The organism is Micromonospora sp. DT231, from assembly GCF_049847025.1.
Classification (GTDB): domain Bacteria; phylum Actinomycetota; class Actinomycetes; order Mycobacteriales; family Micromonosporaceae; genus Micromonospora.
In genome coordinates, this window is sequence record NZ_JBNCNO010000008.1 from 225955 (window position 1) to 275635 (window position 49681).

A 49681-nucleotide genomic window follows, 5' to 3' on the forward strand; every position below is an offset into this window, starting at 1 on the left:
GCGCATCTCCTCGACACTGCGCCGCACCGCGCCGCTCTTGACGCCGACGGCCTGGCCGATCCTGGCATGGTGGTGCATGCCCAGCGCCATCGCGCGCCACATGGCCCGCCGCGGTTCGGAGGAGAAGAACGTCTCCCGCAGCGTCGGGGCGGACCTCGGCGGCAGGTGCATCCGCAGGATCGGGTCCACGTATTCGCGGCCGGCCACCACTGCCCGTACCGCCGCGGCGAGCTTGCCCTTGTCCTTGGGGCACATTCCGCGGCACGCGAAGTGTTCATGGGCGAAAGTGATGTGCAGCCGCCGGTTGGGCTCGCCCGAGGACCACAGCACCGCCGGCGTCCCGGCCATGCCGGCCGCCTGCAGCAGCGCCAGCCCGCTCAGGTGCAGCCGAGCGTCGGTCAGCCGCACCCTGCCCTCGCGCCGCCGGCGCTCGAATTCATCGGAGTGCGACTGGAAGAGCATGTCGACCACCACGGCGTCGAAGCGCTCCCGCCGCAGGCGATCCAGCGCCGCGACCGGATCAGGGACCACGACCGGCTCGCACGGCATCGCCTGGGCAAGCTCGGTGTGCGCCATGACGCCCGCAATTCCCATGTCCTCCACCACCAGAATCCGCACGGCAGTCACCTGCGCGGTTGGAGCGGAAGCGTCAGGCGCACGGCCGCGCCGCCGTCGGGCGGGGCGGGCAGTAACCGCAGCTCGCCGCCCCGCTCGATCAGCCGGCGGCGTAGCCGCTGCAGGCTGCTGCCCGGCGCGTCGAACCGTTCGGGGTCCAGGCCGGGACCGTGGTCGCGCACGTCAAGGGTCATGGTCGAGTCCACCACGGCGAAGTCCACCTCCACTGATCCGCCGCCGTGCACGACGACGTTCTTGAGCAGGTCGGCCAGTCCCTGATCGAGCAGTATCGCGTGCTCGCGGGGAACGGTCAGGCCGCCGAGGGCCGGTCCGGACAGCAGCCGCAACCGGTCGCCGTGTGCCCGGATGGCGTTCTTGAAGATGTCAACCGCCCCGGCGTGCTCGTCCTGCAGCAGCAGCTGCCTGCGCCGGGTGGCGATGACCAGTTGCAGGTCCTGGGCGACCCGGCGGGCGTCACCCCCGGCCTCGATCTGTTCGGCGGCCCGCTCGGCGTGGGTGTGCAGGTCGCCCAGAGTCGCGGCATAGCCGGCCGCCAGGCCCTCGGTTTCCACCTGTACGGCGATGCGGCACAGCCTGGCCATCCCCTTACCGACCAGGAACCACACCAGGGCCCACCCGGCGTAGAGCGCGACACTGCGTACGTGCGCGGCGGTGAGCTGCCATCGGTGCATCAGCCCGAGGATCAGCAGGGGATGCAGCACGATGGTCACGATCAGCGCGGCCTCGATCAGCCTGCGCCGCCAGAGGTCGCGGAACCCGCCCCACGGGTAGAACGCGAACACCGCCAGCGGGATCAGCGCGTAATTCCCCATCGGAACGCCGACACCGGAGGCCGCAAAGTCACCCGGTGCGAGCAGGTGGGCGAGCAGCATCTGCACCACGAAGATCATCACGATCCACGCCGCCGCCCAGGTGCGGCCCCGGGTCAACGGCCCCCGGTGCCGCAGCACCACGCCGGCCAGGACCAGGTGCACCACGCCGAGCGCCAGCACCACCGGCACCCCGAAGGATCGGTACCGGTCGTTGACCGCGCTGGCGATGAGGTTTGTGGCCTGCAGCAACAGGGCCACCGCTTCGAATGGCCGGATCAGCTTGTATGTGGTGGTCGCCAGCAGTTCGACGCTCGGCGACCACCGCGCGGAGATCCTCGCGATGGTGTCGGTCACGCCGGCCTCGTCCCTGGCTCGGGCGTCGTCCCTGGCTCGGCGACACGGGCCGAGCCGTCAGCCCGTCCACGCGGGCCGCGACAGAGTAGCCGGACAGCAGTGCTGAGGCGGACGGGCCGTGCCCGCCGGGGTGGGCCTGCGGCGCTGCCCGCCGCTTTCCCCACCGTCCGGATCGGGCGGACATCATCCGTCATGATCCTCCTCCATGGTCGAGGGTGGCCCGGACATGGTGCTGGAGTGCGTCAACGGCCTACAAGGGCCAATTGTCGCTGGACGGGTTGCTAACGGAACGCGTCGCCTGGCAACTGGCCGAGACTCCAGGGAGTCGCCATGCCCACGATGACTGGCTACCCGCACTCGCCGATGATGTACTCCGCCAGGTGATCTCCGCCGCTACGGGAGCAGAGCTCGGGCGATCCGCACTCGTCGTCGCGCAGACGATCACAGCCGCTTATGCATCAGCCGCTCAGGGCGGCCTGCCGTACCGCATGCCGGGCACGCTGAACGAACTCCAATGATCCGGACGGGTGATGTTGCAGCGAAGACGGCGGCGGTCTCACATGCAAGACGCGGGCACCGAGCCGAAGCCCCAGCAGGGCCGGTTGCCGTGACCGCCTCACCGCGACGTGCGTGAGGCGCGCAAGCCGCCAAACGTCGGCAATACGTCGTGAACGCGTCCCTGGTACTTCACAACACCGTCGCACTACCGTCACCATCATCGATGAGCGTGACTGCCTGCGTGCCCGTTGACGATGGAGGCCCCACATGCCGCGACTGATACTCGACACCCTGCCGCTTGCCCGCCGCCGTGCGCGCGCCGTAGCTATCGCGATCGCCGCCCTCGTAAGCGGCACTCTCGCGGTCACGAACGCCACTCCCGCGTCGGCGACGCCTCCCGGGATCCCGTCGAAGGCGACGGCCCAGTCGCAGCTGAACGCGCTGGTCGTGGCGACGCAGGGCTCGACCAGCGGCTACTCCCGGGATCTGTTCCCGCACTGGATCACGATCAGCGGTAGCTGCAACACCCGCGAGCAGGTCCTCAAGCGCGACGGCACCTCCGTCGTCGTCGACAGCTCCTGTGCGGCCACCTCCGGCCGCTGGTACAGCCCGTACGACGGCGCGACCTGGACGGCGGCCTCTGACGTCGACATCGACCACGTCGTCCCCCTCGCCGAGGCATGGCGCTCCGGTGCCAACTCGTGGACGACCAGCCGTCGGCAGAGCTTCGCCAACGACCTCACCCGTCCGCAGCTGATCGCGGTGACGGACAACGTCAACCAGTCCAAGGGCGACCAGGACCCCTCCACCTGGCAGCCGTCCCTGTCGTCGCACCGGTGCACCTACAGCAAGATGTGGATCACCGTGAAGTACAGCTGGGGCCTGACCCTGCAGTCGTCGGAGAAGTCCGCCCTGCAGAGCATGCTCAACACCTGTAGCTCCTGAGCACGACCCGGGTGAGGGTCTGCACCTCGAGGCGCAGACCCTCACCCGGGTGCTAGGCCTGCTGTGGCGGCTGGCTGTCGCCGGACTGCTTGCGCCACTGGCCGCCCGCGTCGGCGGCGAGCAGACGCTTGACCATGGCGAGCGCCTCGTCTTCGGTGTCGAACTCCCACCGAAGCACCCGGCCGGTCTCGCTGTCGCCGGCTCGGGCGGTGACTCTCCACCGGACCTCGCGGACGAGCCACACATCTCGGCGGCCCAGGCGCCCCCAGATCCCGTTCCACCAGCGCACCGCCACATCCTCCACCAGCGAATCGTACAAGCGTTCGATCAGCGGATGATGTTGGGTAGCGATGTGGCCGGGCTGGGTGGTGTCGTTCTCTGGTCGGAACACAGGCCGCCGCGGCTTTGGTCGGTTGGCTGCCCATGCCGGCGTCACTGGTCCTGGGGGACAGGGCCGTCGTAGCGGAAGGTTGGCGGGTTGACCTCCCCGGCGCAGCGGAGGTAGCGGTGCTGCACCGGCGGGCTGGGATGATCGCGGGCACCGAGGTAGGCGCCGCTCTGCGGCAGGACGATGGCCTGCGGAAGGGACCCGTCGTCGTCCACCTCAATGTGGGTGAAGCGGCCGTCGGCAGGTCCGCCGAGCAGCCATGCCTCGACGGCGGGCATCAGCGATTCACCGTCAGCGTGGCGGCGGCTGTCAGCAGCCCGGCAACGGCGGCGATGAGGGCGGCCGTTGCGCCGATGAGGCCAGTGACACCGGCGAGGTGCTCCAGCGGTGTCGGCCTGTCGGTGCGCCGTGATCGGCTGCGTCCACCCCGGGTCATGGCTGCACTCCTTCGTCATTGGATGGGACATGGCGTCGTCCCCGCGGAGGTACTTCAGCAGTGGTGGTCCAGCCGATCAATGCCTGATCGCGTGAGCTGTGGACAACTCAGGTCCCTGTGGATAACCAGATGATCACTGCGGGCTTCTGGGATCATGCGCCGCTGGTTGCCGACCCCGAGCGAGGTGGGCCGATGAGAACGCCGTCATGGGCCCACACGTGGTGACCGTCGCGCCATTGAATAGCTGGCCCGTCGTCGGCATGGAGACGGTCCTGCTCGTTGAGTGTGAGCAGGGTGGGTCGCTCGCTCATGACCACGGTGTCGGGGAAGGGCCACCAGGGTCCGCTGGTCAGCGCGACGTCGCGGCAGCCCTGCCAGGCGGTGCCGGGGTCCGTATCGAAGACTCTGCGGTAGGTGTCGATGGCCGCCAGGACCATAAGGTCGGGGTAGAAGCACCAGGCCGGGTCGAAGAATCGGTCGTTGAGCTCGGGTGTGCTGTAGCGGACGACGGCACGGGCCTCGTCGTTCTGGTCGACGAGCCCGTGCTCGTCGGACCAGTACCAGGCCGGTTGGAGCGTGTAATCGGCGCTGATCGCGCGGTCGATCGCTGACCACGCAGGGCTGAGGACGTGCCGGTAGGTCTGGTGCAGGGCGTGAAGCACGGGCCGCAGTGCCGATCGCTCGGACGGCAGGACCGGTGGGCACAGGTAGGGGCGCTCCATGAGGTCGTATCGCTCGTCGATGCCGTCGTAGCGTTGCTCGCCGTAGAACCCTTTGCGTTCGAAATAGGAGTGGAACTCGCCGAAGGCGCTGAACCGGTCAGTGTCGCTGGCCCGATCGATGAGTGGGGCGCGGGCTGTGGACAGCGCCTGGTTCAACACCGCGCGACGCACGGATTTGACGAGTGGGGTCTGCCCTTCTTCGAGGAGACTCCTGATGAGCTCGAGAGCGGCCCAGGGAGACGGGCACCAGATAAATTGTGTGGGCTCGGGCTTGCCTGCGGTGCGGTAGGCGGCGCGGGCGGCGGCTTCGGCGGTGTCGTGGTCGGCGGGTTCGGTTGTCAGGACTGCGCGGGTCCATGTGCGGGCGACGCCGTCGGCGGGGTGGGCGGGTGTGTTCGAGGGCTTCACGGTTCCATCCAATGCGTGTTGGTGTCGTTGGCAAGAGGCCCGCAGGCGGGAGACGGCCTCACCACGAGGCTTCCTCGAGGAGATTCGGCCGCCTTTTGGCGGACGGTGACGCTGGTGCGGTTTCGGCTGGCCTCTGCTGGCCGTGAGTGATTGACAGGTGACGTGAATGTGATCCTCATGTTTGACTATGGACATGGGGGCGGGGGAAGCGCGGTTGTCGATCGACTGCGGCAGCGCAGGCACCCAAGCCGTCGTAGCCTGGGCCGATGGCAGCGCGCACGTGCTGTCCTTCGACGGGAATCCACCCCTACACAGCGGGTCATATTTGCCCGCCAACGGGCAGGCGGCGGGGCAGCCCGCGGCATTCATTCCGGGGCCGCGTCATCCGGTGGAGGACGCGACGTCAGGTGACGCTCGCGGCGACGCGCTGGAGGTGGCGGCGTCGCCGCTGCGCCGGGTCGCCGCCGAAGCCGAGCGGGTCGTCGGTCAGCCGGTGCGGGATGTGCGGGTGGTAGTCCCGGCGGGGTGGGGGCCACGGCGGCGGACCTGGATGCGGCAGGTCGCGCACCGGGCGGGGTTGCCGCAGCCGCGTCTGGTGGAGGCCCCGGTGGCGGTCGCTGAGTATCTGCTCACCACTGGTGTGCGGGTGCCGGTCGGTGCGTTCCTTGTCGTGTGTGATGTCGGCGCTGGTGCGGAGGTAACGGTGCTGCGCCGCGGGCCGGCCGGGTTCGAGGTCCTCGCGACCCTCGCCGACGCTGCGGCTGGCGGCACGGCAGTCGATCACGCGCTCGCCGACGCCCTCATCGGCGCCTCGGCGGGAGAGGGCCAGCGCGCGTCGGTGGCGGACAGCGTTCGGGTGGCCAAGGAAGCGTTGGTGAGCCATCCGGCTGTTACGGTTCCGCTCCCGGAACGGCCGCCGGTGATAGCGAACAGCGCGATGCTCGACGAGGCCGTCCGGCCGGTGGCATGGCGCGTCGCGCAGTTGACGCAGGAAGCGGTCGCCGCCGCTGAACTGACGGTTGCCGACCTCGCTGGTATCTACTGTGTGGGCGGCAGCGCCCAGTTACCGCATCTAGCGGCGGCGGTCGCCGAGCACACAGGCGCCGCACCCGTCGTCGTGCCCGAGCCGGGGCTGGTCGCGGCTCGGGGCGCCGCGGACGTCGGCGCCGTCGATACCGCGACGGTCGAGCGGGTGGAGGCGCCGGTGCCGCCCGTGCGGCGGGCGGCGGCGATCGCGGTCCCAGGCTTCGCCTCGCTGGCCCTGATCTGGCAGTGCCTGCTGACCGCGGAGCGGCACGGAGTGCTCGGTGTCTACTACTCGGTGAGGGTGAACTGGGGCGAGTTCACGATGGCGGCCGTGATGGCCCTGCTGGCGTGCCTGGCCGCGGGCACGGTCCTCGGTTCGCTGATCGCCGCCCGCAGTCCCACCCCCGGCACCCGAACCGAGGGGGGAAGGGTCAGCGTCGGGATCCTCGCCGCGGTGTCCCTCGGCGCGGCGATCGCTGGCCTGTACGCGGTGGTTACCAGCCAATACTTCGGTATGCCTGTCGGCCCGTACCTGAAGTGGGCGCTGTGGCCGATCGCGCCGGTGTCGGTGATGGCCCTGGCGATGGCAGTCGTCGCCGCCCGGCAGTGGCGTTCCCCGCACGGCGGCTGGTCGGCGTTGCTGGCCGCGCCGACCGGATCCATCGTCGCCGCCACCCTCGGCATGGGGTTGATCCAGTACTCCCTAACCGCCGACCGATGGCCGGACCGGATCCTGTGGATCGACATCGCCGGCCGCGTCGGCGGTCTCCTCCTCGGCGTCGCCGTGGTCATGGCAGTGGTGACACCCCTGATGTTCCGCCTCATCCTCGCCGCCCCGCTGGCGGTGATCTTCGCGGCGATCGTCAGCAGACGGGCCGCCGGCATGCTCGGCGTCATCTACGCCATCGCCGTCGCGACCTGGTGGGCTACTCGGCTCTGGAGCCGAATCCTGCGCCCCGCGCCGCCCACTCCCACCGCACCTCCGACGGGCCTGGTTCGGGCGGGCATGTCACCGGGTGGAGGCGGGTGACATGCGGTGGCCGCGGCAGCTGATGTCGCTGCTGTTCGTCCTCGCGCTTCTGGCTGGCCCCCCGATAGTGCTGCTGTCAGTGGTCGGAGCACCCATACGAGGTTGGCCGACCGCAGAGCAGGCGCGGGAGTGGGTGCAGAACCCGCTGACCGAACAGACCCTCACCGCCGCGCTGACCATCGCGGCCTGGCTGGTGTGGCTCCTGCTCGCCTACACGGTCACGATTCGGGTGCTGACCCGCCTGATCGCGACCGTGTCGTGGCTGCGGCACATGCCGCTGCCGACACCCTGGCAAGCCACCGCCGGTGGCATCGCCGGCGCAGCCGTCCTCGGCGTCAGCTCCCACGCGATCACCGCACCGCCACCGCCGCCCACGCAGCCGGTAGCGGCAGGAACCCTGGATGAGGCCGGTAAGCCCACGCCACCAGACGGCGACGTCCTCGCCGACGCGGGGATCAGCGTCGCCGGTGGCTGGCTGCCGCGGGAGACAGCGGAGCAGGTCAGCGCGGCGGCGTCGCTGGTGTGGCTCCGACGCCGCCGCTCCTACCGGCCCCGCCCGCCCGGTCCACCGAGCCGCGAGGACACGGACCTGGCACCGCTGCCCCCGACAGTGGCAGCCGTGCAAGCCGCCCTCGCCGACTCGACGCCACCGCCTAGCGAACCCGGTGCGGCCTCGGCGGGATCGCCGCTGCTCGACCGGCCAACCGTCGGCGGGGCTTTTCCCCAAGCTGGAGTCGGTCTCACCGGGCTGGGGGCGCAGGACGCGGCGCGAGGCCTGCTCGTCACCAGCCTCCTAGCGGGGCGTCATCACCCGGCCGTGTCCGTGGTCGTCACCCGACCTGTCCTGGACAGGTTGCTCGGCCCCACCGCCGACACGCTGGGTCGGCGCCTGCCGGGGCTGGCCGTCATCGAGAACCTGGGGCAGGCAGCGGGGTTCTTCTCCGGAGACCACCCTGGTCATGGCCTGGGCGGACGAGATCAGGCACAACGGGACGCGCAGGAGGGCAACGGCCCACCCGGACCAATCCTCATCTTCGATGCTGCGTCCGTGACGGACAGCGCCGATGCCCTGGCGATTCTGGCCATCACCTCCGCCGCGGTGGCCGTGCTCGGACGGTGGCCGGCCGGCCAGACATGGCAGGTCGACCCGTCCGGGCGCACCCACCACCAGGACCACAGCGGGTCAGCCGGGCCTCGGATGTGCGTCCTTACCCAGGTCACGGCTACCGACCTGCTCACCGTCATCGCCCACCCCGACACGGCATCGCCAGGGCCTGGCACATCCGGCCCGTCGCGCACCCCCGCCCTGGCAGGCCGGTCCCCGCAGTGGGAGGCCACCGCCCAGGACCACCCCGTCCGCACAAGCAACGACAAACGACGCCTTCACCTGCGCGTGCTGGGCGAACCGACACTGCTGCTGGACGGCCAACCTGTGGAGATCCGGCGTACCGCCGCGCTCCAGGTCCTGGTGTTCCTCGCCGCCCACCCCGATGGAGCCGACACCCGACAGCTGACCGACGCCATCTGGCCGGGCTTGCCCCGCCGCTCTCTCACTGGCCGCCTCTACACCACCCTCAGCGACCTCCGCGCCACCATCCGCTCCACGGCAGGGGTGACCCTCATCGAGCACAGCGACGACCGCTACCGCCTCGATTCCACCGGCGTCACCGTCGACCTGTGGCACTTCGACCACGCGGTCCGCGACGCCACCACCACCCTCGCCACCGACGCGACGACCTGGGAGGCCGTCATCGGCGCCTACCCCGCCGACCTCGCCGCCCGACGCACCTGGCCCTGGCTCGACCCGATCCGCGAGACCACCCGCCGCCACGCCATCAACGCACACGCGGCTCTCGCCAGCACCAGCACCGACGCCCGTGAAGCCCTGGCATGGCTGCAGGCCGGCATCCGCATCGACCCATACAACGCCGACCTACACACCCGCGCGGTCGCCGCACTCATCACCCTCGGCGACCACGACGCTGCGGAGTATCTGCGGAAGGACTACGCCCGTCGTCTCGCCGCAGCGGGCATCCTCCCCACCAACACGGCTCTCACGACAGCCACCCCCATGGACCATCCCGCCATCCCCACCCCGTAGCGCTGCCCGCTCCGAGCGCACGGGCGACTCACTTCGGGAGAGCCCGAACTGTGGCGGTGGCACGGAACAGGGTGGTGCCTGCACGTCGTGGCTACCCTTACACCTGACTGATGCCGAGTTACCTCGACCTGATGAGACCCCATCTCAAACACGTGCTGAAAATCAGCTACGTGCCGGATTCAAGGTCCGGCGATTGGATCGGTGCGCTGTCTTCCTCGTCGGTGTCGAGCCAGCCTCGCAGTGCTCGGGCCTGGTCATGCTCGCCGAGGTGATCGAGAAGATCGGCGACCAAGATCGTCACGGCAATCCCGTGCTCAGCAACCAGTTCGGGTTGCTCCTCGTCGCACCATTCGTAGATATTAATGGCTTCGAGGGCGTTGCTGAGCGCAACGTCGAGTTCTAGCCCGGCACGGTTCCGAACCCCGGCCGACCGATGCAACGCCATCGCCAATTCGAAACGAGAATCCCAGGTCTCGTCCTCCACCGCTATTTCCCGCAGGATTGTCACGGCCTCGCTGCTGGGATCGAGCGCTGCGGCGGAGTTTGATTTGGCATACATGGTCGTGAGGACAGTTAGGACATCGGCCAGCCGTCGCCGGGAGGTGGGATCCGTCGCAGCGAGGGTGCGGTAGATCTGGGCTGATTCCTGTAGCGCCGCTATGTTGCCAGTCGGCTCCACTGCGTTGAGGTTCGCGAGCGCGTCGGCCAGATCCCGGTCATAGACACCGGGCTCGAGGTCACGTAGCCGTCGGTAGACATCCACCGCCTCCGACGCGACGGCGGCAGCGGTGGGGTCGCCTGCGCCGTGCAAGGCGGTCGCGAGATTCGAAGTCATTGATGCTAGGAGAGGAAGGTGGCCGGGCGGCTCGGCCGCTGCGAGGTGGGCGGCCTCAGCTACCGCTTCGCGCATGAGTTCGAGTGCCCGAAGGTCCTCGCCCCGGTTCGAGTGCAGCCGGGCCAGGTTACTGAGCGCAGTGACAGCGTTGCGGTCGAAGAGGGCCGGGTTACGGGCAGCGCACTGCCGGTAGAGGCCGACGGCCTCGGCCGCCGCAGTGAATGCCCCGTCGTCGTCCCCGGCGTCGACCCGCCGCGAGCTGAGGTTGAGCAGGGAACCGGCGAGCGCGTGCGTGTGGATCGCGGGCTCCACCTCTGCCAGTCGCCTCGTGATAGTGGTGGTTTCGTCGGCAACCGAGAGGGCCCGATCATGTTCACCCATATCGCTGAGGACGCTGCCGTAGTTGAGCAACGCGGTTGCCAGTGCGTCGTCGTAGGCGTTTGGCGTGGATGCGTGCAGTGTCCGCAGGATCCGTACGGCTTCTGAGATTGGCGCTAGCGCTTCGCCGTTGGTGCCCGCGCCGATCAGTGCCAGCCCGAGGTTCATCAGGCAGGTGGCGAGGTCCTGGTCGGCGCCTTCCGGGTCAGCGAGGGCCTGCAGAATGTCGACGGCCTCCCGCGTCGAGGCGACGGCTGCTCGTTTGTGACCCATCTCCGACTGCGCCCCGCCGAGGTGAGTCAGCGTTATAGCCAGGTCTCTCGCCTCGCCCGTTGCCCGGCAGAGTTCGGTGGCCTCCAGCATCACGTCAAGTGCCTCGCGCTGGCGGCCAAGGCGGTGCAGCGCGATACCTAGGTTGCGGAGTGCGAGGACCAGGGCAGGCAGCGCTCTGCCCGACTCTGCCTTGGCAAGCGTGCGGCAGGCTGCCACAGCCTGGTGTCCGTACTCCACGGCACCATGCCAGTCGCCGCCGTCGAACATTGCGCCGACGAGGTTCACCAGCCAGGCCACCCGGCGATTTCCCACCTCGTCTGCGGGTAGTGCGTCATAAAGGCGGTGCGCGATGAGCAGTGCTGGCCGGACCAGATTGACGTCGCGGTTCGCGATCTGCGAGTGGATCCGTTCCAGCACGTCGACGGGTGCATGTTGTGCCACGAAGTCGATGACAGGCCGGGAGGCGTACCCGACCAAACCGGGTGCCCAGCGGAAAAGCTCGTGTAGCAGATCCGCCGATGGCGGGTGGCGCACCCCAGACGCGGCAAGCATGGCGAGGCAGCGTCGTACAGCTTCGTCGTCGACACCGGAGTCGTCTTCGATGAGGCTGCGGACCAGCGTCGCGTCGTCCGGGTTGCGGTGCAGGTGGTGCCCGATGAAGTCCTCCGCTAAGCGATCGGGCGCCAGCGGCTCCAGGGCCCGGTTCCGCCCGGAGATCGGGTAGACGAACCGGTGAAGCTTGAGCAGGTCCCCGGCCTCGACTGGCCCGTCGGCGAGTTCGCCGTGCTGTAGCGCGCCCTTACCAACTGCAGGATTGAGGAACGGCCCGAAAAGGGTCGCGATGAGGACCAGGCTCTCGAACTTGCTGGTAAGGGGCCTGCCTTCGATGGCGGCGATAGCGTTCCAATATCGCCTCTCGTGCTTGAGCAGGAAGGCGGACAGGTCAGCTCGCCCTGGGGCCGCTTGACCTGCCTGCCCTGCGTACAAGGCGGCGAGGGCAGCCATGTGCAGGATCAGTGGTGAGCCGAACGCCTCGTCATCGAGATCCGGCGGGAGAATCGGCATTGCCGTGACGCTCAACGCCGTCGAAAAGGCTCGAACCGCCTCATCAAAGGCATGCATGCGCTCTCGTCCAACGCCCGTGAGCGGTCCGAGTCCGAGCGGTTCCGCAAGGTCCACATCGAGTCGGTCCAGCTCGGCCTCGATCCGGTCCCAAGCGTCTGCTGGGCGACCGAGGAGCAGGATCCGGACTCGATCCGCCATCCGCTGAAGGCCGCGCACCAGGCTGAGCAGTTCTAGCCGTGGCCAGCGCTCCGCGTAGTCCACAACGGCAAGCAGGGGACGCGCCCCGTCCAACCTGCAACTGGCATCGGCGTCATCCTGGGGGCGATGGTCAGCCCTGACCACGTCCCAGCCAGCGCGAGACGACGCGGCAGCGAAGTGGTGGGCAAGGCGAGTCTTGCCTTGGCCACCTGGGCCATAGACATATACGACGGACATGCTGGTCGAGGGATCGTCGCGCCACTGCGCGAGACGTTCTTCTTCAGCAGGACGTGACCGGTAGGGCACCAACCGCCGAGCGGAGTCGAGCAGGTAACTCGGCCGCGCCGGCGTTGCGGAGTGGGCCGGCACGTCTGGATACCTTTCGAGGTGGAAGCGCCGCTCACCGAGCTGGATATCAACGTCACCGCTGACCCGCCCAATCTGCAGGTTGTGGCCGCCAATCCAGGAACTGGCGACCGACTGGATCGTCGTCCGTCGCATCTCACCCTTCCCGATGGATGCTGACGTCGCGGGCATAGCCGATCTGGATGTTGTCGCCCCCAATCGAGCTGTCAGTAACCACCTGGCGGGGAGAGCCATCATCTACTTGGCCGGAGGAGTCCACGGCCGCAGGCCGGCGCCGACCAAGCAAGGCCAGGACAGCAACTGCCAGGCTGCCCAGTCCGACGAACAGGCCGATCACGCTAGCCAGCTTGTCGGCAGCGTCCAAACCGGCCCCGGCCAGCAAGCTCGCCAGGAACACAACCATGGCGGCCGTCAACCCGACGTACAACCACCTACGAGTCACAGGACCAGCATGCCGGACGCGTGCCAATCCGGTAACCATCCGGCAGACGGCGAGCGAAGAGGCCCTAACCCATGCCCGTTGCTTTGTACGGGCATGGGCGGGATGCCGCCAGCTCGCCGATTAGTGATCTGTGACGGCGATGGTGTCCCGGGTTTTCGGGCACAGCGGCGTGGACAGGGCGTTTGCGCTGCCGCCGGACCCACACCCCAGCCGGCTCCGTCCCTCACAGCTCGCCCGCTTCCCTGCTCCCGTCGTTGAGATGTTTGCGTAACGCTCAACGGGCACCCCTGCGAAGGGACGTTGGTTCGGCTGGCTACCGGGGTCATCGCACGACAAGAATGACGAGCGTGATCAATGATCTTCTCGCTGAAATGGCTGAAACCTTGGACAGAACTACCCGCGTCCGCGTCTACGACTCGACCGGGCCGGGTGCGACTCGCGAGCGGCGCGACCGTCGTCCGGTCCTCGCTGACCACCATGCCCGAGAGGCGCTCATACAACTGCGAGCAGCGCTGCCCCTCGACCGGACACCGAGGTCATGGCCTGGATGCAGTGGCCCAACCTATGGCTCGAACTGCTCGGACAGAATGATGCACGGTTGACGACGGTCGGTTTGCTCCACCCCGGCTGGCTCAGGTGGGAATCCGACGGTGACGTGGAGCTGCAGAACCCGACGGCCATCGTGCAGTGGTTGACCCAGTGGGCTCCGCAAGCAGCGGCAACCCTCGCGAGATGACATTTCCCCTCGTGTCATCCGTCCAGCCCTCGACCGACACGACGCGCCAACCCCGTCAGCTCTACCGGCGCGATCGTTGCGACAGCAGGTAGGCGGGCAGCATGACAGCAGTAGCTCCGATCACGATGAGCGTCATGACCTATCGGGAGATGGGTGATTCCGACCTCACGACAAACACCCTCACAGACCAGCCCGCCATCACCAACCGCTAACGCCGCCGGCTCCGTGCACGGGCGTCCCGGTTTGGGAAAGCCGAACTGTTCCACCCACCATGCGCCTTCGGCTCCGTTCCCGCCTGCGGCTGCCCCGTGCTAGGTCCCAGACAGCCAGCTCGTCCTGCCAATCGGCGCGTCTTGGCCTCAGCAGAGGCCGCCGGTCGCACCGGCTCGACTCCTATCGACTGCATGTGAGCTGGGGGTGTGAGGTCGTGTGAGGTCGTGTGAGGTCCTGTCAGCCAGCGGAACCGCGTCGTCTTCTGCCGCTCGCCCTACGGTCGATTCGTGGCCAACGGCCTACGGCGCCGCCAACAATCCGGCTCGGTGCCGGTCGGCGTCCGGGTCCCGTACAGGGCAGCAAGGGAGGGGCGATGAGGTCCAGGGTCGCTTCGGCCGTTCACACGTCGGCGGCCGTGCTGCTGGTCGTCGCTGTGCCGGTCACGCTCGTCCGCGTCGGCAGGTGGCCACGCCCTCAGGGCTCGTGGATGACCCTGCTCCGCGGCTGGGTCGAGGAGCCCCTCAGCGGCGGCTTCCTCGCCGCCGTCGCCTACCTCGCGGCGTGGCTGCTGTGGGCAATGCTCGCCGCCGCCATCACGGCTCGCCTGTACGCCCAGGCCGCCCGGATGTCACGGCGTCTGCCACGGCTGCACATGCCCGGGCCGCTGCAGGGCATCACGGCGGCTGTCCTGGGAGCGACCGCCGTCAGCACGGCGGCGACCGCGACGCCCGCCCACGCCAGCGCGACCACCACCGCCGCCGCCGCCGCGGAGACAGCTCATGCAGCGCAGGGTGCAGCAGCCACCGCACGCACCCATGCCGACAACGAGACCGCCTCACCGCCCGCCGTCAGGGACCAGGCCAAGTCCACCTACACGGTGCGGCGCGGCGACACGCTGTCCCGCATCGCCCAGGACCGCCTCGGCGACGCGGACCGCTGGCCCGAGATCTTCACCGCCAACCGTGGCACCCGCTTCCCTCACACCGGTGGGACACTTCGCGACCCTGACCTCATCTACCCGGGCTGGACACTGCGACTACCTCCCACGGTCGAAGCACCACGCCCGTCGCCCCGACCGGCGCCTGCCCCAACGCCAACGACACCAGCTCCGTCAGCATCGTCCAGCAGCCCGACCGGAACGGACACCGACGACGGCCTCGTGGAGTCCGCCCCCGCGCCCACATCTGCGCCAGCCGACCACGCTTCGGCGCCGGGACCGGCTGCCACGCCCACCACTCGCACCGCCGACGACCGAACCGCCCCAACGCCGCGACCTCAGCCGGGTGTGTCGCTCGGTACTGGCAGCTGGCTCGATGTGGGACTCGCCGCCACAATCCTCGCCGCGGTGGCCCTCGTTTGGGCACACCGCCGACGCCGCTACATCCCCCAGCAACCCACCGCGCTCCCACGCATCGACGACCCGAGCGTCGAACCAATGCCGGTGGTGGTCGCCCAGATCCGTCGCGGCCTACGGGCACTGACGCCGAACGCGGAGACGATTCCTGACCCCAGCCCCGGCATCGACCCTCCGCCCGACGAAGCCGTCGTGGATGCGGACTCGGACCCGGCAGACGCGGCCGACGACGAAACCTCCAAACTCACGGCGCACGAGACGCAGCCACCTATACCCGCGCCGGACCGCCCGCTGATCGAGGTGTGGCCGTCCGCGGGACTCGGTCTGATCGGGCCCGGAGCCGAGGCAGCGGCCCGAGGCGTTCTGGTGTCCGCCCTCGCCGCCGGCGGACCAGATGACCCCAATAGCCGCCACCACGTCGTCATCGCCGCGGACACCCTCGCCACGCTGTTAGGCACCACCACAGCCACACTGGCGGACACCCCGCGGATGACCATCACCAGCGGACTCAGCGACGCGCTGACGCTGATCGAGGAGCAGACGCTGCACCGCGCGCGCATGTGCGGCGACTACGAGGTCGACACGATCGCCGACCTGCGGGACCGGGACCTGATTGCCGAGCCCGTGCCGCCGACAATGCTGATCGCCGCCCGCACCGCTGCTCATGAGCGCACCCGCATCGCCGCGCTGCTCACGCAAGGGCACCGACTCGACATCCACGGCGTCCTGCTCGGTGCCTGGCCCGATGGCGACACTGTCCTCGTCGCCGAAGACGGCTCCACCAGCATCATTAAGCACGACGCGAAACAGCACAGCTGTCCTTCCGCCGTCGGCCGCATGAGCGTCATCAACCGCAGCGAGACCACCGATCTGCTGCGACTCCTCGCCGAGTCCCATACCGGCGAGCCTCAACCGCCAGCACCCGCGCAGCACACACCACTCGACAGGCTGGTCGGCGCCGCCCACGCGCCGAACCCCACACCCGAGAATTCTGCCGCCGCATACCTGCCGGAGCGCCGCGATCACGCCGGGAATGAACCGCACCCGGCGGGCGACGACCGGCCTAGCAGCACCGGCGGACGCGTCGACGTTCGAGTGCTCGGCGGAGCCCGCATCGTGGACATGGACACGACCACGCCGCTGCGCGCGAAAGCCCTCGAACTGCTGGTCTACCTCGTCGTCCAGGACGGCGACGCCGCACAGGACAACATCCTCGACGACCTGCTGCCCGACGCCCCCGCGTCGAAGGCACCGCACCGCCTGCACACCTACGTATCCGCACTACGCAAAACCCTCGTCCGCACCGGAGGACCCGCCACCTACCTCACTCACCCGTCGCGCCGCTACGCCCTCAACCGCGACGTCCTCGACACCGACCTGTGGCGCATGCGCGCCGCACTGCGCGACGCCGCGCTCGCCACCACCGACGCCGACCGCACCGCCGCACTGCAGCGCGCCGTCGACGCCTACGACGGCACACTCGCCGACGGCTTCGACTACGAATGGATCGAGGCATACCGCGAGGGCATCCGCCGCCAAGCCCTCGACGCCCACCTCGCCCTCGCCGCCGCTACCCCAGACCCGACACAAGCCCTGACCGTCCTGGAAGCCGCGATGCGCCACGACCCATACGCCGAAGCCACCTACCACCAAGCGATGCGCGCCCACGCTGCACTCGGACACCTCGAGCAGGTCCGCTCCCTACGCCGAGCCCTCACCCGCCGGCTCGACGAGATCGACGCCGACCCCAGCGAGGACACCCTCAGACTCGCCGACCAGCTCATCGCCGACCTGCGCCGACAGACGCCGACGGGGAAGCTCCGCACTCACAACAACGGACAACACTCATGACGCCGGACCCTTCGGCGGCAGCCAGCGCCCGTCGTGCCAGCCTGCACGATCAGCCCAACCGCGGCGGCGACGCCCCGCAGGCGACGAACCGGGACAGCAACGGCACCGCGTCACCCCCGCGGACAGCCGTACTCACTAGCCACCCTGGGCGCGCCCGCAGCCCTCAAGGTGGGTCGACGCATCGGCAGGCTTCGTCCCGGACGAGGCTCGAGGCGGTGGATGCCGACCTGGCCACAGCAGTTCGGCACGCCGCCTGGATACGCCAGGTGTTCTACGTCCTGGTGCTCCTGGTCGCCCTCGTTGGACAAGTCACCGGCGCCGTCCAAGCACTCGGCGTCCCGCTCGTCGTCGCGGTCCCGGCCGTCGCGGCGCTCGAACTGGGCGGCATGGTCGTGATGGCTAACGCCGACGTGCGACGCCGCCTCGGCGAGCGGGCAATCGGATCACGCCTGCTGTCCGCCGCGATCGCCGCCGGAGCCGTCACCTTCAACTGGGCCGCCCACCCCGACCCCCTAGCCGGCGGCTTCTACGCGGGCATGTCCGCCCTCGGATACCTCGTCTGGCTGATGCACGCCGGCAACCAACGCCGCGACCGGCTGCGCGTCACCGGGGACCTGCCACCCACACCACCCGCCTACGAGGTGTTCGGGCACTGGATATGCCACCCCGTCGTCACCTCCCGGGCGCGGTCCGTCGCCAAGGCCGACGGCCTCGACCTGTACGAGTCCCTCGCAGCGGCCCACACCGCGATCGCCCGCCGACGGCGCGACGCCGCGATCGCCAAGGTGCTCCATCGCAAGATCAGAGCGGCGATGGACCCCACCACCGCCGACATCGCCGTGCGCGTGTACGACCTAGACGAGATCGCCGCACGCCTCGCGGCCACCGCCGACTACAACGGGCTGACCATGGTCCTGGCCGCTGATCTCACCCCAGAACGGATCATGACGGCTCACTTTGCCCGTCGCCGCCGTCGCCGGTTCAAGCGGGAACGCCTCGCCGACACCCCGCTGGCACCCGCGCACGCCCCCTCCCCGACGCAAGCCGCGACCAGGTCGGCAATGGACACACCAGGCGATGAACGGTGGGGGCGCAACCAGAGCCAGAGGAAGACCCTGAGTCGGCCCCGAGCAGCCACCAGCAGACTGCCGACAGCCGCGATGCTGGCCCGCCCGATGCCGTGTCGCCGGACGACCCGGACGTCGCGGAACCGGCAGACGAGAGTGAGGACGTCGCGGGCGAACACGTCGACGATGAGACGGACGACGGTGCTCGGGATGCTGCCGGCGACGACGAGACCGACGAGGAAGACTCCGAATTGCCCCAGGGAACCGCGCAGGCAGTGGCCTATTGGCTGCGCAAGGAGCCGCACCTGGACCCTGAGGTGCTTGCCGAGAGGATCGGCAAGTCGTTGCGATCGGTCTACCGATACCTGCCGCCGGACTACCCCCGCCGACCGGGGGTCGCCAGGCGACGGAAACCCGACGCCAGCCCAGCTCCGCCCAGTGTCCATGGGTAGGTGCACCGCCACGTATAAAGATCTACATGACGACGAGGCCGGGGCGGCCGGCGCGAGGCTCCGGTCCTAGCCAGCGCGCTGCGCATACCTCCAAGCATGACCACAATGGATAGCCGAGCCATGCTTGGCTACGCTGCGCCGGTGGCAGTCGTGAAGAGCGTGGGAGCTAGCACGCGCATACGTACATTGCAGTTGAATGCGGACGACGTGCGTTCCATTGAGGCGGCGCTCGGCGGCGGCACCACCACGTGGCGGGTAGGCGCACAGGTGGCTGACGGCAAGAGCTACCCGCGAACTGTCTTTTCCGAATCGTCCTCTCTCGACGAACTCATAGCCATCGCACCCAAGGGTCGCCTAGCTCATTTCGAGGTACAGTACGAGAATGGGAAAGAGATCCTGACGCTTTCTGTGCCTGGTCCAAATGCGCGATTTTCGCTCCTGACTTTTGAGGGGCCGGGCGAAGACGTTCCCGACTACTTCCGGGAGATAGCTTTCCTGTTGCAGCAAGACGAGAAGCGCGGCCAGAAGCTTCACTATGTTGGCCTCTTTTGTGGTCCCGTTCTTGCCATCACCGTTCCGCTCGGCATTCTCGATACAGTGGGGAGGCTGGGCCTTTTCTATGATGAAACTCGGCCAGTCGGGAACGTGAGCAGTGCGATCATTTCCGCGGTCGTCGCTTTCCTGTTCCTGGCTCCCATAAGTGCTGGCATTTGGTCTTGGACTACCGCGAGTTTCGTAGCGCTTCGACCCCTGATCGACGCAGCCTCATTGGTCCGTCGCATGCGGGATCGAGTGGTCAGCGCAGCCGCGTGGTTTCGGTCGCTCTATCGCGCCGACGAGCTGGCCGAACAGAAGATGCTCTTTGCGACGGTCACCGCGATGTTCTTCGGCATCGGCGCTTTCATCGTCGCTGTGATCGACCTCGTCGCCAAGTAGGCGAACCGGTCCTCTTGTCGCGCCGCCGGGTCATGCCCCCTGGGCCGGGGCCGCCGCGCCACTCTTCGGGGAGTATTGGAAGAGTCCGCGCCACGTAGAGGTGCGCTCGACCTCGGCGACTCCCGCGTCGGTTAGGACGGCGCTACTCGACCAGTAAGGATCGCGCTCGTCGAGAGCGACAAGTCCTTCCGAGTGCAGCTCGGCGACTACAGCTCGCCAGGCAGCGACGTCCTCCGCCGTGAAACCGTCACCCGGAATGACTTCGCCTACGATCGCACCGGCCGCACGGTCCGTGCGTGAGGCTTCGGCCAGCCAGCCGAGGAAGAACGTACGCAAGACCAGCCGCGCTCCCTCTTCATTGAGTGCACCGTCGAACGGCTTACCTCCCTTGTCGACCACCTTGGCGTCGCTGGCTCGCTGCACCTCGATCTGCAGGGTGCCCCACGGCATGGGGTCGCCATGGCCTCCCTTGTAGAGAAGCCGTTTGAGGTTTGCACCGATAAAGAATCCGCGCTCCATGATTCCGGTGATGTAGGTGCCGAGATACTTCTGTGCGTCGCGCTGCTCTCGGATTGAGTGGAGATCCTCCGCAATGTCGGCGTAGTCCCTGACGTTCTGCAGGAACTCGATGATGAAGTCTTCGTCGTCCTCGCTCAGGTGATCGGCGTAGGCGTAGCTCGTTGCCGCACACTCAATGATCATGTTCCAGAGCTGATTGCCTGAAGTGATCATGTTGAGCTGAGCATTCTGCGGATATCGCGGGTCCGGCACGAAGCGCGGCAACTCATCGCCGCTGGCTAGGGAAGCGTTCCATTCGACATGGCGGCGCTTAATGTCGAGCAACCGCTCCACAGTGAAGCGGTTCGGCTGGTCGTCGACCTGCTTGTGGTGCTTGTTGCAAAGCAAGATCAAATTCTTGTGACTGTTGATCTCCTCACTCGGCAGACCACCCGCTCTCGGTCCTCCGGGGGATCGAGCCACGATGTGGGCCTCTTCGCCAAAGACGGATGGATCATCTGTGTCCGTGCCGGGAGTGAGGACAAGTGTTCGGCAGATCGCGCACCGGCCACCCGACTCAACCCACAGAATCCTTCGCGTCTTGTCGGTGATCCCCATCGCGGCCCCTCATGGGCTGAGCCGGCTCCTGTTCTCCCTCGCCTGCCCGAGGGATCATCCCCGTGCCGATACGGATGCTCAGGCGGTCCAGAATAGATTCACCAGTGCGCCCGACGAAATGCGAACGAGCCCCGGCTCTGCTCCAAGCGAGGCGAGGTCAGGGCTCTTCCTGTCGTTGCACGTCAGTCGATCGAGCCAGCCAACCGGCACAGCTCGGCGAAGCTCTCGGCGATCCGTTCCATGTCCGGCTCGTCGATCACAGGCTCTCGGCCGTACAGCCCGACCTCGCGGCCATCCGACATCGTGCTATCGAGCGCAAAGCCGCCTTCGCCGTCCTCGCCCGGCTCCCAACCTCGGGCGTCGAGGTCGCGGATCGCCGCGTTCCAGTCGGCCTCGTGCGCCGAGAGAGCCACGGGCACCTTGCCAGGCTCGACGGGCGCGGCCACGTCGCCCTCCGGTAATGACCGGACCAGTAGGCCGGAGCCGTTCATTCGGTCAAGGTAGGCGGTTTGGCAGGCGTAGGCGAGCGTCTCCACTGATCATCCTTCCGAGCTGGTCAACGTATCGAGTCCGCGAGCACGGTCAGCCTGAGCCAGCCGCACGCAGAGTCACCGAGAGTGGCGCAGTAACCGGCGCTAGTGCGGACCCTGCTTGCAGATGACGCAGCGCGGACCGTGGCCGTAGACATCGACGACCGGCGGATCGAAGGCGTGAGGGAAGTGCGGCGCGTGGCCCCAAGCCTCCTGCTTGCAGGCTTCCCCGCCCGCGCACCGGCCGCAGCACGAGTGCCCGATGTCCCGGCTGAGTTTGGGACTCTGGTGCTTGAGGCAGCCGTTGTGCTCGCAGGTCCAAAATCCGACCTCTGTCACTGGACGTTCCTTCCGTGCTGGTCAAGATCGGCTTTCATGGTGCATCCATCGGGCTCGGTTCCACATCCACCGATCGATCCAGAGCCGTCGACCGAACCCCGACACCACCAACACAACCGACGCACATGCCGGTTCGCCTCGGGGGAGTGATGCCCTCTGCCCTTGCAGCAAAAGCTCTTCCGGAACGGCCACACCCAACATCTCAGCGCATACATCGGGTCTGTCCAGCCAACGGCTCTGGCTCACTGCGGGTGGTCGCAGACGGTGATGGCTTATCCGTCTGGTCAGCGCGGCCGCCCGAATTGGTGCAAAGAGAGCAAAGATCGCACCAGGCAGAGCCCCCGGCGATGTCCGGACAGAACCGAAGCGCCGGAGGCGGGCTTTCGCACGCACCGACGGTGCCGCTACGGAAAGTCACCACCGAAGGCGAGCCAGAGCCCTTAGCGAGACAGCCCCGCACTTCGCAGATTCCGACTACTCATCAACCGTGTGCCGCCACGCCCGAGCCTGTGGGGTCGCCTTGGTGAACGGCGCGACGCCTGGTCCGAAGGGCTCAGGCGATTGATGCTCTATGCGGCGATGGCGACAAGTCGTGCGCGAGGTTCTGTGCGCCTGCGTCGCGGGCTGCGAATCATGGACCTGCGGGTGTACAGCGGGGGACGGTCCGGACGGTGTGGTCCGGATCCGTCCCCGCTGTGCCCTGTTCGGCAAGGCCCCGCGGCGGGTGCGGGTTCAGGCCGTGGTCAGGGCGTCGATGGCTGCTTGGCCGATGAGGTTGATGCAGGTGGTGGGGTCGTCGACGGTGATGGTGGTGGCGTTGTCGTAAATCCTGGGCGGCCAACCCTTGTTGTCGGGTGCGAGCCAGAGGACGGTGCAGCCGGTGTGGTGGAGGCGGGTGATGGTGGCTTGGCTTTCGTCGGGGTTGACGTAGTGGCCGTCGGAGACGACGACGAGCAGCCGTCCGGTGCCGGGGGTGGACAGGTGCAGGAGCCGGTCGGCTTCGGCGCAGGCTTCGACGAACCGTTCCGTGCCGGCGTCGGCGCGCATGTCGCGGACTGTGGTCGGGCGGCGGCCGGGTGGGATGAGCACGGTGATCCTGTCGCCGTAGGCAAGGGTCGCGCTGGTGGCTCCGGCGCGGGTGGCGGCGTGGGCGACGATCCACGCGGCGGAGGACATGGGTTTCGCGAAGTCCTCCATCGAGCCGGACGCGTCGATGAGGATGCCGACGGTCAGCTCGGGGTCGGGGACAGGGCGGCGTACGGTGCGCTGCCACGGCTGGGCGGTGGGGATGGCCCCGGCCGCGCGCTGGGCGGCGAGGGTGACCGCAGCGCCGGTTCGCAGCCGCCCGGGCGGTGCGGCGCTGGGTTCGCGGGTGCGGGCGGGTTCGCGGTGGCGGGCGCGGCGCAGCAGGGCGGTGAGGCGGTTGGCGGCGTGGCGTTCGGCGTCGCGGGCGTCGCGTTCGGCCCAGGTGATCGGCGTGTCGGTGTCGACGTGGATGCCCGGTCCGTGGGGACGGCTGCTGTCGCTTGCGGGTTCGGGGGTGTCGGCAGGGTTGTGGAGGATGGTGTCGAGGGCGCCGGAGATGGCTGCCGCAATCGCGCTGGCGGCCGCGTCGTCGGCGGGCAGCCCCGGGGTGATGGTCGGGTCGATTCCGAGTAGGCGGCACCAGCGTTCGCCGAGTTCGATCATGCGGGTGGTGTCGGTGTCGCCGACGGTGTGGGCTTCCCGCCAGACGGCGCGCAGGCCCCGGATGAGTTTGCCGCCGAGGACCGTGGTGATGGCGCGTCGTGCCTCGCGAACGTCGGCGGGGTAAAGGATCCGGGCGTCGACGCGGGCAAGGAGCAGTCCGGCGCCGTACGCGGCGCTCCACAGGGTGTCGGTGGGTGTGTCGGCGGGGTCGATGATGCTGGTGACGGCGCGGCGTAGCCACCGTCGGTCGCGGGGTCGGGTGTCGCGGTAGCGGCGTTCGATGCGTGACTCCTCGAGCAGGAGCGCGGCTTCCCGGACGACGGGCGCCACGGTGGGCGGTGGGTCCCACTGGGAGTGGATGACGTGGGCGCATTCGTGCAGCAGGACGCCGTAGGCGACGGGAACCTTCGACCGGTGCCCGGGCCGGCGAGGGTCGGCGATCGCCGGGTCGGCGATGAGGTCGGCGTCGACCTGAATCTGGGCGGTGGCGGGGTAGCTGAAGCCGGGTGGGCCGCCGTCGGCCGGGATGACGGTCACGCTGGCGTCGAGTCGGCCGGTCAGTGTCGCGGCCTGCCTGGTCCAAGCCGCTGACCACCGGCCCCATGGTGAGGCGGCCGGGGCCGTGGAGGCGGGGCTGGCGCCGGAGGGGCGCAGGTGTGCGGAAACGCTGGTCATGGCGGCCTGCCTTACTTCTGCTTGCCGAGGGTGAGGGGGGTGATGGTGGTGCCGCGGTAGGCCCGCTGGAGGGCCTCGACGACGGCCTGCCGGTCGGCCTCTGGTGCGATCGCGGCGAGGTTGGCCACGGCGGCGGCGAGGCCGAGGCTCTCGGCGACGCGCTTGAACGCCAGGAGCTCGCGCAGTTGCGGCGCCCAGTCGATTTCGTGCTTGCGCATCCGCGCGTTGAGGGTGATCGCCGCGTCGATGGCGCCGTTAGGTACGCCGAGGGAGCGGGCGAGCTGGAAGTCGGTGGTGACCTCGATATGCACGGAGAATCGAGAGGCGAGGGCTTCGGTGAGGATCGCTCCGTGCACGCCGGGGTTGTGGCCGGCGCAGACGAAGAACCCGTCGGTGGCGGTCACGACTTCGTTGTGGTGGGCGGCGATGGTGATGGTGGCCCTCCCGTCCATCGCCGGATACAAGGCGGCGAGCACGCGGGGTGGGATGAGGGTGGCATCGTCGATGAACAGGGCGCGTCCGGCGCGCATGGCGCTCACGAGCGGCCCGTAGGCGAAGGCGAAGCCGCCGTCGGGCAGCGGAACGTAGTTGCCGACGAGGTCCTCGACGGTGGTGTCGCCGTGCCCGGCGACGGTGATCGCATCGGGGTACGCGGCTTCGATGAGGCTGGTCTTGCCGGTGCCGGGTGGCCCGTAGAGCAGGACCGGGATGGTGTCGCGGCGCAGCTGGCGCAGCACCTCGACGTCGGTGCCGTCGCCGAGCTGGCGGGGCAGGTACCAGACCCCGTTGGTGCGCAGGACAGCGCCGGGACGCGGGGGAACCGGGCCGCTCGGGGCAGGTGCCGGCGCGGCGGGCGCCGTGGGCGTGCCGGTGGCAGCCGACGGAGCGCGGCTGGTACCTGCTCCTGCGGAGAACGCGTCGATGCCCTCGGCGGTGATGGTGTACCGGCGGGGCGATCCGGTGGACACGGTCGCCCAACCACGGTCGACGAGGCGGTTCAAAACGGATCCGATCGCCCCGGACGACCGGCCGGGCAGTTCCTTGCCCAGGTCGCCGATGGAGAAGGCGCGGTGCGGTTCGGCCGCGAGTAGGGCCAGGACCGGCCCGAACATGGGGCGGGGCTTGGCCTTGGGCTTGGCGGGTCGAGCGGGCGAGGTCACCGGGCACCTCCGACGATGGCTGCGGTCGGGGTGCAACTGATACCCGCGCTCCCGGAGGTGATCAAGTCGTACCCGCGCAGCTGCGGCGCTGGCGTGTGACCGGTCAGGGACCGACAGATCGGCGTGCGGTTCAGGCGTGGCATGAGGTGCTCCTTGGCGAATAGGCCGCCGCGCGCCCCTTCCCGGGGCGCGCGGCGGCGTTGGTGAGCCACAGCGGGCGGGAAGAGCGCACGTAGTCGTGCTCGGCTACGCGGAGCGCTGTTCAGGTCGGGGCGCCTACCGGTGGGGAAGGCGCGGTCGGACTCGGGAATCGCAGGCCGGCGCCCGGCCCGCGTACGGTGCTTCGACTGCTTGCGTGTCGGTGTCGCCTGTCGGCGGCGGTTATGCCGGTGCCAATCTGGCCTTGGTCAGGTTTGGGCCTACGCCTGGTCGGGGTCGGGCAGGTCGCCGACGATCCGGTCGCAGGCGTACGGGTCGACGGCCTCCCAGCACCAGTTGCGGCCCATCACCACGTACCGGCTGTCACCGCCGGGGGCCATGCGTTCAATGGCGTCCGGGTCGTCGGATAGGGCGCGCTGGTCGGCGACGATGACGTCACCGTCGAAGGACAGGTCGGCCAGCGCGGCGTCGACCCGCCGGTCCAGTTCGTCCTCCGGCACGCCCTCGTCCCGGAGGCTGTCGCGGTACTGGTCGCGGTGCAGTTGCTGGTCGGTGACGATCGCCTCGGCGACCGCACGGGTGCAGGAGAACACCGCCCACCCGTTCCAGTGGTCGATCAGGGTGCCGGCGAACCCGACCGCGAAACGGTCGCCGCCGTCCGGGTCGGCAGTGCGCGCCCAGTCGCCGGAGAACACGCCGGTGTCGCCGACACGGACCCGGTCGGGGCGCAGGTGGGTTACATCGACGCCGGTGGGGCTGGCCGCGAGGCGACACAGGTCGGCGATCCGGTCGGTGGCGGCGGTGTCGAAGGCGTCGCGGTAGACGGTCATCGCCTCGTCGCGCTGCTGGATGCGCAGCCCGAACCAGCCGCAGACGTCGCCGATAACGTCGGCGAACAGCCCCCATCCGGCGGTGTCGACCGCCTCTGTGGCGAAGGTGAAGCGGGGCAGGGCATCGAGGACGGCGGGATCCCCATCGTCAATGCCGGCGAGGACCCGGCGGGCGGCCAGGCGGGTGTCGCCGGTGACTCGGGCGCCAATAGTGTCCTGAGCCCACCATTCGGCGGCGGTGCCGCCGGCCTCGGTGCCAGCGGCGCGCATCCGCTGCAGTGAGGCGGCCCATCCGGCGGCCTCGTCGACGGGCCCACCGGTGGGCGGCGGTGTGGTGGTGACCGGTTGGATGCGGTCGCCGGCGTCGAGGCACATCGACAGGGCCGAGCCGCTGTCCCAGGTGACCTCGACTATGTTCTGCTGCTGGTCGTGGCGGCGGACGGTGCCGGTGTCGCCGGGCCGCAACCGGGTGTGCGGGTCGCTGGTGTGGACCAGGGCGATGCGCTGGCCGGACTGGTAGGTCATGGTGCTCTCCGATCGGTGAGTGGACAGGCCGTCACCGCCGGTGGGTGGCGGTGGCATTGGGGCGGGTGTGCTCATCGGGTGCTGCCCGTCGTGTCACCCGTCGTGGGGGAGTGCGGTGGCCAGGGCTTGCGGGTGAGGTGGGCGCCGAACATCGGGTCGGTGGCGACCGAGGAGCCGCAGCGGGTGCAGCTGGTGGCGGTGTCGTGGCCGTAGCCGGCCATGGACGGGACCTCGACGTGGTCGATCTCGTCGACGGCGCCGCAGACGGTGCATACGGTCATCTCCGGGCCGCCCTCGTCGAGGGCGGGTGTGGTGACGAACAGGTCCTCGATCGGGTCGAGGTGGTGGACGCTGTGCCGCAGCCAGCGGCCGTGGACCGTCGCCTCGTACACCACCAGCAGCCGCTGGTCGGGGCGCAGCAGGTACAGCCACTCGTCGAACCCGTCGAGGTCCTCCCGCAGCGACCCCTGCCGGATCGTGTTGTTCCCGGTGACGGCCGGGTAGCCCAGCCCCGCTACGGGCGGCTGCCGGTGCCATCGCCGAGGCTTGGGGTTGACGGCGAGGCTCCACCAGTTGCGGGCCAGCAGCGCGGCGGCCAAGGCGTCGGTGTCGCGGCCGAACGTGTCGGTCCAGATCCGGCGCAGCAGCGGCACCAGGACCTCCGGGTCCTCGCCGAGCTGGATGGCCCGGGCGATGTACCTGCCGCGGAGCGCGGCGACACCGATCAGGACGGGTGTGCTCATGTGCCTGTCCTCCTTAAGGATCTGTGGATCGGGGGTTGCGGCGGCCGTCCGCGGGCCCGACGGCCGCCGAGTCGGGTGACCATGGGCCGCCGGTATCGCCGCTAGGGCCCGGTGGCGAGCGGGGCGTCATGTGCGGCCATGAAGGGCACCGGGTCGATCGCGCCGTTCGGGCTGGCATCGCCGTTGTGGTGCACCTCGTAGTGCAGGTGCGGGCCGGAGCTGTGGCCGGTGGAGCCGACGACGCCGATGGGCTGGCCGACGGCGACCGGCTGCCCGACCGTCACCATCGGGGGTTGGTCCAGGTGGCAGTAGCGGGTGAGCAGGCCGCCGGCGTGGTCGATGTCGACGTACCAGCCGCACCCGCGCGTGCGAGCGGGGTCGCCGTCGCGGTCGCAGTCCCACTCGGCGCCGGTGTCCGCGTGGACGGCGTTGCAGCGGACGGTGCGGACGGTCCCGGCGGACGCGGCGCGGATGATGGTGCCGCGCGAGGCGCTGAGGTCGACGCCGTCGTGACCGGGGCGGTCCGAGCTACGAAAGCCCGACCCGACAGGGGCGAGGACCGGCTGCGTCCATGGGCCGGTGGCCCCGCACCCGGCCAGGCCGTCGGTGGGTAGGCCTGCGGTGTCGGCGATCGCGGTGACCAGGTGGGTGGCTGGTCCCTCCCATGTCGCGTAGGCGTCGGGGAAGGCGCTGACTTGCACGGCCTGGGCGGCCTCGGTGAGCGGCATCGTCTGCCAGCCGCGGATCGTGGCCAGTTCGTTGAAGAACTTCTTCGAGGCGTAGACGGGGTCCTGGAGCTGGGCGGGGGCGCCCCATCCTTGGCTGGGGCGCTGCTGGAACAGCCCGACTGAGTCCCGGTCGCCGCCGGGCAGGTTTCGCAGGCTGCTCTCCTGCATGGCGGTGGCGACCGCGATTACCCAGCCGCGCGCTGGTAGCCCGAGGCGGGCGCCGGTGGTGACGATCGCGGCGGCGTTGCCGACCTGGTCGCTGTCCCAGTCACCGATCGTCGGCCACAGGGTCGGCGATCCGGGTGGCGACGTAGTGGTGGTCGAGGAGCGATCGGTTGAGGTGGCCACGGGGACACACTCGGCGGCGGCGGTGCCGCCGGCGAGGAATCCGCCGAGCCCACCGGCGCAGAGGATGAACACGGCGACGAGCGCCACCGCGACTGACCCCAGAGTTCGGAGCTTCACGTCGGCCCCCAGCGGCCGAGGGGCGCGGCGGCGTGGGATGACGTGGCGTTGCGCTGGACGAGGGGAGAGGCGTGGCCGGGCATGACTGGTTCTCCTGATTGCCGGCTAGCTGAGGCTGTGGACACCGACCGGATCGCCGTCGCCGGTGTGCACGGTGACGGTGTCGTCGGCCGGGTTGATCACGTAGATCCAGGAGGCGTCGAGGTCGACGGCGCGGCTGAGCGGGAAGACGGTTGCGGGCTCCGGCTCGGTGTCGTCGAACGTCACGCCGACACCGCCGACGGGGTGCTGGTGGGGGAACGACCGGGTGTCTGGGGTGACGTCGGATCCGAGGTAGTACCAGTCGTGGGCGAGGACCGCGTCGATAAGGGCTTGAGTGTCGCGGCGGGCGGTGGTGGCCCAGATGCCGCGCAGCTGCGCGATGAGCGCCAGGGGGTAGCCGTCGAAGTGGACGTAGCGGGCGTGGACGGTGCTGGGCTGGGCGGGATTGATGGCGCTGACGTAGCAGGTGGTTCCCACGGGTCGTCTCTCCTCGTCGTGGTGGTTGTGTGCGGGTACGGCGACGACCGCGCGGCCGTGGTGGGCCACGCGGTCGAAGGTCGTGAGGTTCCCTGGTCGGGGATGGGTGGAGTTGGTCGTTGCGTCTGGGCTGCGGCTACGCGGCGTAGGCGGCGGTCAGGGTCGCGCCGGGGACGCGGCGGGGCAGCCGCTGCGGGACCCGCGGCAGTAGGTGCGTGGCAGCGGCGGCGAGACCGTTGGTGAACCAGCCGACGAATCCGAGGGAGTTGCGGGCCGGCCGTTGTGGTGTGGGTTCACGGGTGGGTGCCGGCTGTGGCGGTGGTGTGGCTCGCGCGGCGCGCATCGCCCGTTGTGCCTGCCTGACGGCCGAACACGGCCCGCTCTGGTCGGCGCACTGCAGGTTGGCGCACCGGTTGCCGGGTCCGGGCTGATGGGCGGTGAGGACGTCCACGGCCAGCCGCCACAGCAGGGGGTCGGTGACGTCACGGGGGAGGACGGCGCGCTGGGACGATCGGGTTCGGCTGCGGTCAGACATGGCGGGTGACCTTCCGTCGGGGTTGTGAGCAGGGGCCACAGTCCGGTCGGCGCCGGTCGTGTTGTGCCTGATGGCAGCCCCGGACAATGACCTGATTGATCGACGCTCCTCTCTCGATGAAGGTCAAGTCGTCTGCCTGGGTGGTGCCGTAGGGCACGGGTGTGCGGTGCGGGTCAGGTCGGGACCCACGCTTCCGGCGGGGCGTCGGCGGCCGTCAGGAGGCTGTCGGCGTGATTCGGCCGGGCCTGCTGGTGGTCTGGATGAGACGCGCCAGTGCGGAGCGGGTGGCTGGTCCGTCGTCGTGGTCGGCTTGGTCGTCGACGCGGACCACGGGGTGCGGTTCGCCCCGCAGCCTGGTGATCCGGTAGCCGCGGCGGTCGGCGTCGACCGCGTCAACGCGGCGGATCTCGTGCAGGTCGTCGGGCTCGACGAGGACGTCCTCGTAGCAGAGGGCCCAGGCCAGCAGGCGGAGTCCGGGGGTGGGATCGGCGAGGAGGTCCGTGATCAGGCCGATGTCGACGCAGGCCGCGAGGGTGGGCCGGGCGAGCGGCTGGTTGCTGTCGAGCGCGGTGGCGAGGTCCGGCAGGAGGTCGGCGAGTCCGGCGCGGTAGCGGCCCATGCGGGTGTCGTTGAGCGGCAGGTGCACGGCGCGCATCTGGCGTCTCAGGCCATTAGGTGCTGATGAGGAGGGCCGGTCCTGGACGAGCAGCAGGAGAGGCCGGCGGCCCCAGCCGAGCAGGTCGGCGCTGGCCTCAACGTGCAGCAGGCACCCGGTCAGGGTGTGGACGGTGTTGAAGGACATCACGGGGATGGGCTCCTTGGGGTACGCGAAGCCCCGCAGGCCGAATGGGCCTGCGGGGCTCCTGGTGGTGCGGGGACGTGGGTGCGGTTGGCGCCGGGGGCGTGTTACCGCAGGTCGCGGTAGCGGATGACGACTCCTGGCGGCGTGGCGTGGTCCGGGTCGTGGGCGCGGACGCCGCAACGCTTGCGTTTGGCCAGGTACATGGCCTGGTCGGCGGCGTGCAGGAGGTCGCGGGGCAGCATGCCCGGCTCGGCGAGCGCGTAGCCGACGCTGGCGGTGACGATCACCTGCTGCCCGGCGATCTCGTACGGGAGCTCCGAGATGCGGCGGTGGGCGGCCTCCGCGACAGTCTCGACCTCGCCGTCGTCACCGTGCACGACGAGGGCGAACTCGTCGCCAGCGAGATGCGCGGCCAGGGCTACCGACGGCCCGAGGGCCCTCAGGCGGTGCCCGACCTCGCGCAGCAGGTCATTGCCGTGCTCGTGGCCGTAGGTGTCGTTGACCTGCTTGAACCGATCCAGGTCGATGAGGACGAGCCCGAGCGGTTCCCCGAGCGAGAACATGGCCTCAAGGTGGGTCCACAGGGCCCGCCGGTTCGGCAGGTCGCTCGTGTCGTTGTGCGTGGCAAGCCGATGCCAGTAGGACCGGTCACGGTCGCGGGCGGCCAACGCCCGCCGCTGATGGTGAATGATGTGCCGCTGCCGGGAGAGCAGCGCCGCGGCGACGGCGAGACCAGCGAGGACTCCGCCGGCCGCCGTGAGGTACGAGCTCAGGTGACACACTTGACGTCGCTCCTTGTCTGTTAAGGAGCACCGGGGCGGGCGTGGTTCCGCCAAGTTCGACGCCCGCCCCGGGCTACCAGCGGTAACGGGTTTTGCTAGGTGGTTGCCGGGGCGAGTTGGAACGTCGCTGGCCTCTCGGCGACCTGAACGGCGACTCCGTCGGTGACGAGCTTGTGCACGGCGTTGACGACCGCGCCCGCGCTGGCCTTGGCCGAGTCGGTGCCCTCGTTCGCCTGGTCGATGGCCTTGCACAGTTGGCTGGTCTTGAACGGCTGCCTGGGATGGGCTTCTAGCACGTCGAGGATGGCCCCGCGCAGGCTGCCCTTGGACCGGCGTGGCTTCCCGCCATCGGACGCGCTCGGAGCCTCGGATGGGCTGCTGGGCGCAACGATGTCGTCGCTGCCCTCCGGGTCCAGACTGGGCGCGGAGTCTGCCTGACCGGACGCGTCCGCTGCGGGCGGATTCTCGGCGTCGGCCGGGGAAGCCTCGCCGGCCTCCGCCGGCGTTGTGGTCGGTGCGTCGGGGACGTTGTCCGGCTTGGCGGGTGGGTCCTGTAGGGCTGGCCGGCCCGCGTCGCTGTCCGGCGCTGGTCGGCGTTCGTCGTCCGGCTGGAGACTGGTCGATTCCTCGTCCGGTCTCGCCGCCGAGGCGGTGTTCGCCTCCTCTGCCGGTCCGGGGGCCTCGTCCGGTCCGTGAGCCTCGTCCGCGTTGTCGTCCGTCAGCGCGGGGGGCGGGTCGTGCCTGGCGTCGGTCGTGGTCGCCGGCGGGTCGCCGCTGTCGGTGCGGGTCGCCGCGTTCGCCACGTGCCGCCAGAGCGTGGGGCCGTCGTCGGCGCGCACCGGTTCGGCCTGGCCTGCCTCTGCCAGGGTGCGAAGTCGTTTGGTGGCCGTCGAGTAGCCGACGCCGGCGCGCTGCGCGATCGCGGCGGCCGTGTCCTGGCCAAGTGCTGCCAGAGCGGCGGCGACCTTGTCTAGGGCGCTGGGCGCCGCAGTCTGATCGGTGGGGTTGTCCATGAGTCCTCCCTGTGGCTGCTGTTGCGTCTGCCGGGATGTGGCGTGCACTGATCCACGCTTCGACAGCGCCTCGTGATCAAGTGCGGTGACCGGATCTCGGGATGCCGTCGACGCTCGGGGCCTGCCAGGCCCCCGTGCTGGTGGGCGGTGCGGCTATGGCTGGCCGAAGACGCGGTCGCAGCGGCTCGGGTCGACCGGCAGCCACGGAAGGCCCCAGCCGATCCGGTACCGCCCCCGGGTGGGCTCGACGAGGTGGACGCCGCCGCCGAGGGACACCGGACGGGCGATGGTGAGGGTGTGTCCGTCGAAGCCGACGGTGCGCCAGTCATCGCCGACGTAGGTGGCCATCGCGTCGAACGTCTGGGTAAGGGCGATCACGGCCTCGTGGTCGAGGGCGAGTTCGAAGCTGCCGTTCCACCAACCGGTCACCGTCGCGAGGTAGCCCTCGTGGTAGCGGTGGAAGCCAGGGACCGGTTCGTAGCGCAGCCACCGACCGGAGAAGACGGCTGTGCTGCCCTGACGCGGCGTGTAGTCAGGACTCGTCACTGCTGGCCCTCCTGCGGGTCGATATCGCCAGCGGTGGAGGAGGCGCCGAGGTGACTCGCGGCCGCGACCTTGCGGACGCTGGACCAAGCGACCCCTGACGCCTGCGCCGATTGGGCGAGCCAGTCGGCCGCGTCCTGCAACCATGCGCGGATGTCGTCGGCGGCGTCGATGACCTCGCTGCGCCCCTCGCTGTCATCGAGGCTGGCGAGGTGTGCCTGGCGGGCCTGGTCGAGGAGGTAGGACCCGGTCTGTGAGTGCACCCGGGCGAGCAGCCGGGTGCTGCGGTGTAGGTGCCCGATCAGGGATGTGACGTCGGAGGGCGTCGGCAGGGTGAGCAGCGCGCTGAACGGTCCGGTGGCTGTGTGTAGCCAGCGGGTGAGGTGCTCGGCGGCGGTGATGGCGCTGCCCAGTCGGGCGGGGTCGTAGGGACCGTCGACGGCGAACAGGCGGCTCATGTCGTCGAGCCAGGTGTTGGTCTGACTGTCGACCGGTAGCGGGTCGGCGACGAGGGCCGGCTGGGAGTGTTGGCCGTCGGCAGCCGCGCAGATGGGGCTGTTGTCGGCCAGATGCCACCACGGGATGCCGCCGCGGTATGCGTTGGTCCAGTGCGTGGCGGGTTGGTCTGCCACCGGCTCGTTGCAGACGGGGCAGATCGGAAGTTGAATCATGGAGCGGTGTCCCTTCAGGCAGGGTGATGACGGCGACCAGGGCTTGGTCGCCGACGGCTCGGTGCGGTGCGTAGGGGTTGGTGCCGGCGCTTGCCGGCTTATGCGCAAGAGGGAAAGGGCGGCCGTCTCGCTGGCCGGCAGCGCAGTCAGCGCCCCTGCCAGGGGCGGCTGGCACGCCGGGGGCGAGATGCGGCGGCTCGCGGGGTTTCTGCCGATGCCCTGAGCCGGTCGCCGGAATGGTGAGCGGGGCGGTGCGCCAGTGCGTGCGGGGAACCCGAAGCTGCGCGATGAGATGCGCGTGGATAGCTAGCGGTTTGCGGCGCTGCGGCGCGGACGCAGGCGCTGACCTCGTGGAGCAGGACCAATGACCGGCCCGTCGGGCGCGTCTCCCTCTTAGCCGGCTCTGTCAGAGCGCGACCGCGAGCAGTCGCTGGTCGGGGTCGATGGCGTCGAGCAGCCGGTTGGCCTGTTCGAGGTAGGTCACCCGGTCGGCCATGGCGTCGCTGGCCGGGGCCAGCTTCGCCCGTTCGGCGGTGATCAGCGCGTCGCCCGCGAGGGCGGTCAGGGCGCTGTGGTGCTGGTAGGCCATGCAGCCGGCCTGGTACATCTCGAGTTCGCTGAGGCGGATCTGCCCGGCGCCGTAGGTGGCGGCGTTGTGCATCCGGATGGCGTTGACCCGGGGTTGATGGGTGAAGTCCGCGACGGCCGTGTCCCACGGGTACTGCTGCGGGTCCGCCAGGTGGCGGGCCTCGTAGACGTGCCACGGGGTGGCGTTGCGGGTGCCGTGCACGGCGCGGCTGAACACCTGGTGACGGATGCCCGCCCCCATAGCGGCGGCGTGGCGCATGCCGGTCAGGTCGAGCAGTCGCGCTGGTCCGCCGGCGCAGTAGGCCGGGCGGCCCTTGCGCAGTCCGAACATCTGGCTGCGCTGCCACAGGTGCAGGGCGGGGTTGGCCCAGAAGCGGGGCGACAGAGTGCCCTGCACACCGAAGTTGCGGTCGAGGTGGTGTGCGGTCAGGGACTCGCGGTGCAGGTCGCCCGGCACGCAGACGATCATGGTGCGGATCGTGGCCGTCGGTGTGACAGTCGGCTCGGTCGCCTTCCGGTTCGGGTTCTTCGGCATGAGTGTGGTCCTCCTTGGGGTAGGCGCGTCAGGGCGCGCGGAGATGACCGGCCCACTGGGTGCGTGGGTCGGTTGCGGGAGAGGTGCGGTGCGGGTTGGTGCGGTGCGACCTGGGGTCGCCGCGCGGCGCGGCGCCGACCGGCCCCGGGAGGGGCGGGTGGGCGGGGCGCACCGGTAGGTGCGGCGGTGGTTCCGAGGTGGGACCGGACCGGGGTGGAGATGTATGAGGGGGTGTTAGTGCCGTGAACGGTAGCGGCCTGTTCTGTCAGGCCGATCCGACGAGTTGATCGCCGGACAGTGGGGCTGACCTGCGCTGTGAGCCATTCCGGTTCGCAGCGGAGCCCTCGTCGGCGCGGATGCTGTGAGCCTTCACGACTCTCACAGATGTTCTTGTTTGCTGACAGACGTCGGCGACGGTAGTCGGCTTGCCGGAGGTGCTCACTCCGGCAGGTGTCGCGCGCTGGCCTGCGGTGTGAGTTTCTACGGGTGGTCGAAGCGCCGCGGGTTGGTGACCGTGTCCGGGCCGTGGTCGCAGGGCAGGTCGTGCAGGTACCGCCGGTGGATGGGGTCCGAGACGAGGGTCCATACCCGACCTGCCGGGTCGGGGCCGTGGACGGCGGTGGCGATCGGGCTGGCGGTGCGCAGTCCGGCGAGCACCCTGAGGAGGCTGGCCTCTCGGCGGCGGCTGGGGACCCAGAACAGCACGGGGTAGCGGGGGCCGAAGGTGGTGAGGCGTTCGTAGCCGCGCAGCTTTGCCACGACCCGGGCAAGGTTCTCGGTGTCGTTGTCGTGCTCGAGGAAGAAGCCGGTCGAGGTGTCGCCGACGGTCCATACGCCGTGCCCGTCGGGGCGGATGCCGGCCTGGGCGTAGACGGTGGTGGCGTGTTGCTCGGACCACCAGCGCGACAGAAGAGTGTCGGGTGTGTGGCGGGCGGCGGCGATGAGGTCGGTGAAGAATTGGTTGACGCCGAGCAGGTGGTTGACCTGGCCGCTGGCGGCGATGCGCTTGGCGCGTTCCAGGGAGCTGCGCGGCGCTCTGCCGCTGGTGCCGGCAGGGTCGTGGTAGACGGTCGGGTGTAGCTGCAGTCCGACGGGTCCGAGGGTGTAGAGCAGCGACCCGTACCGGCCGTGGGCGCCGCTGCGGCCGAATCGGTGCAGCACGTCGAGGCGGTGCAGGATCGTCAGCCGCCGTTGCGCGGTGCGGCGGGTGTCGAAGAGGGCGCTGGTGATGTGGTCGGTGGACAGCAGGTAGTGCTCGGCGAGCAGGGTCAGGAGGGCGTGGTCGCGGGGGACGATGCGACCGAAGACCGCTAGCGGATCGGGGTTGCGGGAGGTGGGGGGAACACGGGAGTACACGCTATTTGCTCCTGGGCAGGATGGGGTTCCCCTCCCGATCGGGAGGGGTGTCTGGGATGAGGGAGGTCGGTGCGGAGGGCCTGTCACGGGGTGTGTGCGGCACTGACAGCCCAGGTCAGCACTGTGCTGCGGATGTCCGACGGTCACCGGTGACGATCCCGATGGCGAGCCGGTGCGCGAACCGGGCGACGCCACCGTCTGACAGGGGACAGTTAGCTCCGGTCGATTCTCGGACGGGATCGACGGTCGTCGGGCTTGCGGCTGAGCCGTTGGACGAGGTCGTCGACGGCGCTGGTGTCCTGGCTCGGTACCGCCGCGGCGGCGGCCTGGCGGATGGCGGTCGCCTCGCCGACGACCGGCTTCGGCGGCCGGGTTTTCATGGTGAACGCCGGGGTTTGGCGGCCGTTGACGACCAGCCGTGCGGCGGCGGTGTACGCGTCGAGGTGGGCGAGGTCGTGCTCGCCCAGTTCCGGCAGGGTGTGCCGGGACAGGACCTTCGCGTCTTCCGGCGCCACGGTGAAGTAGATCTTGTTGCGGGCGTTGGCCGATGCCGCGGCGAGCAGGTCGCGGGGGAACTGGGCGAGGTCCTGGTGGGCGAGCACGAGTGACAGCCGGTACTTACGCGCTTCGGCGAGCATCGTATCGAGGGAGTTGGCCAGGGTCAGGAAGTTCTGGGCCTCGTCGATGATCAGGGTCGCGTCGCGGCGCCGGTCGGGTTCGACGCCGGCGCGGGCCGTGGTGGCCTGCCACACCTGCGCGAGGATCAGGGAGCCGAGCAGCCGGCTGGTGTCCTCGCCGAGCACGCCCTTGGGGATGCGGACGAGCAGTACGCCGCCGTCGAGGACGCGGCCCATGTCGAAGCTCGACTTCGGGTAGCGCATGGTGCGTTTGACGAAGTCGCGCAGCAGGAACGCGCGCAGCCGGGCGAGGACCGGTCCGATGACCTGCGAGCGGAGGCTGTCGTTGAGGCTGTCGTACCACTGCCAGAAGCCGCTGAGCCCGGCCGGGTCGTCCAGGTCCACCGTCATCGCTGAGCGGAACTGGGGGCTGTTGAGCAGTGGGGGGATGTGTTGCAGGGTGACGTTGTTGTGGCGCAGCAGGGTTAGGCAGGCCACCCGCATGACGTCGTCCATTCGCGGTCCCCACGCTTTGGCGAAGATGTTCCCGAAGATCGACACGAGGTTGTCGACGACCAGGTCGGGGTCGTCGCCTTCGAGGGGGTTCAGCGTCGGTGGGTTGTCCTGGTCGGGGTCGAAGAGGACGACGCGGTCGGCGACGCCTGCGGGGAGCCGGTCGAGGATGTCCAGGACGAGGTCGCCGTGTGGGTCGATGACGACGGTGCCGCGGCCGGCTTTGATGTCGTCGAGGGCCATGTTGACCAGCAGGGTGGTCTTGCCGGAGCCCGTGGAACCGATCACATGCATGTGATACCTCGCGTCCGCCACTGACAGCCCGACACTGTGGCCGCCGATTTCGGCGTCGCCGAGCATCTTCACCCCACGGCCGCCGCCGGGGACGGCGACCGGTGCTGGCATGGACGCGGCCCGCGCCCGGTCGAGGCCGGGCACGGCAAGGTCCTGCGGCAACGCGGCGAGGGCGGCGAGTTCCGGGGCGGAGGTGAGGAATCCGGGGCCGAGGCGGCGTGCGGCGAGGACGGCCACCGGTGCTCGCATGCGGGCGCGGTGGGTGAGCCGGTTGCGGCCGGTGTGGATGGCGAACGCCGAGGCGAGGGTGTCGGCGATGCCCCGCAGCCGGCCGGTCGGGTCGACGTTGGGGCGCCGGTTGGTGGTGGCGACGGCGTACCGGATGCCGGTCTGCCACAGCGGGTGCCCGATCTTGTCCAGGATCGCCCGGACGTCGCGCTCGACGGTGGGATCCCGCCGGGACGCGGGCGCCGTAGCGCGGCCGGTGGTGCCGCTGCCGGGCAGGAACGCGTCCAGCAGCCACCGCAGCGGTGCCGCCGGGTTGATCGCCGGGACGGCGGTGCTGCCCGCCCGTAGCCGCCCGGCCGCGCGGCGGGCCCGCGCCGCCCGCCGGGGTGTGGCCGGGCGGGCGAGGATCTGCACGCAGGCGTACTCGCCAGGCTTGAGCTGCGCGCCAGCCGCCATCAGCGGACGCAGCGGGTCAGTGTCGTGGTCGGTGGCCAGCGGCAGCCACTCCGCGTACACGGGCAGCAGGTGCCCACCAGCCGCGGGATGGGCGCCCAGGGGGATCGGCGGCGGGGGGTTGTCATCGGTGGTGGTGGCCGAGCTGGGCCACGCCGCCCGCACCGCGGCCTCGACCGCCCCCGCAGGGACGGTGCCGGGAACCCAGATCGAGATGAGCAGCTGCCGGCCGGACCACATGTACTGCCACACAACGTGTGGGGTGCCGTGGAGCAGGCGCCGCCGCCGTGACGGGGTCAGCACGCCGGCCAGGTTCGCCCACAACGCTGGCGCGCTGTGCGGGTCGACTTCCGGCGGCGGCGCGATCGTCACGAGGCGCGCGCCACGGGCGTGGTGGCGGTGCCGCCCAATCTCGACGAGGTTGCGGACCGCGATCCACACGATCAGCCCGCCAACGGCGACAGCCGCCAGCCACGGCCGCTGTGCGGCCCACACGGCGGCGTCGAGCAGCGCGCCCGCTGCTCCGGTGGGGGGCGGGATGCGACCGGCGCCCGGCCCGATGGTGGGGCTGGGCGCCGGTGGCGGTGACGCGAGCGCTGAGCTGAGGGCTTCGGTCGGTGGTGTCACAAGTCGTCCTCTTCCTCGTCGAAGTCAGCCAGCTCGGCCGGGTCAGTCGTCGCCAGCGCGTGCTCGGCATCCGAGGCGATCGACTCGAAGCTGGTCCTGCTCGCCCCGGAGATCAGCAGCCCTTGGCCGCGGCGGGTCGAGAGCAGCAGCCGCCGTTCACCGTCGGTGAGCCCGAACGCCTCGCCGACGGCGTCGATGGCCTGCGGCGCCTGCCGCAGCAGCACCTGGGTGGAGGCGTTGGACACCACCGCCTTGCCGAGGTCGGTGCCCAGCACGTCGGCGGCGTCCTGGGTGATGACGGTCAGCCCGGCGTTGCGCTTGCGTGCCGCCTTCGACATGCGGAACATGAAGCGGGCGCCTTCGCCGTCGCGCATCAGCAGCCACGCCTCGTCGACCACCACGAGCCGCCGCCGCGAGGGGCGTTGTGGGGCGTCGACGGTGCGCCAGATCGAGTCCAGCGCGAGCAGGGTGCCGACGGTGCGCAGTTCGTCGGGCAGGTGCCGCATCGACCACACGACCAGGTGTCCGACCGGGGCCTGGGTGGTGGGTGCGTCGAACAGGTCGGCGAAGCTTCCCTGAACCCACGGTGCGAGGCGGGCGGCCAGCGTCGCGGCGGCCGGGTCGTCGTCGGCGCGTAGCGTAGCGGCCAGGTCGCGCAGCAGCGGCGCGGGCCGGTGGTGCGTGGCCGGGTCGGCGGTGATCCCTGCGGCCCGGTAGACGGCGAGGATGGCCCGGTCCAGGGCGGCTCGCTCCGCTGGTGGCGGCTGGTGGCCGAGCAGCACGCTGATGAGCGTGTGTAGGAACAGGGCGCGGCGGGTCAGGGTGTCGGGACGCCGGTCGCCGACCGGCAGGTCCAGGGGGTTGATCTTCACGCCGGGCAGGCCCAACCGGACGATGCTGCCGCCGACCGCGTCGGCCAGTCGCAGGTACTCGTCCTCGGGGTCCACCACCGCGACCTGCACCCCTTGGTAGAGGTTGCGCAGGATCTCCAGCTTCACGAAGTACGACTTCCCGGCTCCGGAGCGGGCCAGGACGATCGAGTTGTGGTTCTCCTGCGTCCAGCGGTCCCACCAGACGATGCCGGCGCTGGCCGGGTTGATCCCGTAGAGGACACCGCCGGTGGCCGGCGGGTCGCCGGGCAGCGGTGCGGGCAGGTCCGGGCTCGACAGCGGAAACGCGGCCGCGAGGGCCTGTGTGTCCATGGTGCGCAGCATCCGCAGCCCATCCGAGGCGAGGGGCAGGGTGGTGGTCCAGCCGGGAAGCTGCCGCCACGTCGCGGGCTGCACCTCCAGGAGGGTGGACGCGGCGGCGGCCCGGACCTGCGCGCACGCCTGCAGGAGTTCGTCTTCGGTACGGGCGTGCACGGTCAGGTACAGTCCGACGCGGAACAGCTTCGCCGCGCCTCGGGCCAGTCGCTCGGCCAGGTCACCGGCGTCATCTGCTGCGGCATCGACGTAGGGGTCGGCGAGCTTGCCGCGCTCGGAGTCGGCTCGCCGGGAGGACTCCAGCCGTGCTCGCTGTGTGCGCAGCCGGGACACGGCGATCGGCGCCGGCAGCGGCTCGATTTGCAACGCGAGGTCGAGCCGGCCCGGCCAGGACAGCAGCGGCTCCAGCCACGCCGGGCCGACCTCGGCCGGGTAACCGGTCACGACGAGGGTGGCGGCGAAGCCGTCGCCCACGCGCAGCCACCGGGGTGTGACCTCGACGGTGGCCGGCGCGACCGCCGACGCCAGTGAGTCCGGCTGAGGCTGTGCGCCGTCGTCGACGGACCGTCTCTTCCTGATCATTGTTGGCTCCTTGCCCTGCGGGTGGGGGCAGCGGCGGTGATGACGGCGTCGGGTGCGGCCAGGCGGCCCGGCTGCGGTGGCCGGTACGGATCGGCGGCGCCGGCCAGAGCGGCGGTGACCGCCGAGCCGTCCAGCACCCGCGGACTGACGCCGAGGCCGGCCAACGCCCGCACCGTGTCATCGGCTCGCCGCCGCGCGGCATGCGCGCGCTCGCCGGCCGCCGCGCGGGTGACGACCAGGACCTGCCGACGCAGCGGGTCCCGCCGGGCGGCCAGGTCGCCGAGGAACTCGGCGTGATCGGCGCACGCCGCGCCCAGCCGCGGATGCGGCTGGACGTCCACGGCGGCGGCGAGAGCCCGGCTATGGGAGGCCAGGTCAACCGGTTGCGCGGACACGACGATCTGCGTCGGCGTCGACAGACTGTTGAGCCACCGACCCCACCCCTCGATCAGGGCCGCCTGCTCGGCGGGTGTGCGAAGCGCGAGGTTCACTGTGGTGGTGCCGACGATCGCCGCCCGCGCGTCACCGAGGCTGACCTCCCCGTCGTCGTCGATGGCGTCGGCGGGCAGCCGCAACGGCGCTGGCAGCGGCATCCGGCCGGCGGTGGGGGTCTCGACCCAATCCGGCGTCCCGGTGTCCGCCGCGACGGTGGCGGTGGACAGCGACCGGGGGGTGCGGGTGTGGCGGATCGCGTGCAGCAGCCACACATCCATCGACAGGCCGTCGCGTCGGCCCAGCGCCAAACCGATGACCAGCCCGCCGAGCACCACACCAGCACCGATGAACACCGGCGCCGGGACAACGCCATGCAGCGTGCGCCACGCGGCGTAGAACAGCAGCGCGCCGGCGGCGACGATCGCCAGCTGGTGGAACGTCAGCCCGTAGGCGACCTTGTCGGGGGCGTCGACGTCGGCGGGCATCCGTGCCCTCATCGGCGCTTCGGGATCAGGTCGGGTCATCTGATGGTCCTCCGAAGGGTGTTCAGGCCGGGGACGGTGCGGGCGAGCTGCTGCACCACGACGACGCGGACCACCGCGCCGAGCATGCTGCTCGTGCTACGTCCGGTCTGGCCCGCCCAGCGGGCCAACAGTGTGGGGATCTTGACGGTGGTCCACAGCAGCACCACCACGACCAGGAGGTTCAGCGTTCCGCCCGGGTCGACGGGCAGCCCGAACACCGGCAGCATGGTCGCCGGGTCGAGCAGTGTCTGCTGCCCCGCGGTGAGGAAGAACGCCTGCGCCACGGGGATCGCCAAGCATCCGGCGTAGGCGCGCCACCACAGCCGGGCGAGACCGTCGGTCTGCGGCAGCGCGTGGCAGGCCAGCGCCAGCGGCGCGATGCTCGTCATCACCAGCAGCGCCACGAACCGGCCGATCAGCTGAAACGCGGCCGTCACGACCAGAACGGTGATGAGGAGGATCAGGACGAGGAACAACAGCGGGACGGTGCGGTCCTGTGCCGCCGCGAGATGGGTGCGGATCGCGGTGAACGCGCCGCCGCCGTCGTAGCCGCCCTCGCTGATCGCCGCGGTCAGAGCATTGGCGAGATCGACGAGCTGGTCGCAAGCCAACTGGGAGAAATGCGCGGCGCTGAACCCGACGACCAGCCGCGGGAGGAGGTCCTTGACCGTGTAGCGCGACTGTTCGTCGCCGCCGGCGACCATGACGAGCACGCCGGCGGCGACGAACGCCAACACGAAGACGGTATCCACGATCCAGATCGACCGGCCGGTGAGCGCCTGCACCTGCGGCAGCACGGTGACCCTCGGAGTGGTGAGCAGAATGCCGGTGATCAGGTCGAAGATCGCGTTGAGGCAGGCCAGGATCGCCGCGGTGAGCCAATCAAGAACCTGGTCGAGGACCCATCCCACGGCGATCAACCCCCGACGATGCCCTGGACGACCTGCAGCAGGATCGGGGCCAGGACGGCCAGGCCGTAGCCGATCAGCGCGTTGCGCAGGGCGAGCTTGGCTTTCTCGACCTGCGACGGGTCACCACCTGCGGTGGCCCAGTACACGCCGGCCAGGACGAGGAAGAGGGTGGCGATGGCGGCCAGGATGCCCATGACCCAGGCCTGCAGGTTGGCGATCACCACCGGCAGGGAGTACGCCGCCAGGTAGACGGCGGTGCCCGGATCGGCGTACGCGGCGGCCGGGAGAGCGAGTGGCAGGCCGACGCCGGCCAGCGGTACGGCCGCACGGAGCGCGAGACGAACGACTCGCGGGATTCGGAGAGTGTGCTGTGGGGAGCGGGACATTGCGGTTCACCTCCCGCCGCGCCCCGGCCACGAACAGGCGTGACCGGGGGCGGCGATTGCTCGAAGCGGTCCGATAGGACCGCCGCCGGGCGCAAGTGAAGAAGGCGCGAACCGCATGAGCCCCGAGAGGAGCTCGTCCTCCCTCAAGGGTGGGTTGCGGTCATCAATGTGGTGTCAGCGCATCAACTGGCGCGGCACCCGAGGCGCGCGGATCGCGGCTCCTCGCACCGCCCGGCGGCGGGCGGGACCGGCGAGCGGTACAGCTCGAAAGGTCCCGCACCCCCAAACCGGGATTTGTGAGCCCGGGCGAACACTTGCCGCGCTCACCCCGGTCCGGGCACGGCCCACAGCGCAGGTCAGGACCTTTTGACCGCCGATCGCGCGGCCCGCGGGCGAGGATTCACAGCCGGACCGAGACGGGCTGTCTGTGGGCGCTGTGAGTGCCGTTGGCGCTCACAGCGCTTGACACGGCCGCGTCGGTTCGCCCCTTCCGGTTGCTCTAGACGGTGACGGACAGCTTCTGCTCGTCGGAGCCGAGGGGACGGCCGAGCGGCGCCCGCGCGGCAGAAGGTGACGGCGGGGGCAGGTCGGCTGGCAATCCTGCGCCGGTTCTCTCGTCACTCTGCTGCCAGCACAGCGGGCTGCCTCCCGAGCACCTCTACGGGGGACGGGTGCTCGGCACGCGGAAACGGCTGTGGCCCGACGGTGCACGTCGGGCCACAGCCGTGCCGGTTGGCTGTCAGGCGGCTGCCGCCGCAGCGTGCCGCCGGGTGGCTTCGCGGCGGGCGGCCGCGGCACGTCCCGCGCGGCGCCGACCGCGCTGCTCGGCCTGCTGCCGCAGCCGCGCCGTGGTCTCCGGCGACGCGATCCCGGTCAACAGCCCGTCCGCGAGGGCCTCGGCGAGGCGGCTGTCGATGCGGGACAGCCGCATGCGCAGGGCGTCGACGCTGACACCATTCCTCGCGGCGATGGGCTCGATCGCCCGTCGACCGAGCCGCACGTCGATGTAGGGCTGCTCGTCCTCGGGGTCGACGATCCCGAGGGTCACCGCGCGGCGGACCAGGAGGTCCGGATGCCCGTACGGCACCGGCGGGGTGCGGGAACCGAGGGCGAGGTGCTCGATGTCCTGCACCGGCAGGCACTGATGCTGCTGCAGGCGCAGGTCCCGCCCGGCTCGCCACGCCGCCTTGCACAGGCTCGCGTACGGCGCGGGTTTGGTCAGGTCGGCCCGGTCGCGAAGCGCGGTCAGGAACCCGGTCAGGATCTCGGCGTCGATATCCGCAGGGTCGCCGGTGTAGCCCTCGCCCAGGTTTGCCGCGTACTGCTGCAGCGCCGGCATCGCCATGCCGACCGCGGCGACGACCCAGTGCGGCCCGTCGAGGCGGGCGCGTCGGATCAGCTCCCGCCACACCTCGTCGCGCGCCGTGTAGGCGCGGGGGTGGTACAATAGCCAGTCCCGCAGCGCGGGCAGCGGCATCACCGGCCGCGGCAGACCTGCGTCGGAGAAGAACGCCGTGCAGTCGAGAGCCAGCGGCGCGGGCTCGCAGGTCAGCGCGGCGAAGGCGGTCGCCGCCGCGTCGAGGGCGGACGTCGGCCAGTTCGTAGCGTCGGACACGCTCATGTCAACACTCCTGTGACACCGAAGGGATGCGAATGCCGTCGCCGGCGTTGTCACGGCGATCGGTGGCATCCAGTGCGCCACAGCAGGCTCACACGGTCCTGACAGAGCCGCTCAGGGCGCTGTTCGTCGCCCTCGACTGGGCCTCTGTCAGTGGCCCGCCCGCCCGGCGCGCCACCGTCGCTGATCGTTGGCAAGGGCCTGACAAAGGTCGGCTGACCTGCCCTGTGACACCCTGACAGAGCCTGTGACCGCGCGGTTCGAAGGTGGTGGCACAGGCTCACGTCGTGAGCCGCGAGATGGCGCGGACGACCTCACAGGGGACACACGCGGCCTGCTGTGACAACCGGGTCGGCTCACAGCACCGCTGTCACCGCTCGCCGGGGACGGCCCGCGCGGACTACCGACGCACCCATGACAGTCGCGGGCAGGCTGTCACCGCTGGACATCCCGCACCCTGTCACAGGCGACGCGCCGCGCCGATGACAACGGCCCGGCACACGACGCTCGGCAACCTCTCACAGTGCCGGTCAACGCTCATGTCCACGTCGACGCCCGACTCGTTCTCTCCAACCGGCGCCGCCACCGTCAGCGCCTCCTGTCAGTGAAACAGCATCACTGACAGAAGTGAGTAGGGACGAAGCCGGTCCCGTCGCGGTAGGCCACCTGCCGATGGCTGCCGGTCCCGCGCACCAGGCAGGACAACGGAAACCGAGAAAAGCTGCTGCCGGGTCGAGCGTTGTGAGCGGTTGTGGGTTCGGCAAGTGTTCGCCGAGGCTCACAAACCCCGGTTTGGGGATGTCAGCGCTTCACGGCGCGGCGCGGAGCCGACAGCACATGAACGCGCACACGCCGCACCCACACCCGCAGGCCGACCACACCGAGCCGGCCAACCCCACTCTCATCGACCTGATCGCCGGCGACCCGCCGGTACCGATCACGGTCTGGCGCACGGCCCGTACCGACGCCGACCCGCACACCATCCTGCCCACCCGTCTGGCCTACCGCCTCGTCGCCGCCTACAGCCGGCCCGGGGAGGCGGTGGCCGACCTCACCACCGACCACGTCCTCGCACCCATCTGCGCGCAGGGCGGTCGCCAGCACCACCGCGCCTGGTTCACCGACAGCTCCAGCCTGATCATCGGACCCGCCACCGCTGGCCCGCCGGCGCCCACGACCACAACCAACCCGCTCACCGCGCCCGAGCCGGAGGCCGGCGACGCGCAGGACCCGCCCGGGTTGGTCGACTGGTTTGGCGACGACCTCACCGACCCCGACCTGCCCGGCCCCGACGCCACGGTCGTCCGGCCGCCCCACGACGGGCCGCTGGACGCGGCCATCAGCCTGGTGGTCGCCTCCTGGCCGCTGCACGAGGCCGGCATGACCGCCCGGGTCCGCCTCGCCTGGCTCCTCGCTGCCTGCGCGCGGCTGCTGCGCCCCGGCGGCTGCCTCGTCCTCGTCGTCGGCGTCCCCGCCGGTACGCAGCCCACGCCGGAGGACTTCGGGCCGCTTGTGGCCGCCGCCTCCGCGGCGGGACTGGGCTACCTGCAGCACATCGTCGCCGTCGAGGCCGACACCGACGGCGACCAATTCATCTACTTCGGCGCTGATGAGGAGCTGCTCACCCTGGCCCACGCCAACCCCGAGCAGTGGTCGGTCGCCCACCTGAGGGTGCACGCCGACCTGATGGTCTTCACCCCACAACTGATTCCCGCCTCGGGGTCGGGACGACGCCGTGGCAGCGACGGCGGTGAACGCCGTGGCTGAGCACACCACCGCGGGATCTTCCGGCGCGGGCGAGCCGGACACCAACAGCTCCGCCGTGAGCGAGGACTACCCGGGCCGGCACCCCAACTACGAAGGCCGCCACCGCGCCAATCCTGAGGGCCTGTCCGTATGGGCCACCGCCCAGTCGACCGGCCCCGTCCAACGACGCGGCCGGTACGTGCCGGAATCGGTCAAGCATCCCGCCCGGATGCTGCCGGCGATCGCCGCCCACGCGATCGCCGCCTACACCCAGCCCGGCGATCTGGTCCTGGACCCGATGTGCGGCATCGGCACCACCCTGGTCGAGGCCGTCCACGCCGGCCGCGACGCATTCGGCATCGAATACGAGCCGCAATGGTCGAACATCGCCGACGCCAACATTCGTCACGCCCACGACCAGGGCGCCAGCGGACGCGCGTCCGTCATCCGCGGCGACGCGACACGGCTGATGTCCCTGGTGCCGAAGGCCCTCACCGGGCAGGTGGCGCTCGTGGTCACCTCACCGCCGTACGGGCCCACCGTCCACGGCCTCGTCCGCCCCGGCGAACACGGGGTCGTCAAGTACGACGACCGGTACAACGACGGCGAGGACAAGGGCAACCTCGCCTACCGCGACCTGACCGGTCTCACCGACGGCTTCGCGCAGATCCTGCGCGGCTGCGCCACCCTGCTACGACCCGGCGGCGCCGTCGTGGTCACCGCCCGCCCGTGGCGCAAACGCGGCGAGCTGGTCGACCTGCCCAGCGCCGTCATCGCCGCCGGCCTGCGCGCCGGACTCGTGCCGACCGAGCGGTGCGTCGCCCTCCTCGCCGCCGTCCGTCACGGGCAGCTCGTCGCCCGCCCGTCGTTCTTCCAACTCCAACAGGTCCGCAAGGCCCGCACGTCCGGGGTGCCCATGCACCTCATCGCCCACGAAGACGTTCTGATCTTCACCAAGACGCACACGCCTGAGGACGGATCCGGGGTGGTCGCGTGAACCCACCCACTCACCGCTACCTGTCCCCGGGCGCCGGCGTGCAGAGCTCTAAGCTCCTGCTGCTCGCCGCCCAGGGCACGATCCCCGGGTTCACCGCGGCGATCTCCGCCGAACACCAGGACTCAGCCGAATGCACGTGCACTCTGCTGAATCCGACGACCGCTACCGATAGAAGCGATTCACCGGACACGTTCGGCGAGCCTCAGCTCAGTCAGGTAGCGCTTGACGACCTGGCCCCCGTAGTTGACGTCGATGAGCCGCGCGATGGAGTTCAGCAAGGCGCTCTGCTGCGCGTCCGGCAACGCACGGTGGCCGGAGTAGGTCAACAGCAGATCCAGGTAGTCCGCTGTCGAGTACGGCAACTCCCACTCGTATCGGTAGAAGCTCGCAGGCCCGAACCGCCCCGACGAAATCAGCTCCCGATCGTCCTCCGGAATGTCTCGGGCACCTTCAAGACGCAGGCCCGGTGGGGTCGACGGATCGAAGCGCTCGTAAAGCTTCTGAATCTCAACGAAGAACGCCTCGGTCCAGGTGCCACCGGCGACGTGGTGGGTTCCCACGGTGGCCAGCAGACCACCGAGACGCAAGGCGTCAGCAGACTTCGACACCCGCACGGCCGGATCGATCCAATGAAACGCCGTCGCGGAGAAGACCACGTCGAACGGTTCCGCAGGCAAGGGCCACTCCTCAAACGCTGCCGTCACCACCTCCACCGAGTCGGAGCCGGCAAGGTTTCGCCGAGCCACAGCAGCCATGTCTGCGCCCAACTCGACGGCCACGATCCGGTAGCCACGTTTTGTCAGCGGCACGGTCGCCTGCCCAGTGCCACAGCCGATCTCCAACACCCTTGCATCGGGCGCTACGCCGGCCGCAGCGAGATCATCGAACATCTGTGCCGGGTACCGGGGCCGCGCACGGTCATACCGTTCAACGTCCTCGTTGAAAGTTTCTCGCAGTCTCATGTAGTCATTGCTCTCGCTCACCCCGAGAGAGTACGAGTGCCGCTCCTGCGGCAGGCACTCAATTCTCAATGCCTGGCTCGCCGGGGCGCTGCAGCTCGCCCGCCTGCCGATCGTTACCGGAAATTCGCAATAACGTGCCCGTTCCACGACGACGGCTTCTGGTTCGCCCTGCGCGAGCACAGCCCGCGGGAGTGGGCGGACGCCGTCGCCTTCGACCGATCCATCCGCAACGGCTCCGACCGGGCCAACCCGGACGGACACCCCTTGCGCGGCCAATTCTTCTTGCACAGGCAGCGAGTGCCGCTCGACGAGGTGCAGCTGCGCCCAAGTCCTCAACTCGCAGAAGCGCCTGGTTGCGGCCCCTGGCCCTGTCCACACGGCGAGCCGGTGACCGGCGACGCCGGGCGCGGGGAGGTGGCGTGAGCATTGCCCACACCACCGCCCCCCGCATCGGATCGCTGTGCACCGGCTACGGCGGCCTCGACATGGCCGTCGAGCTGGTGCTCGGCGGCCAGCTCACCTGGTACGCCGAAACCGACCGGCACGCCCGCACCGTCTGCGCCCACCACTGGCCCGGCGTGCCCAACCTCGGTGACATCCGCGCCGTCGACTGGGCCCGCGTCGAGCCCGTCGACGTCCTCACCGCAGGGTTCCCGTGTCAGGACATCTCCAACGCCGGCAAGCGCGCCGGCATCACCGGAGAGCACTCCAGCCTGTGGAGTGCCGTCGCCGACGCCGTTCGCGTCCTTCGACCGCCGCTCGTGTTCGTGGAGAACGTCGCCGCCCTCCTGCGGCGAGGCTTCGACGTCGTCGAAGCCGACCTGGCCACGATCGGGTACGACACGAACTGGCTATGCCTACGCGCGTCCGATATCGGCGCCGCCCACCGCCGCGACCGGCTGTTCCTGCTGGCCGCACCCGCGACACGACGGGGTGGAGGTGCGGACGCTGCCGACACCGTGCGCCCGTGACGGCAAAGGACCCGGCCACCAGTACGGCCTGCCCGACCTCATCGAACCGTCGGGCTCCACCCACGGCCTCCTACCCACCTCCACCGCAGAGCACGTCGCTCGCGCCAGTCAGCACGGGCACACGCGCACCGACGGCGCACGGCTACTGCCCACCCCCAGGGCGAGCGACACCGGCACGCCCGGACGACGCGCGGGCGCCGGCTTCCGGCCCCCGCTGTCTCAGGTGCTGCTGCCCACCCCGCGGGCCACCGACGGCGAAAAGGGCTGCCCTGGGCAGCGCGGCTCGCACGGCGACCTCACCCTCCCCTCCGCGGCGGTGCGGGTCCCGACCCGGATCCTGCCCACCCCGCGCGCGTCCGACGGGCGCGGCCCCGGGCGGCACGGCGACGGCGGCGCGGACCTGCGCACCACCATCGCCGCACTCGGGCAGCCCGACGAGCAGCGGTGGGGCGGCTACGCCGACGCGGTCGCCCGCTGGGAGCTGCTGCTCGGCCGCCCCGCACCCGAACCCACGCAAACCGGCCGGCACGGCAAACCCGTCCTCGCGCCGCCGTTCGTGGAATGGCTCATGGGCCTGCCCGAGCACTGGGTCACCAACCCCACCCTCGGGCTACCCCGCACCGCCGCACTGCGGGTCCTCGGCAACGGCGTCGTCCCCGCCCAAGCGGCGACCGCCCTGCGACTACTGCTCTGCCAGCACACCTAGCCACTGCCAGCCCCCGGTGGCTGGGGGCGGCCGCCACCCCCCCCCACCCCCCCCCGCCCCCCACCCCCAGGGCCCCCCCCC

General features: G+C 70.2%; 41 protein-coding genes (1 of these 41 cut by a window edge). 10 read left to right on the plus strand and 31 right to left on the minus strand.

Going from position 1 to position 49681, the window contains the following annotated elements:
* Both ACPXBU_RS21825 and ACPXBU_RS21830 read right to left on the minus strand, forming a co-directional pair.
* On the minus strand, positions 1–618 hold the 5' portion of the coding sequence (locus ACPXBU_RS21825) for a hypothetical protein (RefSeq protein ID WP_425759415.1). The gene continues 126 nt to the left of window position 1, outside the view; 618 of the gene's 744 nt are visible here — the first part of the coding sequence; its start codon is at positions 616–618; the stop codon falls past the left edge of the window.
* Positions 619–623: 5 nt separating this feature from the next.
* Positions 624–1802, minus strand: a complete 1179-nt coding sequence (locus ACPXBU_RS21830; protein ID WP_425759416.1) for an ATP-binding protein — start codon at positions 1800–1802, stop codon at positions 624–626.
* A 765-nt stretch (positions 1803–2567) separates the two neighbouring features.
* Here ACPXBU_RS21830 and ACPXBU_RS21835 point away from each other — a divergent pair.
* Positions 2568–3245 carry a GmrSD restriction endonuclease domain-containing protein gene (locus tag ACPXBU_RS21835; RefSeq protein WP_425759417.1) on the plus strand — a complete coding sequence of 226 codons (678 nt, stop codon included), beginning with the start codon at positions 2568–2570 and terminating at the stop codon, positions 3243–3245.
* A gap of 52 nt (positions 3246–3297) precedes the next feature.
* Here the strand turns inward: ACPXBU_RS21835 and ACPXBU_RS21840 are convergent, their stop codons facing one another.
* From ACPXBU_RS21840 to ACPXBU_RS21855, 4 genes are all read right to left on the minus strand, one after another.
* On the minus strand, positions 3298–3549 hold the full coding sequence (locus ACPXBU_RS21840; protein WP_425759418.1) for a hypothetical protein: 252 nt from the start codon (positions 3547–3549) through the stop codon (positions 3298–3300).
* A gap of 128 nt (positions 3550–3677) precedes the next feature.
* Positions 3678–3911 carry a hypothetical protein gene (locus tag ACPXBU_RS21845; protein WP_425759419.1) on the minus strand — a complete coding sequence of 78 codons (234 nt, stop codon included), beginning with the start codon at positions 3909–3911 and terminating at the stop codon, positions 3678–3680.
* Positions 3911–4069, minus strand: coding sequence for a hypothetical protein (locus ACPXBU_RS21850; protein ID WP_330440484.1), 159 nt, complete (start codon positions 4067–4069; stop codon positions 3911–3913). The genes ACPXBU_RS21845 and ACPXBU_RS21850 overlap by 1 nt, the downstream gene beginning before the upstream one ends.
* A 152-nt stretch (positions 4070–4221) precedes the next feature.
* Entirely contained in the window at positions 4222–5199 is a 978-nt protein-coding gene (locus tag ACPXBU_RS21855; protein ID WP_425759420.1) for a DUF6745 domain-containing protein, read from the minus strand.
* Positions 5200–5413: 214 nt separating this feature from the next.
* On the opposite strand from ACPXBU_RS21855, the gene ACPXBU_RS21860 reads away from it, so the two are divergent.
* The gene (locus tag ACPXBU_RS21860) at positions 5414–7255 is read left to right on the plus strand and encodes an Hsp70 family protein (protein ID WP_425759421.1); all 1842 of its coding nucleotides are present in this window, start codon (positions 5414–5416) and stop codon (positions 7253–7255) included.
* Positions 7256–7388: 133 nt separating this feature from the next.
* Complete coding sequence (locus ACPXBU_RS21865; protein WP_425759423.1) at positions 7389–9356, plus strand: AfsR/SARP family transcriptional regulator; 1968 nt, start codon at positions 7389–7391, stop codon at positions 9354–9356.
* A gap of 166 nt (positions 9357–9522) precedes the next feature.
* Here ACPXBU_RS21865 and ACPXBU_RS21870 read toward each other — a convergent pair whose 3' ends face one another.
* The gene (locus ACPXBU_RS21870; RefSeq protein ID WP_425759424.1) at positions 9523–12606 is read right to left on the minus strand and encodes a tetratricopeptide repeat protein; all 3084 of its coding nucleotides are present in this window, start codon (positions 12604–12606) and stop codon (positions 9523–9525) included.
* Between the two features lies 1 nt (position 12607).
* The gene (locus ACPXBU_RS21875; RefSeq protein WP_425759425.1) at positions 12608–12874 is read right to left on the minus strand and encodes a hypothetical protein; all 267 of its coding nucleotides are present in this window, start codon (positions 12872–12874) and stop codon (positions 12608–12610) included.
* Between the two features lie 2423 nt (positions 12875–15297).
* Here ACPXBU_RS21875 and ACPXBU_RS21880 point away from each other — a divergent pair.
* From ACPXBU_RS21880 to ACPXBU_RS21890, 3 genes are all read left to right on the plus strand, one after another.
* Entirely contained in the window at positions 15298–17067 is a 1770-nt protein-coding gene (locus ACPXBU_RS21880) for an AfsR/SARP family transcriptional regulator (RefSeq protein WP_425759426.1), read from the plus strand.
* A 215-nt stretch (positions 17068–17282) separates the two neighbouring features.
* On the plus strand, positions 17283–18656 hold the full coding sequence (locus ACPXBU_RS21885; protein WP_425759427.1) for a hypothetical protein: 1374 nt from the start codon (positions 17283–17285) through the stop codon (positions 18654–18656).
* 71 nt (positions 18657–18727) lie between these two features.
* On the plus strand, positions 18728–19522 hold the full coding sequence (locus tag ACPXBU_RS21890) for a hypothetical protein (protein ID WP_425759428.1): 795 nt from the start codon (positions 18728–18730) through the stop codon (positions 19520–19522).
* 30 nt (positions 19523–19552) lie between these two features.
* Here the strand turns inward: ACPXBU_RS21890 and ACPXBU_RS21895 are convergent, their stop codons facing one another.
* The 22 genes from ACPXBU_RS21895 to ACPXBU_RS22000 all read right to left on the minus strand — a co-directional run bounded on the left by ACPXBU_RS21895 (position 19553) and on the right by ACPXBU_RS22000 (position 44221).
* Positions 19553–20638 carry an HNH endonuclease gene (locus ACPXBU_RS21895; RefSeq protein ID WP_425759429.1) on the minus strand — a complete coding sequence of 362 codons (1086 nt, stop codon included), beginning with the start codon at positions 20636–20638 and terminating at the stop codon, positions 19553–19555.
* A 182-nt stretch (positions 20639–20820) separates the two neighbouring features.
* Positions 20821–21174 carry a hypothetical protein gene (locus ACPXBU_RS21900; RefSeq protein WP_425759430.1) on the minus strand — a complete coding sequence of 118 codons (354 nt, stop codon included), beginning with the start codon at positions 21172–21174 and terminating at the stop codon, positions 20821–20823.
* Between the two features lie 1065 nt (positions 21175–22239).
* Positions 22240–23871, minus strand: coding sequence for a VWA domain-containing protein (locus tag ACPXBU_RS21905; protein WP_425759431.1), 1632 nt, complete (start codon positions 23869–23871; stop codon positions 22240–22242).
* Between the two features lie 11 nt (positions 23872–23882).
* Entirely contained in the window at positions 23883–25031 is a 1149-nt protein-coding gene (locus ACPXBU_RS21910) for an AAA family ATPase (RefSeq protein ID WP_425759432.1), read from the minus strand.
* A gap of 419 nt (positions 25032–25450) precedes the next feature.
* Positions 25451–26545: a DUF4314 domain-containing protein gene (locus tag ACPXBU_RS21915; RefSeq protein ID WP_425759433.1), complete on the minus strand. Its 1095-nt coding sequence runs from the start codon at positions 26543–26545 to the stop codon at positions 25451–25453.
* 71 nt (positions 26546–26616) lie between these two features.
* Positions 26617–27288, minus strand: a complete 672-nt coding sequence (locus tag ACPXBU_RS21920) for a hypothetical protein (protein ID WP_425759434.1) — start codon at positions 27286–27288, stop codon at positions 26617–26619.
* Between the two features lie 101 nt (positions 27289–27389).
* Positions 27390–28481, minus strand: coding sequence for a M23 family metallopeptidase (locus tag ACPXBU_RS21925; protein ID WP_425759435.1), 1092 nt, complete (start codon positions 28479–28481; stop codon positions 27390–27392).
* 105 nt (positions 28482–28586) lie between these two features.
* On the minus strand, positions 28587–29000 hold the full coding sequence (locus ACPXBU_RS21930) for a hypothetical protein (protein WP_425759436.1): 414 nt from the start codon (positions 28998–29000) through the stop codon (positions 28587–28589).
* Between the two features lie 136 nt (positions 29001–29136).
* Complete coding sequence (locus ACPXBU_RS21935; protein WP_425759437.1) at positions 29137–29535, minus strand: hypothetical protein; 399 nt, start codon at positions 29533–29535, stop codon at positions 29137–29139.
* A 214-nt stretch (positions 29536–29749) separates the two neighbouring features.
* The gene (locus ACPXBU_RS21940) at positions 29750–30337 is read right to left on the minus strand and encodes a hypothetical protein (protein ID WP_425759438.1); all 588 of its coding nucleotides are present in this window, start codon (positions 30335–30337) and stop codon (positions 29750–29752) included.
* 104 nt (positions 30338–30441) lie between these two features.
* On the minus strand, positions 30442–31119 hold the full coding sequence (locus ACPXBU_RS21945) for a diguanylate cyclase domain-containing protein (RefSeq protein WP_425759439.1): 678 nt from the start codon (positions 31117–31119) through the stop codon (positions 30442–30444).
* Between the two features lie 95 nt (positions 31120–31214).
* Positions 31215–32132 (minus strand): MarR family transcriptional regulator, encoded by a 918-nt coding sequence (locus ACPXBU_RS21950; RefSeq protein WP_425759440.1) that lies wholly within the window; start codon positions 32130–32132, stop codon positions 31215–31217.
* Positions 32133–32285: 153 nt separating this feature from the next.
* Complete coding sequence (locus tag ACPXBU_RS21955) at positions 32286–32678, minus strand: hypothetical protein (protein ID WP_425759441.1); 393 nt, start codon at positions 32676–32678, stop codon at positions 32286–32288.
* Complete coding sequence (locus ACPXBU_RS21960) at positions 32675–33346, minus strand: hypothetical protein (RefSeq protein WP_425759442.1); 672 nt, start codon at positions 33344–33346, stop codon at positions 32675–32677. The genes ACPXBU_RS21955 and ACPXBU_RS21960 overlap by 4 nt, the downstream gene beginning before the upstream one ends.
* 406 nt (positions 33347–33752) lie before the next feature.
* The gene (locus ACPXBU_RS21965) at positions 33753–34469 is read right to left on the minus strand and encodes a hypothetical protein (protein ID WP_425759443.1); all 717 of its coding nucleotides are present in this window, start codon (positions 34467–34469) and stop codon (positions 33753–33755) included.
* 480 nt (positions 34470–34949) lie between these two features.
* Entirely contained in the window at positions 34950–35825 is an 876-nt protein-coding gene (locus ACPXBU_RS21970) for a replication-relaxation family protein (protein ID WP_425759444.1), read from the minus strand.
* 212 nt (positions 35826–36037) lie between these two features.
* Complete coding sequence (locus ACPXBU_RS21975) at positions 36038–38557, minus strand: type IV secretory system conjugative DNA transfer family protein (protein WP_425759445.1); 2520 nt, start codon at positions 38555–38557, stop codon at positions 36038–36040.
* On the minus strand, positions 38554–40344 hold the full coding sequence (locus ACPXBU_RS21980) for a VirB4 family type IV secretion system protein (protein WP_425759446.1): 1791 nt from the start codon (positions 40342–40344) through the stop codon (positions 38554–38556). The genes ACPXBU_RS21975 and ACPXBU_RS21980 overlap by 4 nt, the downstream gene beginning before the upstream one ends.
* On the minus strand, positions 40341–41264 hold the full coding sequence (locus ACPXBU_RS21985) for a PrgI family protein (RefSeq protein ID WP_425759496.1): 924 nt from the start codon (positions 41262–41264) through the stop codon (positions 40341–40343). Before ACPXBU_RS21985 ends, ACPXBU_RS21980 begins: the two co-directional genes overlap by 4 nt.
* A gap of 35 nt (positions 41265–41299) precedes the next feature.
* Positions 41300–42214, minus strand: coding sequence for a hypothetical protein (locus ACPXBU_RS21990; protein ID WP_425759497.1), 915 nt, complete (start codon positions 42212–42214; stop codon positions 41300–41302).
* A 5-nt stretch (positions 42215–42219) separates the two neighbouring features.
* Positions 42220–42600, minus strand: a complete 381-nt coding sequence (locus ACPXBU_RS21995; protein ID WP_425759447.1) for a pilin — start codon at positions 42598–42600, stop codon at positions 42220–42222.
* A gap of 739 nt (positions 42601–43339) precedes the next feature.
* Positions 43340–44221, minus strand: coding sequence for a hypothetical protein (locus tag ACPXBU_RS22000; RefSeq protein WP_425759448.1), 882 nt, complete (start codon positions 44219–44221; stop codon positions 43340–43342).
* Between the two features lie 834 nt (positions 44222–45055).
* Here ACPXBU_RS22000 and ACPXBU_RS22005 point away from each other — a divergent pair.
* Together ACPXBU_RS22005 and ACPXBU_RS22010 are read left to right on the plus strand one after the other, a co-directional pair.
* Positions 45056–45985: a hypothetical protein gene (locus ACPXBU_RS22005; protein WP_425759449.1), complete on the plus strand. Its 930-nt coding sequence runs from the start codon at positions 45056–45058 to the stop codon at positions 45983–45985.
* Positions 45969–46961, plus strand: a complete 993-nt coding sequence (locus ACPXBU_RS22010; RefSeq protein ID WP_425759451.1) for a TRM11 family SAM-dependent methyltransferase — start codon at positions 45969–45971, stop codon at positions 46959–46961. The genes ACPXBU_RS22005 and ACPXBU_RS22010 overlap by 17 nt, the downstream gene beginning before the upstream one ends.
* Before the next feature lie 179 nt (positions 46962–47140).
* Here the strand turns inward: ACPXBU_RS22010 and ACPXBU_RS22015 are convergent, their stop codons facing one another.
* On the minus strand, positions 47141–47944 hold the full coding sequence (locus ACPXBU_RS22015; protein WP_425759452.1) for a class I SAM-dependent methyltransferase: 804 nt from the start codon (positions 47942–47944) through the stop codon (positions 47141–47143).
* A gap of 398 nt (positions 47945–48342) precedes the next feature.
* Here ACPXBU_RS22015 and ACPXBU_RS22020 point away from each other — a divergent pair, with 398 nt between their 5' ends.
* Both ACPXBU_RS22020 and ACPXBU_RS22025 read left to right on the plus strand, forming a co-directional pair.
* Positions 48343–48894, plus strand: a complete 552-nt coding sequence (locus tag ACPXBU_RS22020) for a DNA cytosine methyltransferase (protein WP_425759453.1) — start codon at positions 48343–48345, stop codon at positions 48892–48894.
* On the plus strand, positions 48863–49600 hold the full coding sequence (locus ACPXBU_RS22025) for a hypothetical protein (protein WP_425759454.1): 738 nt from the start codon (positions 48863–48865) through the stop codon (positions 49598–49600). Before ACPXBU_RS22020 ends, ACPXBU_RS22025 begins: the two co-directional genes overlap by 32 nt.
* Positions 49601–49681 lie beyond the last annotated feature (81 nt).

Excerpts from the sequence above, each read along its gene's own strand:
- ACPXBU_RS21835 (WP_425759417.1), top strand. The coding sequence starts at position 2,568 with ATGCCGCGACTGATACTCGACACCCTGCCGCTTGCCCGCCGCCGTGCG.
- ACPXBU_RS21845 (WP_425759419.1), bottom strand. The coding sequence starts at position 3,911 with ATGCCCGCCGTCGAGGCATGGCTGCTCGGCGGACCTGCCGACGGCCGC.
- ACPXBU_RS21850 (WP_330440484.1), bottom strand. The coding sequence starts at position 4,069 with ATGACCCGGGGTGGACGCAGCCGATCACGGCGCACCGACAGGCCGACA.
- ACPXBU_RS21870 (WP_425759424.1), bottom strand. The coding sequence starts at position 12,606 with ATGCGACGGACGACGATCCAGTCGGTCGCCAGTTCCTGGATTGGCGGC.
- ACPXBU_RS21875 (WP_425759425.1), bottom strand. The coding sequence starts at position 12,874 with ATGGTTGTGTTCCTGGCGAGCTTGCTGGCCGGGGCCGGTTTGGACGCT.
- ACPXBU_RS21880 (WP_425759426.1), top strand. The coding sequence starts at position 15,298 with ATGCCGGTGGTGGTCGCCCAGATCCGTCGCGGCCTACGGGCACTGACG.
- ACPXBU_RS21895 (WP_425759429.1), bottom strand. The coding sequence starts at position 20,638 with ATGGGGATCACCGACAAGACGCGAAGGATTCTGTGGGTTGAGTCGGGT.
- ACPXBU_RS21905 (WP_425759431.1), bottom strand. The coding sequence starts at position 23,871 with ATGACCAGCGTTTCCGCACACCTGCGCCCCTCCGGCGCCAGCCCCGCC.
- ACPXBU_RS21915 (WP_425759433.1), bottom strand. The coding sequence starts at position 26,545 with ATGACCTACCAGTCCGGCCAGCGCATCGCCCTGGTCCACACCAGCGAC.
- ACPXBU_RS21920 (WP_425759434.1), bottom strand. The coding sequence starts at position 27,288 with ATGAGCACACCCGTCCTGATCGGTGTCGCCGCGCTCCGCGGCAGGTAC.
- ACPXBU_RS21935 (WP_425759437.1), bottom strand. The coding sequence starts at position 29,535 with ATGTCTGACCGCAGCCGAACCCGATCGTCCCAGCGCGCCGTCCTCCCC.
- ACPXBU_RS21940 (WP_425759438.1), bottom strand. The coding sequence starts at position 30,337 with ATGTCCTTCAACACCGTCCACACCCTGACCGGGTGCCTGCTGCACGTT.
- ACPXBU_RS21950 (WP_425759440.1), bottom strand. The coding sequence starts at position 32,132 with ATGGACAACCCCACCGATCAGACTGCGGCGCCCAGCGCCCTAGACAAG.
- ACPXBU_RS21960 (WP_425759442.1), bottom strand. The coding sequence starts at position 33,346 with ATGATTCAACTTCCGATCTGCCCCGTCTGCAACGAGCCGGTGGCAGAC.
- ACPXBU_RS21965 (WP_425759443.1), bottom strand. The coding sequence starts at position 34,469 with ATGCCGAAGAACCCGAACCGGAAGGCGACCGAGCCGACTGTCACACCG.
- ACPXBU_RS21980 (WP_425759446.1), bottom strand. The coding sequence starts at position 40,344 with ATGATCAGGAAGAGACGGTCCGTCGACGACGGCGCACAGCCTCAGCCG.
- ACPXBU_RS21985 (WP_425759496.1), bottom strand. The coding sequence starts at position 41,264 with ATGCCCGCCGACGTCGACGCCCCCGACAAGGTCGCCTACGGGCTGACG.
- ACPXBU_RS21995 (WP_425759447.1), bottom strand. The coding sequence starts at position 42,600 with ATGTCCCGCTCCCCACAGCACACTCTCCGAATCCCGCGAGTCGTTCGT.
- ACPXBU_RS22000 (WP_425759448.1), bottom strand. The coding sequence starts at position 44,221 with ATGAGCGTGTCCGACGCTACGAACTGGCCGACGTCCGCCCTCGACGCG.
- ACPXBU_RS22005 (WP_425759449.1), top strand. The coding sequence starts at position 45,056 with ATGAACGCGCACACGCCGCACCCACACCCGCAGGCCGACCACACCGAG.